This window comes from Curtobacterium sp. MCBA15_013 (genome assembly GCF_001865095.1).
Lineage (GTDB): Bacteria > Actinomycetota > Actinomycetes > Actinomycetales > Microbacteriaceae > Curtobacterium.
The window spans coordinates 2,502-45,671 of record NZ_MJGQ01000005.1 but is presented as its reverse complement, the minus strand read 5'-3'; the positions used below and the strand labels follow the sequence as shown (position 1 = coordinate 45,671).

The window sequence follows — 43,170 nt, the reverse complement described above, 5'->3', positions numbered from 1 at the left end:
GGAGGCGCGGTGCCAGCTGGCACCGCGCCTCCAGTCCGTCATCGGCTCACGTGACGTCGCGTCAGGTCGCTTCGGCGTCGAACGGTGCGGCCTCGCCGACGGCGAGCGGCACCACGGGTGCCGTCGCGCGCACCTTCGACGCGGTCACCTGCGCGGTCTGCACCGCAGCGGCGCTGCTGCCGGAGTCGAGCAGCGCATCACGGATGATCCGGCGGGGGTCGTACTGCCGCGGGTCGAGCTTCTGCCAGTCGACCTCGTCGAACTCGGGACCCATCTCGTCGCGCATCCGGTCCTTCGCGGTGTCGGCGAAGCGGCGGACGGCCTTGACGAACTCGGCGAGCTTCTGGGCGTACTGCGGGAGTCGCTGCGGACCGAGCAGGAGGACGCCGATGATCCCGATCACCAGGAACTTCTCGAAGCCGTCGAACACGGTACGAGCGTAACCCGTCCACACCCCGGAGCACCCGTAGAGTTGTCACCCGAACGGAGTGTGCGTGTCAGAGAAAGAGTCGAACTGGAAGTTCGCCGAGGACATCGTCTCGGAGTCCGAGGTGATCGCCCGAGCCAGGGAGCACTCCCTCGAACTCGGGGTCGAGGCGATCTCCCCCGCCATCGGCGCACAGATCGGGGTCGTCGCGGCCGCCTCGCGCGCCACGAGCATGATCGAGATCGGCACCGGCCTGGGGGTGTCCGGGCTGTACCTGCTCGGCGGCGCACCGTCCGCCACGCTCACCACGATCGACATCGAGGTCGACCACCAGCAGTACGCCCGTGACGCGTACATCGCCGCGGGCACCGCCCCCGCCCGGATCCGGCTCATCCCGGGTCGGGCGAACCAGGTGCTGCCGCGCATGAACGAGGCCTCGTACGACGTCGTCCTCGTCGACGCCGACCCGGAGCACGTCATCGAGTACGTGGAGCACGGACTGCGGCTCGCTCGGCTCGGCGGGACCGTCCTCGTGCCGCACGCGCTCTGGCGGGGCCGGGTGGCCGACCCGGTGAAGCGAGACCGGGCGACGACCGACTTCCGGCTGCTGCTCACCGAGGTGTCGACGTCGGGAGCGGTCATCAGCGCGCTCTCCCCCGCCGGAGACGGACTGCTGCAGATGACGAAGGTGTCCGCTTAGTCGGTGTCGTCTCGGTCGGAGCCGTCGTGCCCGAGGTGGCGCAGGTAGCGCTCCGGGGACTCGAGGAACGACCGCTGGTGCCGGACGAGGTCGAGGTCGGCCCACTCCGTGCGCCGCAGGCCCCACTCGCCGACCTCGTGGATCGTCGCGCCGGGGAAGGCTGCGAGCACCGGTGAGTGCGTCGACATGAGCACCTGCCCGACGCCGCTCTCGACGATCGACTGCAGCAGGCCGATGAGCGCCAGGCAGCCGGAGAACGACAGCGCGGACTCGGGTTCGTCGAGGATCCACAACCCGGGCCACCGCGCACGGTCGATCACGAAGTCGAGGAATGACTCGCCGTGGCTGCGCTCGTGGAAGACCGGCTCAGGCCGGGACAGGTTCGGGTGTTCCTCGAGGTAGGTGAAGAACCCGTGCATGGTCTCCGCCCGGAGGAAGAACCCGCCGCGCGGCGCCCCGAAGTCACGACGGACGGCGATGTGTTCGCACAGGTCGGACTCGGAGGCGCGGGTCGAGTGCTGCGATCCGGTGCCGCCGCCCTCCGGCCCCATGCCGAACTGCAGCGCGATGGCCTCGACGATGGTGGACTTGCCGACGCCGTTCTCCCCGACGAACACCGTGACGGGGTCGAGGTCGAGCCCCTCGTCGAGGAGCTGCCGGACGGGGGCGAGTGTGGCGGGCCAGACGTCGCGCGGCATCGGGTCGGGGTCGCAGTACTCCTCGACGCGACGGATCGGCAGGTGGGTCCTCGGCACGGGGCCCATCCTGCCGTGCCACGCCGACATCGGCGCCGGGCGGGACGGACGGAGGGCGGGCGGACGGACGAAGGGCCCGGAGCGTACGCGCTCCGGGCCCTCCGTTCTGGTGCGTCGACGTACTAGGCCGAGACGACCTCGGCGAGTGCGTCGTGGAGTTCCTTGGCCTCGGCATCGTTGACCGAGACGACCAGGCGGCCTCCACCTTCGAGCGGAACCCGCACGATGATGAGTCGACCCTCCTTAACAGCCTCCATCGGCCCGTCACCGGTCCTCGGCTTCATGGCTGCCATCAGATGTCCCCTTTCGTGCAGTACATGCACCCCCATTATCTCGTATCGATGGGGGAACTGCGAAACCGCCCAGGTTGGGGGTCGTGGATCGCGACGTTCTCGCGGTTCCGAGTGGTCACCTTGGCGTGTGCCGTACATCCGCTCCAAGCGCCGTCAACCGCTCGACCCCGCCGTCGAGGCCGTCCCCGTCGGCGTGCGCGTCGCGGGGGCGTTCTCGTGGCGGATGCTCGTCGTCGTCGCCGCCCTCGCCGTCGTCGTCGCGCTCGTGGTCCTGCTGCAGGACATCGTGGTGCCGTTCCTGATCGGCCTCATCGTGTGCGCCCTGCTCGCGCCGTTCTCGCTGTTCCTGCAGCGCCACCGCTGGCCGAAGTGGCTCGCGGTGCTGTCGTGCTTCCTCGCCGTCGTGATCGTCATCGGCGTCCTCGCGCTGGTCGTCACGGCGCAGATCCGGTACGACCTGCCGTCGCTCGAGCACCGTCTCGACCACAACGTGCAGTCCCTGCAGAGCCTGCTGGCCACCGAGCCGTTCGGCATCACGGCGTCGCAGGTCACGAAGTGGCTGTCCGACGGCACGAAGTTCCTGCAGACCCACGCTTCGTCGATCGCCTCGGGTGCGGCCGAGGCCGGGAGCGGGCTCGTGCACCTGCTCGAAGGCCTCTTCATCGTGGTGTTCACGACGATCTTCGTGCTCGTCGACGGCCCGCGCATCTGGTCGTGGGTGGTGCGGCTCTTCCCCCGCCGGGCGCGCGGTCGCATCGACGTCGCCGGGCACGCCGGCTGGAAGACGCTGACGAGCTTCATCCGCGTCCAGCTCGTCGTCGCGGTGACGGACGCGCTCGGCATCGTGATCGGCGCCCTCGCGCTGCAGGTGCCGCTCGCGATCCCGATCGGCGTCATCGTGTTCTTCGGCGCCTTCGTGCCGGTGGTCGGCGCGATCGTCGCGGGCGTCGTCGCGGTGCTCATCGCGCTCGTGTTCAACGGCTGGGTTCCCGCGCTGGTCATGCTCGGCATCGTGATCGCCGTGCAGCAGCTCGAGAGCCACGTCCTGCACCCGTTCCTCACCGGCTCGGCCGTGCGCGTGCACCCGCTCGGTGTCGTGCTCGGCGTCACCGCGGGCACGACCATCGCCGGCGTCGTCGGGGCGTTCTTCGCGGTGCCGTTCATCGCGACCGCGAACGCGATGATCCACGCGGCGGCGTCAGCCGACCCCGAGGCGGTGGCGCGGGGCGCCGAGGACCGCGAGGCCGACGTCGATCACGGCGGGGTCCAGTCGTAGCCGTCGATCCACCAGCAGTAGTACATCCACACCCACTGCAGCGCGATGCAGACCACCACGACCGCCACCCGGTACACCCGCGACCGCGGCAGCGCGACGATCCCGAGCAGCGGGGCGATCGGCAGCAGGATGCGCCAGGTGCTCGACTGCGGGAAGAACACGGCCAGCAGGTACACCAGGTAGGCGACGCCCCAGAGCCGCAGCTCGAGCCCGATCCGCCGAGCGGCCGGCAGGGCCACGAACGCGGCGAACCCGACCACCACGACGGCGAGCAGGATCGCGCCGGCCGGCTGCCCGAACCACCACCCGAAGCCCTGCACCCACGGCGCGAACGGGACGAGCTCCCGCCACCCGATGTACGACGACCGCCACGCCAGTTCGGTGTCCGTGTACGCCCGGGGCACCCCGGTCACCGCCCAGGCGATCGCCGGCCACGCCAGCCCGACGATCCCGGACACGACCGCGACCACCGCGGGTGGGACGAACCGCTGCACGGTGAGCGGCGACGACGCGCGGACCCACGACGGGCGGACGAACCACGCGGCGAGGAACAGCACGATCAGCAGCGCGAAGGCCAGCCCGGTGGGCCGGGTCATCCCGAGCAGCAGGACGACCGGGAGCATCGACCACCAGCGGCGGTCCACCATGAGCAGCAACGCGACGAGGAGCAGGAACAGGCCCATCGACTCGGCGTACGCGACCTGGAACATCGCCGAGACGGGTGCGACGCAGAACAGCACGGTCGCGAAGGTCGCCCGCGCCGGGTCGAGGAACCGACCCATCAGCCGCCGGAACACGAGCGCCGCTCCCCAGCCGAACAGGAGCGAGACGGACACGGCGACGAACTCGAAGGACGCGCCCGTCAGCGCCATCAGGCCCCGCACCAGGAAGGGGCAGGCGGGCATGAACGCCCACGCGTTCTCGGTCACGTGTCCCGTGGCGTCGATGGGCAGCGTCGAGGGGTACCCGGACGCGGCGATCACCCGGTACCAGGCGCCGTCCCAGATCGACGAGAACGACAGCAGGCCGGGGTGCTGCACCGTGAAGGAGTTCGCCGCCTGCACGCTCGCGAACGCGGCGAGCATCGTGCCCGTGACGATCCGCGCGAGCACGTACACGACCGTGATCCGCACCCACCACGGCACGACCCGGTAGCGGGCGTGCCACCGGGCGCGGGCAGGGCTCAGCCGGGTGGACCCGGCCGTGGTCAGGCCGTCAGCCACCGACGCAGACCGTGCTCGACCGCGGTGATCTGGTCGACGGGGACCTGCTCGTCGTCGTGGTGGGCGAAGACCGGCTCGCCGGGCCCGTAGTTGACCGCGGGGACGCCGAGCGCCGAGAAGCGTGCGACGTCGGTCCACCCGTACTTCGGGCGGGGCGCGGGACCGCCGACGGCGGCGACGAAGTCCTGCGCCAGCGGGGCGTCGAGTCCGGGTCGGGCACCGGCGGCGAGGTCGACGATCTGCACGTCGTAGCCGTCGAAGAGCTCGCGGATGTGGGCGACGGCCTCGTCCGCGCTGCGCGACGGGGCGAAGCGGTAGTTGACGTGCACCATCACCTCGTCGGGGATGACGTTGCCGGCGATGCCGCCCGTGATGCCGACGGCGTTGAGGCCCTCGCGGTAGTCGAGCCCGTCGACCGTGACCGTGCGCGGCTCGTAGGCGGCGAGCGTGGCCAGTATCGGCGCGGCCTTGTGGATCGCGTTGTCGCCGATCCAGCTCCGGGCGCTGTGCGAGCGCTTGCCGGAGGCGCGGACCTCGGCCCGGAGGTTGCCGTTGCACCCGCCCTCGATCTGCGCGCCGGAGGGCTCGCCGAGGATCGCGAAGTCGCCCGCGAGGAGCTCGGGACGCGTCCGCGCCAGGCGTCCGAGGCCGTTCAGCGCGTCGCTCACCTCTTCGTGGTCGTAGAAGACCCAGGTGACGTCGACGTTCGGCTCGGCGAGGTCGTACGCGAGCTTGAGCTGGACCGCGCAACCGGCCTTCATGTCCACCGTGCCCCGGCCCCAGAGGATCTCGGTGCCGTCCTCGGCCGTCCGGAACTCGGTCGGCAGGTTGCCGTTGAGCGGCACGGTGTCGATGTGCCCCGCGATGACGACGCGGCGGTGACGACCGAGGTTCGTCCGTGCCACGATCGCGTCACCGTCGCGGATCACCTCGAGGTGGGGCAGCGGCGTCAGGGCGGCCTCGATCGCGTCGGCGAGCGGTCCTTCGTCACCGGACACCGACTCGATGTCGCAGATGGCACGGGTGATGTCGATGGACGAGGCGGTGAGGTCGAGCGGCTCCGGCATGCGGGAAGCCTACCGGCCGACCCTTGCAGCCCGGCGGAGCCGTCCGGACGGACGGGTGGCCCCCTCCCCTCGCTGGGTACCCTGGTCCGGTGACCGACACGACCGCTGCCACCGCCCGCCCGACCCACGCCTGGGGCCACGGCCTCGCGACGATCGCCGCCGACGGCACGACGCTCGACACCTGGTACCCGGAGACGTTCGTCGGCGCGCTGCCCGCCGACGCCGTGTTCCCCGCCGACCTGCGCGCACACGTCGGCGACGACCCGCGCCGCGGTGTCACGATCGAGGCGGTCACGACCGAGGTCACGATCGACGCCGCACCCGCGAGCACGCCGGACGCGTACCTCCGCCTGCACCTCCTCAGCCACCTGCACGTGGCGCCGAACGAGGTCAACCTCGACGGTGTCTTCGCACACCTGCCGATCGTCGCGTGGACGAACGCGGGCCCGGTGCACCCCGACGACCTGACCCGCCTCCGCCCCGGCCTGCAGCGCGCCGGGATCGCCGTGCACGCGATCGACAAGTTCCCCCGGCTGGTCGACTACGTCGTGCCGGACCGCGTGCGCATCGCCGACGCGAACCGGGTCCGGCTCGGCGCCCACCTCGCTCCCGGCACGACGGTGATGCACGAGGGCTTCGTGAACTTCAACGCCGGCACCCTCGGCGACGCGATGATCGAGGGCCGTGTCTCGCAGGGCGTCGTCGTCGGGAACGGCACGGACATCGGCGGCGGTGCCTCCATCATGGGCACGCTGTCCGGTGGCGGCACCCACCGCGTCTCCCTCGGGGAGCGCGCGCTGCTCGGTGCGAACGCCGGTCTCGGCATCTCGCTCGGCGACGACTCGGTGGTCGAGGCCGGGCTGTACGTGACGGCCGGCACGAAGGTCGTCCTCGTCGGCGCGGCCCCGAACCCGGACGGCACCCCGAAGACGGTCAAGGCCGCCGAGCTCTCCGGGACGCCCAACATCCTGTTCCGCCGCAACTCGGTCTCCGGCGCGGTGGAGGCGCTGCAGCGCCAGGGGCAGGGCATCCAGCTCAACACCGCGCTGCACGCGTAGGCGGTCCGTCCGTGGGGGGAACGGTCGACGGACCGCACGGCCCGGTGCCGGTCCGCCGGTACGCCGCACGCCGGGGCACGACGTCGGCCACGACGCTCGTGTGGTTGCACGGGGGTGGGTTCTTCCGCGGCAGCCTCGACCTGCCGGAAGCGCACGTCGTCGCCGGCACCCTCGCCGACCGGGGGCTCGACGTTTTCACGGTCGGGTACCGCCTCGCTCCCCTGCCCGGGTTGCCCGTCGTCGGACGCCGAGGACCCCGGGGTCGACGCCGTCACCCGGTGCCGAACGACGAGGTCCGCGCCGTGCTCGAAGTCGTCCGCGGCGAGACCGACGGTCCGGTCCTCCTCGGCGGGGCGAGTGCCGGCGCGTGCCTCGCGGCAGCCGTGACCCGGACACTGCCGGACGCCGCACGGCCGGACGGGCTCGTCCTCGCGTACGGGTTCTTCCACGCCCGCACCCCGCGCGACGCGGCAGTCCTCCGATCGGTCCGCGGGCACCGACGGCTCACGCACCACCCGGCACTGCTCGACCGGGCGAACCGGAACCACGTCGGCCGCGCGGGCGACACCGCCACCGCGTTCCCCGGCGGCGAGGACCTCTCCGGCTTCCCCCGCACGCTCATGGTCGACGCCGAGCACGACACGATGCGGGCCTCGGGCAACCGGTTCGCCGACGAGCTGCGCGGCGCCGGGGTCGCGGTCGAGCGGCACGTGCTCCCGGCAGCGCGGCACGCCTTCCTCAACCGGCCGGGGTCGCCGGACTCGGACCGGGCGCTCGACCTCGTCACCGCCTGGGCGGCGCGCTCGTCCGGCGCCTGAGCGGCGCGGGCGGGCACGCGGCGGAGCCGGCCGTGCGACGGACGGGAGGCGCGGTGCCGGCCCGCACCGTGCCTCCCGTCCGTCGATCCGTACCGTCCACCGCCGCGCCCGCGCGTGGCTGCGCGCCGCGTCAGCGTGCGGGCAGGTCGCGCTCCGGGTGCCCGACGTAGAGCTGCTGCGGGCGACCGATCTTGTTCAGCGGGTCGTTGTTCAGCTCGCGCCACTGCGCGATCCACCCGGGCAGACGCCCGATGGCGAACAGGACCGTGAACATCCGCGGCGGGAAGCCCATCGCCTTGTAGATGATGCCCGTGTAGAAGTCGACGTTCGGGTAGAGCTTCCGACTGACGAAGTACTCGCCCTCGAGCGCGATGCCCTCGAGCTCCATGGCGATGTCGAGCAGGTCGTCCTGCACGCCCAGCGCCTCGAGCACCTCGTGCGCGGACTCCTTCACGAGCTTCGCCCGCGGGTCGTAGTTCTTGTAGACGCGGTGCCCGAAGCCCATGAGCTTCACGCCGCGCTCCTTGTTCTTCACCCGCTCGACGAAGCGCGTCACGGGCTCGCCCGAGTCCTTGATCTGCTGGAGCATCTCGAGCACGGCCTCGTTCGCGCCGCCGTGCAGCGGGCCGTACAGCGCGTTGATGCCGGCGGAGATCGAGGCGAACATGTTCGCCTTCGTCGACCCGACCATCCGGACCGTGGCGGTGGAGGCGTTCTGCTCGTGGTCCTCGTGCAGGATCAGGAGCCGCTCGAGCGCCTTCGACAGCACCGGGTTCGGCTGGTAGGTCTCGGCCATCGTGCCGAAGTTCAGGCGCAGGAAGTTGTCGACGAAGGACAGGGAGTTGTCCGGGTACAGGAACGCCTGCCCGATGGACTTCTTGTGCGCGTACGCGGCGATCACCGGCAGCTTCGCGAGGAGCCGGACGGTCTGCAGCTCGACCTTCTCGGGGTCGTCGACGTCCATGTCGTCCTCGTAGTAGGTCGACAGGGCGCTGACGGCGCTGGAGAGGACGGACATCGGGTGCGCCGAGTGCGGCAGGGCGTCGAACAGACGACGGAGGTCCTCGTGCAGCAGCGTGTGGCGCCGGATCCGGGCGTCGAACGACTCGAGCTCGGCGGGCGTCGGCAGCTCGCCGTAGATGAGGAGCCAGGCGACCTCGAGGAAGGTCAGGTTCGACGCGACCTGGTCGATCGGGTAGCCGCGGTACCGCAGGATGCCCTGGTCGCCGTCGATGTAGGTGATGGCGCTCTTCGTCGACCCGGTGTTCACGAACCCGTAGTCGAGCGTGTTCATCCCGGTCTGCTTCTTGAACGTCGAGATGTCGATGGTGGACGCACCGTCGACGCTCGGCAGGATCGGGAACTCCGCCGTGCCGCCCGGGTACGTCAGCGTCGCGGTCGCCGCGGTCTGCTCGGCGGCGGGACTCACGGGGACGGGCGTGGTGGGCGGTGTGGCCGTCTTCTGAGCGTCATTGGCAGTGTCAGTCACGGTGACAGCCTAATCGCGCCCACTGTCGGTCGTGCACACATCGAGCCTCAGGACTTGGTGGGAACCACGGATTGCGCCAAGCGCGAAAGGCTCAGGCGGACGCCAGACGACGCCCGCTCGCCAGTCGCTGCGCGGCTGCGGCGATGCGCTCGTCGGTCGCCGTGAGCGCCACACGCACGTGCTCGGCACCCGCTGCGCCGTAGAAGGTCCCCGGTGCGACGAGGATCCCGCGCTCGGCCAGCCAGGCGACGGTGTCGAGCGCCGCTTCGCCGCGGGTGGCCCAGAGGTAGAGGCCCGCCTCGCTGTGGTCGACCCGGAAGCCGGCGCCTTCGAGTGCCCGTCGGAGCATGTTCCGTCGGGCTCGGTAGAGCGCCTTCTGCGCCTGCACGTGGGACTCGTCGGCGAGGGCGACGATCATCGCTTCCTGCACCGGGAGCGGCGGCATCATGCCCGTGTGCTTGCGGACCGCGAGCACCTCGGCGAGGACCTGCGCGTCACCGGCGACGAAGGCCGCCCGGTAGCCCGCGAGGTTCGACTGCTTCGAGAGCGAGTACACGCTGAGTACCCCGTCCACCGAGTCGCCCACGACCCGGGGGTCGAGGATCGTCGGGGTCGGGGCGGTGTCGTACGGCGGTTCCCACCCGAGTTCGGCGTAGCACTCGTCGCCGACGATGACGGCGCCGAGCTCCCGCGCCCGCTCGACCGCGGCGCGCAGCTCGTCGATCGACAGGACGCGGCCGTCGGGGTTGCCCGGGGAGTTCAGCCAGACGAGCTTCGTGGTGGACGGCCAGGCGGCCGGGTCGTCCGACGCGAGGGCATCCGCGCCGACCAGGGCCGCACCGAGCTCGTACGTCGGGTACGCCGCGGCCGGGAACACCACCGTGTCGCCGCGGCCGATGCCGAGCCAGAGCGCGAGCCCGGCGATGAACTCCTTCGACCCGATGGTCGGGAGCACCTGATCCGGCGTGAGGGTCACGCCCTGGCGCCGGCCGTACCAGTCCGCGATCGCCTCGCGCAGGGCCGGGGTGCCGGCGACCTGCGGGTAGGCGTGCGCGTCGGTCGCCTCGGCCAGCGCCGTGCGGACGACGGCGGGCGTCGGGTCGACGGGCGAGCCGACGCTGAGGTCGACGATGCCGCCCTCGACCGCCGCGGCCTGCTGCTTGAACGGGACGAGCTGGTCCCAGGGGAAGTCGGGGAGGTCGAGCGCCACGGGTCGGATCCGGTTCAGCCGCGGGGCGGTTCGGCCATGACGACCGGGTGGTCCTTGTGGATCACACCGACCTTCGCGGCACCGCCGGGGGAACCGACCTCTTCGAAGAACTCGACGTTGGCCTTGTAGTAGTCGGCCCACTCGTCGGGGAGGTCGTCCTCGTAGTAGATCGCCTCGACCGGGCACACCGGCTCGCACGCACCGCAGTCGACGCACTCGTCGGGGTGGATGTACAGCGACCGGTCACCCTCGTAGATGCAGTCGACCGGGCATTCGTCGATGCAGGCGCGGTCCTTGACGTCGACACAGGGCTGGGCGATCACGTACGTCACGGTTGGGGTGCTCCCTTCGGACTGAGCAGATCGAGTCTACCCGCGCGACCCGGCCGCACCTGACCGCCCGGCGGCCGACGCCCGGATGCCGGACAGGTCGGGCCACGCGAGCACGAGCGCCGTGACGGCCGCCGGCCCGAACGTCCACACGTAGCCCGCGACGTTGGCGAGCACGAGCGGGGAGCTCTGCCCGCCCACCGACGACAGCACCTGCGTCGCGGCGATGATCCCGATGCCGACCGCCGCGACCATCGCCCGCGACCGGTACAGCAGCCGGATGCCGACCGTGAGCCCGATCACGATCAGCGAGGTGAGCACGACGCCGACCGGGAAGCCTCCGAGGGTCTGCTGGTGCGTGACCGTGCCGAGTCCCCCGGCGACGAGTCCGAGCACGAGGGCGACCACGACGGCGGTGACCTTCCCCTGCCGCGAGAACTCGGCGAAGGTCTGCGGCGCCTGCGGGACCCGGTCGGCGTCGTGACGGAACGCCTCGACCGCCGGCGCCTGGTGCCGGGCACCGTGCGGCATGACCCACGAGAGCGCGGTCGGATCACGGGGATCGACCGGGTCGACCGTCACCTGGGACCGGTACTGCTCGACGGACGCCCGGACCTTCGCCCGCACCGGCACGACGTCGACGGTCAGGTCGGCCTGGCCGGAGTCGGGGTCCACGATCATCGAGAACGGGAGTTCCTCGGCACGGGCGGCGTACCGCGCGGCGTGGTGGACCCGCACGTGGTCGGGGTGGCCGTAGCCGCCGTCGTCGGCGTAGCTCACCACCGCGTCCGCGCCGGTGGACCGGATCGCGGCGCGGATGTCGTCGACGACCTCGCCGAGGTCCGCCGCGGTCAGCGAGTCCGCCGGGGCGTCCCCGGCGGCGACGGCGCGTCCGTCGGGGCCCCACTGCATGCCGGAGTCGGTGTAGCGGCGCTCGGGCAGGTCCGTCGGACGCGCACCCGGCCCGCCGAGCCAGAGGTGCGCCGGCCCGCCGAGTGCGGCGAGGGCGGCGGCGATCTCGGTCTCGCGGTGCGCGGCGACCCGCGGACCGTCGCCGAAGAGCGGCGCGAGCTCGGGCGTCAGCATCTCGCCGCGCTCGCCACGGGTGGCGGTGAGCACGGTCACCTCGGCGCCGAGCTCGAGCAGCGTGGCGATCGTCCCGCCCGACGAGAGCGTCTCGTCGTCGGGGTGGGCGTGCACGAACAGGACGCGCTCGGGGCGGGTTGCGGGGGCCTTCGACATCGGGTCCAAGCGTACCCAGCGGTGGCTAGCGGGGCGTCACGATGTAGGTCGCGGTGACGCCGTCGCTGCCGTCGGAGAAGGTCAGGACCACCCGGTAGCCGTCGCTCCGGAACATCCCGAAGGCGCTGGACGAGTCCGCCCGCTTCGCCGACTCGGTGAACCCGGCGTCGGTGAGCTGCTGCGCGGCGGCCTCGAAGTCGTCGACCGAGGCGGCACGGACCTGTTCCACCCACCCGGAGCCGTTCGGCCCGCTCCCGCCGCCGAGCACGGTGCCGTCGACGAGCGGGACGTCCTTCGTCGGGAAGCCGTCGGGGACCTTGCCGTCCGAGGTCACGTTCGCGCCCTTGAGCGCGGTGTCGAGTGCGCCGTCGATGCCGCCGGCGACCGAGGCCATGCCGTCCTGGACGGCCTTGCCGTCGATGCCCTGCACGCCCTCGGCGACGCTCGACGCGACCGACGAGCCGAGGTCGGTGGCCTGCTTCACGGCGTCGGACGAGCAGCCGGCCAGTCCGGCGAGGGCGATGCCGGCGGCGACGGCGGCGATCAGGGTGCGGGTCGGGGTGCGCATGCCCAGCACCCTAGGGGGCGAGACGGGAGGCGCGGCGTGAGTCCCCTGGGAACGTCACGTGCGTGGCGGGGTCGCGCCGCGCCTCCTGGCTCGGTCCTGCGGGACCGCCCGCGTCAGGCGACGTACGCGCGCGTCGCCGCCACGAGGGCGTCGACGCCCACCGGGATCGCCGTCTCGGCCTGCGGCGCGTAGAAGGGCGAGTGGTTGCTCGGGATGTCCTCGCCGCGACGGAACAGCTCCGGGTCGGTGATGCCGGTGAACCAGTACACGAGCGGCGCCCGCGCCGCGGTGGCGAGCTGGCCGACGTCCTCGGATGCCATCGCCAGGCCGATCTCGAGGTCGCGGGCTCCGGGGACCTCGGCGCGGATCGCGTCGAGCACGGTCTGGGCGGCCTCGGCGTCGTTCACGGTGACCTCGGCACCCGGCGACCGCACGATCGTCGGCTCGGGAAGCCCACCGGCCTCGCTCTCGGCGCGGACGATGCGCTCGATCGAGGCGATGATCCGCTCGCGGGTCTCCTCGTTGCGGGCCCGCGTGGAGATCTCGATGACGGCCTGGTCGGGGATGATGTTCGCGCGGGTGCCGGCGTGGAAGCTGCCGACCGTGACGACCCCGGCGTCGCTCGGCGAGACCTCGCGCGAGACCACGGTCTGCAGGCGCACGACGGCCGATGCGGCGGTGACGACCGGGTCGAGCGAGGCCTGCGGGGCGGAACCGTGCGCGCCGCGGCCGTTGAACGTGACCGTCAGCCGGTCGCTCGACGCCATCACGGGGCCGCTGCCGACGGCGACGATGCCGACCGGCGCCGGCGCGGAGTGCTGCCCGAGGACGACGTCGGGCGTCGGGAAGCGCTCGACGAGCCCGTCCTCGACCATGGCGCGGGCGCCGGAGATGACCTCTTCCGCCGGCTGGAAGACACCGACGACCGTGCCGTGCCAGTCGCCCGTGGTGGCGGCGAGGCGCTCGAGGGTCCCGAGCAGCCACGTCACGTGGATGTCGTGGCCGCAGGCGTGCATCGTCGGGACGTCGTTGCCGTCCTCGTCGGTGCCGTGGTGCTCGCTGGCGTAGGGCAGGCCGGTGCGCTCCTGAACCGGCAGCCCGTCCATGTCGGCGCGGAGCCAGACGACGGGCCCCTCGCCGTTCGACAGGACGCCCACGACACCGGTGCCGCCGACGCCCGTGGTGACCTCGATCCCGCCGATCTCCGCGAGCCGGTCGGCGACGATGCCCGCCGTGCGGTGCTCCTGGAAGCCGAGCTCGGGGTGGGCGTGGAGGTCCTGGTACAGCGAGAGGAGGTCGAGAGTCACGCGCACCACGGTACATCCGACGACGGCCCGGCCACCTCGAACGAGGTGACCGGGCCGTCGGAGGGAGGCCGTGCCTCCTGGATGACTGCTTACGCGTCCTGACGCTTCAGGCGGGCGTACGCACGCTGGCGGGCCTGCGCGTCGAGCTCGACCTTGCGGATGCGCACGGCGTCGGGGGTGACCTCGACGCACTCGTCCTCACGCGCGAACTCGAGGCACTCCTCGAGCGACAGCTGGCGCGACGGCGTCATCGACTCGAAGGTGTCAGCGTTCGCCGAACGCATGTTCGTGAGCTTCTTCTCCTTCGTGATGTTGACGTCCATGTCGTCGGCGCGCGAGTTCTCGCCGATGACCATGCCCTCGTAGACCTCTTCGGTGGGGTTGACGAAGAACGTCATCCGCTCCTGGAGGTTCGTGATGGCGAACGGCGTGACGACACCGGAGCGGTCGGACACGATCGAGCCGTTGATGCGGGTCTGGATCGGGCCGGCCCACTCGTCGTACCCGTGCGAGATCGCGTTGGCGATGCCGGTGCCGCGGGTCTCGGTGAGGAACGACGTGCGGAAGCCGATCAGGCCGCGCGACGGGACGATGAACTCCATGCGCACCCAGCCGGTGCCGTGGTTCGTCATGTTCTCCATGCGGCCCTTGCGAGCGGCCATGAGCTGCGTGATCGCGCCGAGGTACTCCTCCGGCGTGTCGATCGTCATGTGCTCGTAGGGCTCCTGGAGCTTGCCGTTCTCGTCACGCTTGGTGACGACCTGCGGCTTGCCGACCGTGAGCTCGAAGCCCTCGCGACGCATCTGCTCGACGAGGATGGCCAGCGCGAGCTCGCCGCGGCCCTGGACCTCCCACGCGTCGGGACGACCGATGTCGAGGACCTTGAGCGAGACGTTGCCGATGAGCTCGCGGTCGAGGCGCTCCTTGACCATGCGGGCGGTGAGCTTGTGGCCCTTGACCTTGCCGACGAGCGGGCTGGTGTTCGTGCCGATCGTCATCGAGATCGCCGGGTCGTCGACCGTGATGGTCGGCAGCGGACGGACGTCCTCGGGGTCGGTCAGGGTCTCACCGATGGTGATCGTGTCGAAGCCGGCGACGGCGACGATGTCACCGGGGCCCGCCGACTCGGCCGGGTAGCGCTCGAGCGCCTTGGTGACGAGCAGCTCGGTGATGCGGGCGTTGACGACGCTGCCGTCGTGCTTGACCCACGCGACCGTCTGGCCCTTCTTCATGGTGCCGTGGAAGATGCGCAGGAGCGCGAGGCGACCGAGGAACGGCGACGCGTCGAGGTTCGTGACGTGCGCCTGCAGCGGGTGCTCGTCGTCGTACTTCGGGGCGGGGACGTGCTGGAGGATCGCCTCGAAGAGGGGCTCGAGGTCGTCGTTGTCCGGCAGCGAGCCGTCGGCCGGCTTGTTGCGGCTGGCGGCACCCGCGCGACCCGAGGCGTAGACCACGGGGACGTCGAGGATGGCGTCGAGGTCGAGGTCGTCGACCTCGTCCGACAGGTCGGAGGCGAGCCCGAGCAGGAGGTCCTGCGACTCGGACACGACCTCGTCGATGCGGGAGTCCGGGCGGTCCGTCTTGTTGACGAGCAGGATCACCGGGAGCTTCGCGGCGAGCGCCTTGCGGAGCACGAAGCGGGTCTGGGGCAGCGGACCCTCTGACGCGTCGACGAGGAGCACGACGCCGTCGACCATGGAGAGGCCGCGCTCGACCTCACCACCGAAGTCGGCGTGACCCGGGGTGTCGATGACGTTGATCGTGATGGGGCCGTCCGCGCCGAACTCGGTCGCGTGCTTGCCGTTGTAGAGCACCGACGTGTTCTTCGCGAGGATCGTGATGCCCTTCTCGCGCTCGAGGTCGTTCGAGTCCATCATGCGGTCTTCGCCCTCGAAGTGGGCGTCGAACGAGTTGGTCTGCGTGAGCATCGCGTCGACGAGGGTGGTCTTGCCGTGGTCGACGTGTGCCACGATGGCGACGTTGCGCAGGTCGGACCGGGTGGCGAGCGCCATACAGGACATCCTTTGGTGTTCGGAAGAAGATCGGGCGGCCGACTGTGGCGCTCGCGCCGCGGTGGCACTGCCCGGAGGTGGGCAGAACGCCCGACACGCCAGTCTACCGGTAGTTCGCAACCGAGAGGAGTACCCCCGATGAGCCGTCGGCGAACGTGGATCGAGATCACGATCGTGCTGATGCTCTCGCTCGGCGGCAGCGCGCTGTACTCGGTGCTGCAGATCATCGACGACCTGTCGCAGACGACGCCGCTCGGGCAGCAGTCCACGGCGCTCAACACCTCGACCACGACTGTGCAGTACGTCGACCTCGCCCGGCAGCTCGTGGGCATCGCGGTCGACCTCGCGCCGGTCGCGCTCGTCTGCTTCCTGCTCTGGAGCACCACCCGCCCGCACCTCGGTCGACTCGGCATCGACCGGTTCCGCGTCCGGCCCGACCTCGGTGGCGCGGCGCTCATCGCCCTCGGCATCGGGATCCCCGGGCTCGCGCTGTACTTCACCGGGCGGGCACTCGGGTTCACCGTGAACGTGAACCCGGCGGCGCTCGACTCGTACTGGTGGACGATCCCCGTGCTGCTGCTCTCCGCGATCCGCTCCGGGCTGCAGGAGGAGGTGATCGTCGTCGGGTACCTCTACGAACGGCTGGGCGGCCTCGGGTGGGGGCGCTGGCAGGTCATCCTGTCCACCGCGGTCCTGCGCGGGAGCTACCACCTCTACCAGGGGTTCGGCGCGTTCGTCGGGAACGCCGTGATGGGCATCGTGTTCGGCTGGATCTACACGAAGTGGGGCCGGCTCCTCCCCCTCGTCTTCACGCACTGCCTGCTCGACGCCGCGGTGTTCGTCGGGTACCCGTGGGTCGCGCACGCGTTCCCGCAGCTCTTCCGCTGACGCTCGTCGCCCGCGGCACGGCCGGCGACCGGTCCCGGGCGTCCGCCGCGCCGACCGCGCGGCATCCCCCCGTTCGGGCGTCGGCGATGCGGCGGACCCGCCCGACCCCGGCCCGGCGGACCCACAGCGAACCCACAGCGCGGCGCCGCACCGGACTTGGGTCCCGCACCTACCGTGGCCGCATGAGCATCCCCGAGGTCGGCGATCCCGCACCCGGATTCACCTTGCCCGGCATGATCGTGCGCGACGGCACCCGCACCGACGACGAGTACGCCCTGTCCGCCGAGATCGGCCGGACGCTCGTGCTCGCCTTCTACCCGGGCGACGCCACCCCGGTCTGCACGGCACAGCTCTGCAGCTACCAAGAGGAACTCGACGACTTCGGCGACCTCGGCGCCGTGGTGTGGGGCGTCAGCCCGCAGGCGCTCGACTCGCACGAGGCGTTCGCTCGCGGGTCCTCGCTCACCTTCCCCCTGCTGAGCGACACCGCGGGGGACGTCATCCGCGCGTACGGCGTGCAGGCGCCGGGGATCGGGCTCCGGCGGTCCGTGTTCGTGATCGGTCCGGACGGCGTGGTCCGCTGGCGGCACGTGGGGCTCGTCGGGCTCCGGTTCCCCAAGGCGGATGCGATCCGGGCGCAGATCGAGCTCCTCGTGGCGTGACACGGCGTGTCGGTCCCCCGAAGATGCGACGGTCTGGGGTATTGACACCCGAACGGGGGCCGAGGACGATTGTCGCCACGAGAGGTCCACACAGGATCTGCCTCCCCGGGGAATCGGGTCGTCCGGAGATACGCGCTGGTGTGTCACACCCGCTCCCCGGGCGTTCCCGGGGAGGCATCTCGTAACCTCTTGGCTCCCCGGGCGTTGCGTGTCACCAAGGGTCGGCAGCCCGTGACCTCTTGGCTCCCCGAGCGTTGCGTGTCACCAAGGGTCGGCATCTCGTGACCTCTTCGCTTGTAACCTCTTCGGCGTGACCACGATCCTCGCCCCCGGCATGCGTCTGCTCGCCGTCGTCCTGTGGGTCGCGGCCGCCGCGCTCGTCCCCCTCGCCCTCCTGAGCGGCGGCACCGCCTGGCTCGCCCCCGTCCCGAGCATCTGCATCGCCTTCATCGCGTGGGCGGTCCTCTGGCGCCCGCGCTTCGAGCTGACCGACGAGCACCTCCGCATCGTCGACGTCCGCCGCACCAGCACCTACACCTGGCGCCGCGTCACCGAGGTCCGCACCAAGTACGGCATCGAGATCGTCACGAGCGAGGGCGTCCGCCGCACGTGGCTCGCCACCCGCAGGTCGGCCCGGCTCGCCGCCGTGGTCGACGGTCGTCCAGGAGGCGCGGATCGCCTCGACGTCGACGCTGCGGCCGAGCGCATCTGGGCGTTCGTGCCCGAGCCGCCCGCACAGGACGGCCCGCCGCCGGCGACCGTGACGGCTGCGCCGATCACGCACCGTGTGCACGGGTGGACGATCCTCGCGATCGTCGTCCTCGCGTTCGTCGCGACCCTGGCGGCCGCGCAGCTCTGACCGCCGCGGTCCCTGCGACGAAGAACGACATCCCCGACGTCGTGCGACGTCGGGGATGTCGTTTCCAGGTGGAGTGCTGCGGACTACTTCTTGTAGCCCACGTCCTGCCACTTCACGGAGGACTGCTGGAACTGCGCCGGACCGTAGTTCACGAGGTCCTTGCGCACGCCCCAGGCGTAGGGCTCCGGGAACAGCGGGATCGTGCCCGCGACCTTGACGATCTTCTTGTCGATCGCGTCCGCGTCCTCGATCCGCTTGTCGGCGTCGAGTTCGGCGTTCGCCTTGTCCCAGGCGGCACCGAGCGAGTCGTCGGTCACGCCGGTGTAGTTCTGCCCCGCGTCGGCCGGGTAGTAGATCGACTTCAGCGACGACACCGGGAACGGCGTGCCCTGCCAGGCGAAGTACGTGGCGTCGAAGTCACGGCCGTCGGTGGTGACGTACTTCGTGAAGAAGTCGTCGGTCGGGACGGTGTCGATGGTCACCTTGAAGCCGGCGAGCTTCGTCTGCTGCTGCACGAGCTGCGCGACGTTCGCCGAGTTCTGGTTGTCCGACGGGATGACGAAGCGGACGTCGAGCGTCTTGCCGCCCTTGGTCGCGTAGCCGTCTGAGCCGATCGTGTAGCCGGCGTCCTCGAGCTTCTTCTTCGCCTTGTCGGTGCTGTAGCCGTAGACCGAGGAGACGTTGTCCTGGTAGCCCTTCTGGCCGGGCAGGTAGACGAGGTTGTTGAGGACCTGCACCGGGCTCTTCACCGGCGAGAGGATCGCCTGCGCGACGACCTGGCGGTTGATCGCCTGGGCGAACGCCTGGCGGACCTCCTGGTCCTTGAAGACGTCCGACGTGCCGTTCAGGGTGATCTGACGCTGGGTCGTGCCGAGCGAGCGCTCGATCTTCGAGTCCGAGCGGCTGTTCGCGGTCTTGAAGTTGTCCGCGCTGCCGTTCAGGTTGAAGGCGTCGAACTCCTTGTTCGCGTAGGCCTGGGCGACACCGTCGCGGGACACGGTCTTGAAGACGATCGTGTCGAGCTTCGGCGCGTCACCCCACCACTTCGAGTTCTTCTCGAAGGTCACGACGCCGCCGTTGGCGTCGAAGGTCTTGAGGATGTACGGGCCGGCGGAGACGTACGTCTTGCCGTCCGCGGCGAACGGACCCTTCGCCCACGAGTTGTTGAAGTGGTCGGGGGTGTCCACGGCCCAGTAGGGGTAGATCGCGGTGAAGACGCTCGGCCAGTCGGCGTTCGTCTTCGAGAACGTCACGATGACGTCGCGCTCGTCCGAACCCTGCGTGACGGAGTCGACGTCCTCCCAGACGTTGGTGGCGAGCGGGGCGAAGGCCTTGTTCGTGCCGTTCAGCGCCTTCCAGTTCGCCTCGACGTCCTTCTCGGTGATCGGGGTGCCGTCGGACCAGACCGCCTTGGGGTTGATCTTGATCTCGACGGTCTGGGGCGAGTCCTTCGTCAGCTCGATCGAGTCGACGTAGTCCTTGTTCGCCTCCCACTCGCCGTTGGCCTTGAACTGGATGAACCCGGGCAGGTAGGTGCCCGCGATCGTGTTGTCGTCGACCGTCCCGGAGTCGAGGTTCGACAGCTGCCAGTTCGCCGGTGCGGAGTCGATCGGCAGGGTGAGCGAGCCGCCGTCCTTGATCGTGTCGCGGTCGGCGACCGTCCAACCCGTCGACTTCAGCGACGACGTGGCGACGGCCGAGCTGCTCTGTCCGGCGGACCCGCCGCCGGAGCAGCCCGCGAGCACGAGTGCCGCGGCGGCTGCTGTGGCGAGCACGGCCGTCGTCTTGATCCTCATTCGCATGGCGAGGATTCCCTTTCGTTGTGGTTCGCGCCGGAGCGCCGGGACGCGACGGCCCCCGCCGCCACGCCTGTTGGTTGAGAACCCTAGTCACATCCGAAGGTCGCACAAGGGCTGCTGTACCGAATCGAAACATGCTCGTAACGAATGTTGCATAGCGTCAACAGGGATCACCCACCCCGGCTCGGAAGCGGCTAGCCTGTCGCCACCGAACAACGCCGTCCGGACGGACGGCCGCACCCCACTGAGGTCCCAGTACATGCTTGCTTTCCTCGCGAAGCGGATCGTCAACTACGTGATCCTGACGATCGTCGCGACGACGCTCGGCTACATCCTCGCCAGCGCGACGCTCAACCCGACGTCCCGGTACCTCGGCAAGAACCCGCCGGTCCCGCAGAGTTCGATCGACGCCGCGCTCCAGAAGCTCGGCGCCGACCCGAACACCCCGCTCCTGGTCCGCACGTGGAACTGGTGGGTGAACCTGGTCACGCACGGCTCGCTCGGCATCAGCGCCCGCGGCACCGAGGTCACGGCCGACATCGTCGCCCGCTCCGGCACGAGCCTGCGGCTGCTGGTGATCGGCACGCTGCTCGGTGCGATCCTCGGCGTCCTGCTCGGCGTCTGGAACGCCGTCAAGCAGTACAAGACGTCCGACCAGGTGTCGACCTACCTGTCGTTCGCGGTGCTCGCGACGCCCCCCTTCGTCATCGCGGTGGTGCTGATGATCCTCGCGACGACCCTCAACGGGGCGGTCGGGACGCAGCTGATCTCGTTCACCGGTGAGTACACCCCGGGGGTGACCGGGTTCTTCCCGGTGCTCGGCGACCGGCTGGTGCACCTGCTCTTACCGACGATCTCGCTGACGGTCGGCGCCGTCGCCTCGTACTCGCGCTACCAGCGCTCCGCGATGCTCGACGTGCTGTCGAACGACTTCATCCGGACGGCGCGCTCGAAGGGCCGGACGCGTGGATCGGCCATCATGCGGCACGGTGTCCGCGTCGCCCTCATCCCGATGTCGACGTTCTTCGCGTACTCGTTCGGCCTCATCCTGACCGGTGCGAGCATCACCGAACTGGTCTTCAGCTGGCACGGCATGGGCGAGTACTTCGTCCAGAGCATCAGCAACAACGACATCAACGCGGCAGCGGGCACGATCCTCTTCACGGCGATCCTCGTGCTCATCGCAGGCACCCTCGCGGACCTGCTCTACGCCGCGCTCGACCCGCGAGTGAGGGTGTGACCCGTGTCTGTTCTCGACCCCACGACCACGACCACCGCCGGCGACCCCGGTGACGGCAACGCCGGACAGCCGGCGCACGTCGTCGAGGTGAAGGGTGGCCGCACCCCGCTCTGGCGCAAGGTGCTCGGCACCTGGCGTGCCCGCATCGGTGGCGGTGCACTCCTCCTCATCCTGCTCTGGGCCTTCGTCGGTCCGTACCTGTACCACTGGAACGCCGTCGACTCCGACGGGCTCGCCTTCGGCATGCCGCCGAGCGCCTCGCACTGGTTCGGCACGAACGACATCGGCCAGGACATCTACGCCCAGACCCTGGTGGGCCTGCAGAAGTCCCTGCTCATCGGGCTCATCGCCGGTCCCGCCGCGACCCTCATCGCGGGCATCGTCGGTGCGATCGCCGGGTACTTCGGCGGGTTCGTCGACCGGGCGCTCGTGTGGGGCATCGACCTGCTCCTGGTCATCCCGTCGTTCTACGCGCTCGTGCTCCTCAGCCCGCTGTTCAAGAACCTCAGCTGGCTCGCGCTCATCGTCGGCCTGGCGATCTTCGGGTGGATGATCATGGCCCGCGTGATCCGCGGACAGACGATGTCCCTCCGGGAGCGCGACTACGTCAAGGCCGCGCGGTTCATGGGTGTCCCGTCGTTCACGATCATCCGGCGGCACATCCTGCCGAACGTGGCCTCGCTGCTCATCATCGACGCCACGCTCGGCGTCGGCGCCATGATCCTCTCCGAGAGCGCCCTGAGCTTCTTCGGCTTCGGCATCCAGGTGCCGGACGTGTCGCTCGGCACCCTGCTCGCCGCCGGCAGCCAGTCCGCGGTCACCCGACCGTGGCTGTTCGTCCTGCCGGCTGCGACGCTCGTCGCCACGGTCCTCTCCACCAGCCTGCTCGGCGACGCCCTGCGCGACGCCATCGACCCCACCTCGGGAGCCAACCGTGACTGAGCCGCTGCTCACCGTCTCCGACCTCGCCGTCACGTTCAACCCGGGCTCCAAGCCCGTGTACGCCGTGCGCGGCGTGGACTACTCCGTCAACCAGGGCGAGTTCCTCGGCATCGTCGGCGAGTCCGGATCGGGCAAGTCGGTGTCCTCGATGGCCGTGATGGGACTGCTGCCGTCGTCGGCCAAGGTCGAGGGCAGCATCCGGTTCGACGGCCGCGAGCTGCTCGGCCTGAACGACCGCGAGATGTCGAAGCTCCGTGGCGGCGACATCGCGATGGTCTTCCAGGACCCGCTCTCCGCCCTGACGCCCGTGTACACGATCGGCCAGCAGATCGTCGAGGGGCTGCGGCTGCACGACCGGAACCTCACCGCGCACGCCGCCCGGGCCCGTGCCGAGGAACTCCTGCGCGTCGTCGGCATCCCGAACCCCTCGCGGCGGCTCGACGCCTTCCCGCACGAGTTCTCCGGCGGCATGCGGCAGCGCGCCATGATCGCGATCGCCATCGCGAACGACCCGAAGCTGATCATCGCCGACGAGCCGACCACGGCGCTCGACGTGACGATCCAGGCACAGATCCTCGACGTGCTGCAGACCGCCAAGGACATGACCGGTGCCGCCGTCGTCCTCATCACGCACGACCTCGGTGTCGTCGCGGGCAACGCGGACCGGGTCGCCGTGATGTACGCCGGCCGGATCGTCGAGACGGCACCGGTCGAGCCCCTCTTCCGCGAGCCGGTCATGCCGTACACGATCGGCCTGCTCCGCTCGATGCCGAACATGGCCTCGGCACGCTCGGAGCGCCTCGTCCCGCTCGACGGCCGCCCGCCGCTGCTCACCCAGAAGCCGACCGGCTGCCCGTTCGCCGACCGCTGCCCCGCCGTCCTCGACGCCTGCCGTGAGGGCGAGCCGGCCCTGATCGCCCCGTCGGTGGCACCGAGCGACGACAACCCGGTCCTGACCGGTGCGACGCCGACCATCACGAACGGCGCCTTCGACGACGAGCACACCGCGGCGTGCATCCGCCGCGACGAGATCGCCGCCGGCACGCTCGCCCGCTCCGAGATCTTCCCGCGCCCCGAGGACGTCCCCGAGTCCGAGATCGACCACGGCGACGACGTGGTGCTGCAGCTCGACGACGTCGTGAAGACCTTCCCGCTGACGAAGGGCGCCCTGTTCCGCCGGCGCATCGGCGAGGTGCACGCGGTCGACGGGATCTCGCTCACGCTGAAGCGCGGACAGGTCCTCGGGCTCGTCGGCGAGTCCGGCTGCGGCAAGACCACGACGATCATGGAGATCCTCGAGCTCGCCGGCGCGCAGCAGGGCACCATCAAGGTCAACGGCGTCGACACCGGCACCCTGTCGAAGTCCGACCGCCGTGCGCTCCGGAGCGACATCCAGGTCGTCTTCCAGGACCCGATGGCCTCCATCGACCCCCGACTCGACATCGGGTCCGTGATCGGCGAGCCGCTCACGGTGCAGGGCGTGCCGAAGGACGAGATCCGCCGACGCGTGCGGGACTCGCTCGAGCTCGTCGGTCTCGAGCCGAGCTACATCGACCGGTACCCCCACGAGTTCTCCGGCGGCCAGCGACAGCGCATCGGCATCGCCCGCGCGCTCATCGTCGAGCCGAAGATCCTCGTGCTCGACGAGCCGGTGTCGGCGCTGGACGTGTCCGTGCAGGCCGGCGTCATCAACCTGCTCGAGGACCTCAAGCACCGCCTGGGCCTGTCCTACCTGTTCGTCGCGCACGACCTCTCGGTCGTCCGGCACATCGCCGACGACGTCGCGGTCATGTACCTCGGCCGGATCGTCGAGTACGGCGACGGCGACCGGGTGTTCGACGACCCGCAGCACCCCTACACCAGGGCCCTGCTGTCCGCGGTCCCGGTGCCGGACCCGTTCGCCGAGGCCGCCCGCGGACGCATCCTGCTCGACGGCGACCTCCCCTCCCCCACGGAACGGATCGACGGGTGCCGGTTCCGCACCCGTTGCCCGCTGTACCAGCTCCTCGACGAGGACCGACAGCAGCAGTGCCGTTCGGTGGACCCGCGCCTGCAGGACGTGCACGGACGCGGCGTGGCCTGCATCCAGACCGACCAGAACCACCTGCTCACCGAGCGGGTGTCGGCGACGGTGTGACCGACTGACGTTCCGTGTGACGGACGGGAGGCGCGGTGCCAGCTGGCACCGCGCCTCCCGTCCGTCCTGTCGGGACGTCTCAGACGACGATCGCGACGACGCAGAGGGCGAACACGGCGAGGCCGGACGCGACGGCCGGCACGTCCCAGCCCCGGACGACGGGGGCGTCGGGCGTGCGCCCGTGCCGTTCCGACCAGCGGTCGCGGACCGCGACGAACTCGTCCGGCTGCCGCAGCACGCGGGGCTCCCCGCGTCGGGTCGGCTTCGGCCGCGGCAGCGATGGTCCACCCCAGCAGGTGAGGCGGCGGCCATCGGCGAGGTCGAGCACGATCTGCCAGCGCATCCGGACGTCCTCGACGGCGCCCCACGGGACCGTCGTGGACCGGAGCGGGTTCACCACCGTGATCGCGTCGTCGGTGATCCGTACGTGCGGGCGGAAGGTGAGCACCCAGAGCACCCAGACGAGCGCGGCGAGGGGACCGACGGCGTGCAGGACGACGTCCCAGCTCCCCCGCACCGCGGCGTCGCCGAGCATGAACAGCGCCAGGAACGCGACGAGGCCGGACGCGACCGCGCCTCCGCGGCCTGCGCGGAGGACGACGGTGCGTCCGGCCTCGTTCGTGTCCAGCGGGATCAGCGTCCGAACTCGAACCCGGCGCCGGGGATGGCGTCCAGCAGGTCCTTCGTGTACTGCTCACGCGGGTTGGCGAAGACCTCGTCGGTGGTCGCCTTCTCGACGATCTGTCCCTTGCGCATGACGCAGACGTTGTCCGCCACGAGGCGGACGACGGCCAGGTCGTGCGTGATGAACAGGTAGGTCAGGCCCAGCTCGGACTGCAGCTCGGTGAGCAGGTCGAGGATCTGGCCCTGCACGAGCACGTCGAGCGCGGAGACCGCCTCGTCGAGCACGATGACCTCGGGCTTGAGCGCGAGGGCCCGCGCCACGGCGATGCGCTGCCGCTGCCCGCCCGAGAGCTCGTTCGGGTAGCGGTTGACCATCGACTTCGGCAGCGCGACCTGGTCGAGCAGCTCCAGCACGCGGGCCCGGCGGGACGCCTTGTCGCCCACCTTGTGCGTGTGCAGCGGCTCGGCGATCGTGTTCCCGACGTTGTACATCGGGTCCAGCGAGCCGTACGGGTCCTGGAAGACCGGCTGCACGCGGCGGCGGAAGTCGAAGAGGTCCTTGCCCTTCAGCGCGCCGATGTCGATGCCGTCGAACTGGACCGTGCCGCTCGTGATGGCCTCGAGCTGCAGGACGAGCTTCGCGACGGTCGACTTGCCCGAACCGGACTCGCCGACGAGCGCCGTGGTGGTGCCCTTCGGGATCGAGAACGAGACGTCGTCGACGGCCTTCAGCTCGCGGGAGGCGAGGTTCTTGCCGCGCAGCTTGTAGACCTTCTCGAGGTTCTTCACCACGATGAGGTCCTTCGCCGGTGCCTGCTCGCGCTCCTGGGCGCGGGCAAGGAGCTCGGCGTCGTCGCTGCCGACGTCCGCGATGTCCACGCGCTGGTGCTGCACCTTGGACTGGATGCGGCGGCTCGCGAGCGACGGTGCCGCGGCGACGAGGCGCTGCGTGTACGGGTGCCGCGGGTTCGCCAGGATCTCCTTCGAGGGCCCGGCCTCGACGACCTGGCCCTTGTACATCACGACGAGCTTCTCGGCGCGCTCGGCAGCGAGGCCGAGGTCGTGCGTGATGAACAGGACGGAGGTGCCGAAGTCGCGGGTGAGGGTCTCGAGGTGGTCGAGGATCACGCGCTGCACGGTGACGTCGAGCGCGCTCGTCGGCTCGTCGGCGATGAGCAGCTTCGGGCGGCTCGACAGACCGATGCCGATGAGCACGCGCTGCCGCATGCCGCCGGAGAACTCGTGCGGGTACTGCTTCAGGCGGGTCGACGCGTCGCCGAGGCCGGCCTCCTGCAGGACCTCGACCGCACGGGCACGGATGGCGTGCTTGCCGGTCGCGATGCCGTTGGCCTTGATGGCCTCTTCGACCTGGAAGCCGATCGACCACAGCGGGTTGAGGTTCGACATCGGGTCCTGCGGGACGTAGCCGATCTCCTTCCCGCGGATCTCCGACATCTCCTTGTCGCTCAGGCCGACGAGCTCGCGCCCGTTGAACTTGATCGACCCGCCGGTGACCTGGCCGGTGCCGGGCAGGAGCTTGATGATCGCCTGGGCGCTCGTCGACTTGCCGGAGCCGGACTCGCCGACGATCGCGAGCCGTTCGCCCTGCTCGAGGGTGAAGCTGGCGCCGCGGACCGCCTGGACGAAGCCGTTCTGCGTCTTGAAGCCGACCTCGAGGTCGGTGATCTCGAGCAGGGGCGCACCGGAGCCGCCGGTACGGCTGGCGTTCGGCTGGGTCAGTGTCTCGCTCATCGGCGGGCCCTCGCCTTCGGGTCGAGTGCGTCGCGGACCACGTCACCGAGGAGGAGGAACGCGAGCACGGTGATGGACAGGGCGGCGGACGGCCAGAAGATGGTCGACGGCGCGGTGCGGATCGACGCCTGGGCGTTGCCGATGTCGACACCCCAGCTGAGCGCCGACTGCGGCAGTCCGATACCGAGGAAGGACAGCGTGGCCTCGGCGACGATGAACGTGCCGAGGGACACCGTCGCGACGACGATGACCGGTGCGAGCGAGTTCGGAACGACGTGGCGGACCAGCGTGGTGAAGCGGCTGACACCGAGCGCGGCCGAGGCCGTCACGTAGTCGGACTGCTTCGCGCTGAGCACGGCGCCGCGCATGATGCGGGCGATCTGCGGCCACGCGAACACGGCCAGCACGAGCGACACCGTCAGGGCGTTCCGAGCGGGGATCACGGACATGATCACGATCGCGCCGAGGACCGTCGGGATCGAGAAGAAGATGTCACCGATGCGGGACACGATCGTGTCGAGCCACCCGCCGAAGAAGCCGGCGAGGGCACCGATCACGATGCCGACGATCGACACGAGGACGGTCGCGACGACACCCACGATGAGCGAGTTGCGCGTGCCCCAGATGGTGCGGGCGTAGACGTCGTTGCCCTGGCGGTTGAAGCCCAGGATGTGGCCGGCCTCGGGTCCCTCGTTGCTCTTCGCCAGGTCCGCCGCACGCGGGTCGACGTGGGCGAAGAGCCCCGGGAAGAGCGCCACGAGGACGATCAGCAGGATGAGGACCGACGACACCCAGAACATCGGACGGGTCCGCATCGAGTCCCAGGCGTCGCTCCAGGTCGAACGGGTCTTCTCGTCCTCGTTGACCTGGTCGACCGCCTGGAGCGGGGTCTCCTCGATCGGGGCGACGTAGTGCGTCGCCGAGCGGGGTGCGGCGTTACTTGGCATAGCGGATCCTCGGGTCCAGGACGGCGTAGAGCAGGTCGACCAGGAGGTTGGCGAGCATGAAGATGATGACCATCACGGCGACGAACGACACGACGGTCGGACCCTCGCCGAGCTTGACGGCCTGGAACACCGTTCCACCCACACCGTGGATGTTGAAGATGCCCTCGGTGACGACCGCGCCGACCATCAGGTTGCCGATGTCGACACCCAGGTAGGTGACCACGGGGATGAGCGAGTTGCGGAAGATGTGCACGCCCACCACGCGACGGCGCGGGAGCCCCTTCGCGGTCGCGGTCCGGACGAAGTCGGCCGACACGTTCTCGGCGACGCTCGCACGGGTGAGGCGGACGATGTACGCGAACGACACCGACGCCAGCACGATCGCGGGCAGGACGAGCTCGGACCACGGCGCCTGACCCGACACCGTGACCCGGAACAGGCCGAGGTTGATGCCGAGGACGTACTGCAGCAGGAAGCCGACCACGAACGTCGGGACCGAGATGAGCAGGAGGCTCACGACCAGGGCGGTCGCGTCGAAGAGCTTGCCCTTGCGGAGACCGGCGATGACACCGACGACGATGCCGGCGATCGACTCGAACAGCAGGGCGAGGATCGCGAGGCGAGCCGTGATCGGGAAGGCCTGCGCGAGCTGCGAGCTCACGGGCAGACCCGAGTAGGTCAGCCCGAGGTCGCCGCGGAACACGCCGCCGATCCAGAGCAGGTACTGGATGATGAACGGCTTGTCGAGGTTGTACTGCTGGCGCAGCTGCTCGATGACCTGCGGCGACGGCTGACGGTCACCGAACAGGGCGGCGATCGGGTCACCCGGCAGGGAGAACACCATGAAGTAGATGAGGAACGTGGCCCCGAAGAACACGGGGATGAGTTGCAGGAGGCGCTTGCCGAGGTACCAGGCCATCAGATCCCTGCCTGGTTCGGGACGCGCATGTCGTTCAGGTTCATGTCGTGAGGGGTGGACGGTCCGCGGGTCGGCACGGGAGTCCGGTGCGGGCGGCGGCGCCCGCTGTGGTGGGGGGAAGGTGTTGCCGCCGAGGTACGGGGGCTCGGGAGCCTGGTGGGCTCCCGAACCCCCGTCCGGTGGTCGCGGAGCAGGATACCCGTCCGCGATGTGTCTCACGAGGAGACTGAGGTTACTTCTTGACCTCGACGTCGTAGTACAGCGGCACCGAGTTCCAGCCGAACTTCACGTTCGACACGGTGTCCGCGTTCCACACGCCGGTGACGTTGGAGTACCACAGCGGGATCTCCGGGAGGTCCTTGAACAGGAGCTCCTGCGCCTGGTCGAAGAACTTGTTGCCCTCTTCGACGGTCGCGGCCGAACGGCCCTTCTGGAGGAGCTCGTTGTACTCGGCCGAGTCGTAGCGCGAGTAGTTGCTCGACGAGCCGTCACCCATGGTCGGGCCGAGGAAGTTGTACAGCGACGGGTAGTCCGCCTGCCAACCGGTGCGGCTGCCGCCCGTGAGCTTGTCGTCCGTCTGGACCGCGAGGGCCTCGGCGAACGTCGGGTACGCCTTGCCCTCGGCCTTGATGCCGAGCGTGCTCGAGATCGAGTTCGTGACCGCGGTCACCCACGCCTCGTGTCCGCCGTCGGCGTTGTACGAGATGGTGAGGGTGTCGTTGTACTTCGAGATCTTGTCGGCCTCGGCCCACAGCTCCTTGGCCTTCGACTTGTCGTAGGTCAGGACGTCCGAACCGTCGAGGTCGTCGTTCCAGCCGGCGATCACCGGGGAGGTGAAGTCCTTGGCCGGGGTGCGGGTGCCGTCGAAGATCTTGTCGGTGATCTGCTTGCGGTTGATCGCCATCGAGATCGCCTCGCGGCGGAGCTTGCCCTCTTCACCCTTCCAGTGGTCGAGGTAGTAGGGCAGGTAGATCGCCTGGAAGATCGCGGCGGCCTGGTTGACGTTCGAGTCCGGGAAGTCGGACTTGTAGGTCGCGAAGGCGCTGTCCGGCACGGCGTCGAGGACGTCGAGGTTGCCGCCCTGCGCGTCGGAGTACGCGGTGTCCTGCGAGGTGTAGAACGTGACCGTCAGGCCACCGTTCTTCGGCTTGCGCTTGCCCTCGTAGTCCTTGTTGGTGACGAGCTTGATCGACTGGTTGTGCGTCCACGCACCCTTGCCGTCGAGCTTGTACGGACCGTTGCCGATCGGGTTCTCGCCGAAGGCCTTGGTGTCCTTGTAGAACTCCGAGGGCAGCGGCACGAACGCCGAGTAGCCGAGCGACAGCGGGAAGTCCGACTGCGCCGACTTGAGCGTCACGGTGAACTCGTCGTCGCTGACGACCTTGAGGCCGGTGAGCTCCGAGTCCTTCGTGGCGTCGTAGCCCTCGATGTTCTCGAAGAAGTAGCTCGCGCCCTGCTTGTTCGAGAACTGGGCGGCCCAGTTCCACGCCTTCGTGAACGACTCGGCCGTGACCTTCTCGCCGTTGGTGAAGGTGTAGTCCGTGTTGAGCTTGATGTCGAACGTCTTCGAGTCATCGGTGTCGATGCTCTTCGCGACCTCGTTCACCGGCTTGCCCTTGGCGTCGTAGGACACCAGGCCTTCGAAGATCGAGTCGATGATCTTGCCGCCGCCGACCTCGGTGGTGTTCGAGGGGATGAGCGGGTTCTGGGGCTCGTTGCCGTTGGTGGTGACGATGCCGGACGCGTTCGTCGAGCCCGCCTTGTCACCTCCACTGCTGCTGTTGCTGGAGCAGCCGGCCAGGGCGATTGCTGTGGCCCCGAGCACGGCGAGGGCTGCGAGCCCAGCGCGCTTCTTGATCAAGATTCCTCCTGGTGCATGGGACGCGGCGGGCGCACGGGTGCCTGCTCGCCACGTTTGACCTTTGCACTGTAGGCAGTGTGGGGAGTGCTCACCAAGCCCAGGGGAGATCGGTTACAAATCGGAAACCAAGTTGCACGATCCTTGCGAGAGGATGCAAGATTCGGGCGGATCACGGACGCCGGGGCGAGATTGTTGCAACCGCATCGAGATGCTTGCGTCCGTGCACAACTCTGTGCAAGCCGATTGCCTGGCTGCGCACAGCAGTGTGCCCCGCCCGGGACACCGGACGGGGCACACGCTACGCGGGCTCGGGATCAGGCGAACGCCTCGACCGGCGGGCAGGCGCACACGAGGTTGCGGTCGCCGTACGCCTGGTCGATCCGGCGCACCGGCGGCCAGTACTTCCGGGCGCTGATGCCCGGCAGCGGATAGACCGCCTGCTCGCGGGTGTAGGCGTGCGTCCACTCCCCCGAGATCACCGACGACGCGGTGTGCGGGGCGTGCACGAGCGGGTTGTCGTCCGCCGGCCACTCCCCGCGCTCGACCGCCGAGGCCTCGGCACGGATGGCGAGCATCGCGTCGACGAAGCGGTCGAGCTCGGCGAGGTCCTCGCTCTCGGTCGGCTCGACCATGAGCGTGCCCGCGACCGGGAACGACATCGTCGGGGCGTGGAAGCCGTAGTCGACCAGGCGCTTCGCGACGTCGTCCACCGTGATGCCCGTCGTGTCCCGGAGCGGGCGGAGGTCGAGGATGCACTCGTGCGCGACGAGACCCGACTCCCCCGTGTAGAGCACCGGGAACGCGTCGCGTAGGCGTGCGGCGATGTAGTTCGCCCCGAGCACCGCGGCCTCGGTCGCACGGGTGAGCCCCTCGAGCCCCATCATCCGGACGTACGTCCACGTGATCGGCAGGATGCTCGGGCTGCCGTACGGCGCTGCACTGACCGGGCCACCGGCGTGCGCGTCGCGGTCGGAGCCCTCGGCGCGCACGGATCCGGTGCGACGGTCGGCGTCCTGCGCGAACGGGTGGCCCGGCAGGAACGGTGCGAGGTGCGACTTCGCCGCGACCGGTCCGACCCCGGGCCCGCCGCCGCCGTGCGGGATGCAGAACGTCTTGTGCAGGTTGAGGTGCGAGACGTCCCCGCCGAAGTCGCCGAACCGGGCGTGGCCGAGCAGGGCGTTGAGGTTCGCGCCGTCGACGTAGACCTGGCCACCGGCGTCGTGCACGGCGGCGCAGATCTCGCGGATGTCGTGCTCGTAGACGCCGTGCGTGGACGGGTACGTGATCATGAGCGCGGCGAGCTGGTCGCCGTGCTGCTCGGTCTTCACGCGGAGGTCGTCGAGGTCGACGTTGCCGTTCTCGTCGCAGGCGACCACGACGACCTGCATGCCGGCGAGGACGGCCGACGCGGCGTTCGTGCCGTGCGCGCTCGACGGGATGAGGCAGACCGTGCGGGACTCGTCGCCGCGGGACCGGTGGTACCCGCGGATCGCCAGGAGTCCGGCGAGTTCGCCCTGACTGCCGGCGTTCGGCTGCAGGGAGACCGTGTCGTACCCGGTGACCTCGGCCAGCCAGGACTCCAGGTCGCCGATCATGTCGAGGTAGCCCTCGACGTCGTCGCGCGGCGCGAACGGGTGGATGTTCGCGAACTCCGGCCACGTCACGGCCGCCATCTCGGTCGCCGCGTTGAGCTTCATCGTGCAGCTGCCGAGCGGGATCATGCCGCGGTCGAGCGCGTAGTCCTTGTCGGCGAGGTGCTTGAGGTAGCGCATCATGCGGGTCTCGCTGCGGTGGGCGCTGAAGACCGGGTGCGTCAGGTACTCGCTGCTCCGCAGCAGATCGGACGGGAGGCACGTGGCCGCGTCCCGCACGGCGGTCTCCGTCGCCGGGACCGTCGCGTCGACCGCGCCGAACACGACGGCGAGGGCCGTCACGTCCTCGGGCGTCGTCGTCTCGTCGACGGACAGCTGGAAAGTGTCGGCGTCGACGAGGTGCAGCAGGCGGTCCGCGTCACGGGCCGCGGCGACGAGTGCCTCGGCGCGTCCGGGGGCGCGGACGGTGAGCGTGTCGAAGAACGCGTCGTGCACGACCTCGAGCCCGGCGTCACGGGCGGCCCCGGCGAGCGCCGACGTCGTCCGGGCGACGCGGTCCGCGATGAAGCGGAGCCCCTCGGGACCGTGGTACACGGCGTACATCGAGGCCATCACGGCGAGCAGGACCTGCGCGGTGCAGATGTTGCTCGTCGCCTTCTCGCGGCGGATGTGCTGCTCGCGGGTCTGCAGGCTGAGGCGGTAGGCCATCTGCCCGTCGGCGTCGAAGGACACCCCGACGAGGCGGCCGGGCAGCTGGCGCTCGAGGCCGGCACGGACGGCGAGGTACCCGGCGTGCGGGCCACCGAAGCCGAGCGGGACGCCGAAGCGCTGGCTCGTGCCCACGGCGACGTCGGCGCCGAGGTCGCCGGGGCTGGCGAGGAGCGTCATCGCGAGGAGGTCCGCCGCGACGACCGCGATGCCCCCACCGGCGTGCACGCGCTCGATGACCGACGACGGGTCGACGATCCGACCGGAGGCTCCGGGGTACTGCACGATGACGCCGAAGGCGCCGTCGAGCTGCTCGTCGGTCGGTCCGGCCACGGCGTCGAACCCGCGCAGGACGATGCCGACGGCCTCGGCCCGGTGGTCGAGCAGCGCACGGGTCTGCGGCAGCAGGTCGGCGTCGACGAGGAACGCGTCGCCCGTGACCTTGGACGCCCGGCGGGCGAGGAGCATGCCCTCGACCACGGCCGTGCCCTCGTCGAGCATCGAGGCGCCGGCGGTCGCCATGCCCGTCAGGTCCGAGACCATGGTCTGGAAGTTGATGAGCGCCTCGAGCCGGCCCTGCGAGATCTCCGGCTGGTAGGGCGTGTAGGCCGTGTACCAGCTGGGGTTCTCGAGCACGTTCCGCTGGATCACCGCGGGGGTGTGGGTGCCGTGGTACCCGAGCCCGATCATGGCGCGACGGACGGTGTTGCGGGCGGCCTTGGCCCGGAGTTCGGCGAGCGCCTCGGTCTCGCCGATCGCGGCGGGGATGCCCGAGTGGAGGGTCGGCGCCGCATGGATCGCCTCGGGGATCGCGGCGCGGACGAGGGCGTCGAGGGACGGCTGGCCGACGGCGTCGAGCATCGTCCGCTGGTCGGCCGGGGTGGTGCCGATGTGGCGGTCGGCGAAGGACGTCTGGAGGTTCTGGAGGTCGCCGGTCATGCGATGGACGCCCGGTACGCGTCGTGGTCCATGAGGTCCTCGGGGAAGGAGGTGCCGTCCACCTTGATCTTGACGAGCCAGCCGGCGCCGAACGGGTCCTGGTTGACGGTGTCGGGGGCGTCGACGACGGCGTCGTTGATCGCCACGACCTCGCCCTCGATCGGGGCGAAGAGTTCGCCGACGCTCTTGGTCGACTCGATCTCGCCGATCTGCTCGCCCGCGGTGGTGGCGGTGCCGACGGCGGGGAGCTCGACGTAGACGACGTCACCGAGCTGTTCGGCGGCGTGGTCGGTGATGCCGACGGTGACGGTGTCGCCCTCGACGAGCAGCCACTCGTGGTCGGCCGTGTACTGGAGTGCGGTCTGGTCGGTCATTGCATCAGCCTTTCGAGGCGCGGCGGTAGAAGGGGAACGCGGTGACGGTGCTGGGGATGGCCGTTCCGCGGACGTCGATGTGGAGGAGCTGTCCCTCGGTGGCGAGTGCCGGGTCGACGAACGCCATCGCGACGGGGTGGCCGAGGGTCGGCGAGAGCGCACCGGAGGTGACGGTGCCGACGACGACGCCGTCCTGCACGACGTCGTACCCGGCACGAGGGGCCCGGCGGCCCTCGGTGACCAGGCCGACGAGCACGCGGGCGTCGTCCGACGGGGTGACGCCGGTGGCGCCGACGAAGTCGCCGTCCTTGGCCACGACCCGGCCGAGGCCGGCCTGGGCGGGACGGACGTCGGTGCCGAGCTCGTGCCCGTAGAGCGGCATGCCCGCCTCGAGCCGGAGGGTGTCGCGGGCGGCGAGGCCGGCGGGCACGACCCCGCGGTCGGCGCCGGCCTCGAGCAGCGCGTCCCAGAGCGCTCCGGCGACGGACGGGTCGCTGTAGACCTCGAAGCCGTCCTCGCCGGTGTAGCCGGTGCGGGCGACGAGGACCTCGGCGCCGTCGAACACCGCGTGCAGTGCCCGGTAGTACCCGAGCTCGTCGAGGGGGCTCTCCGGCTGGAGCCGGTCGGCGACGACGAGCGCGTCGAGCGTTCCGGCAGCTGCCGGGCCCTGGATCGCGACCAGTGCGGTGGTGTCCGAGTCGTCCGACACCTCGACGTCGAAGCCGTCGGCCCGTGCGGCCAGGGCGTCCACCGCGACCTGGCGGTTCGACGCGTTCGCGACGACGAGGAAGACGTCCTCGTCGGTGCGGTAGACGACGAGGTCGTCGAGGATGCCGCCGTCCTCGGCGAGGAGGAGTGAGTACTTCGCCCGTCCGACCGGCATCGCGCCGAACGACCCGGCGAGTGCGTGGTCGAGGAAGGCCACGGCCTGCGGACCGGTGACGCCGATCTCGGCCATGTGCGAGAGGTCGAAGACACCGGCGGCCTGACGCACGGCGTGGTGCTCGGCGAGGTCGGACGAGTACCGGACGGGCATCCGGTACCCGGCGAAGTCGGTGAAGGTGGCGCCGGCGGCTTCGTGGGCGGGCTCCAGCGGCGACGAGCGCAGTGGGGACGTTGGCATGGGCGGAGTTCTCCTGGCATCGGCAGGACCCGACGACCGTCGTCGGGCGGAACTCCCCCTCTGTCATGGGCCTGAGAGTTTCACCGCGGCCCGTGAGGTCCGGCGGCTTTCACCGTGGGCGAGCCACGGACCGACCCGGTGGGGGCATCGTGGCTGCTTTTCAGAGTGGCCTGTCCGCTGCGGTGTGGGACCTGAGAGATTGTCGGGGGGATTGCTCCTTCGGTGCCGTGCTGGGTGCCCAGGGCACCGCACGACGTCTCCCGCGACGGATGAACGGCCGGTCTTCAGTTGTCGGGCCGATCATACCGACCCCGCGTTTCGGGCATGTGACGGACCCGGTGGTTCGACATCTCGTAGAATGCGGGGATGGCAGGTCAGCGATCACGCCCCCGCGGGCAGCTCGAGCAGGCGGTGCTCGACGCGCTCTGGTCGGCGGACGGCGGGCTCAGCGCGCGCCAGGTGCTCGACGCCTTCCCGGAACCCCGGCCCGCACTGACGACCGTGCTCACCGTGCTCGACCGCCTCGGTCGCAAGGGCCGGGTGGAGCGGCAGCAGCACGACGACGCTCCGCTCACCTTCCGTGCGACGAACAGCAGGGAGGAGCAGACGGCATCCCTCATGTCGAACGCCCTCGCCGCCGCGACCGACCGCGAAGCCGCCCTGCTGCAGTTCACCGGCTCGCTCGCCTCCGACGACCTCGACGTCATCCGCCGCGCCCTCGACGCCCGAGCCCGTTCCTGACGGATCCGCCGTGGTCGTCACCGGAGTCGTCCTCATCGCGCTCGCCCTGGCGGTCGTGGTCCTCGCGCCCCGGGTCCTGACCCGCTCCGCGTGGACGATCGACCGGCCGCGCACCGCGCTGGTCTGCTGGTCGGTGGCTGTGCTGCTCGGCGTCGTCGGCTTCGTCGCGGGCATCACGCTCCTCGTCGTGGCCAACCGCCCGATCACCGACCCGATGGGGTTCGGCGGCTCCCCCACGCACGGCCTCAACGTCGGCGTCGCCCTGCTCGCCGTGCTCGCGTTCGTGATCGCGGTCCGGGTCCGGCCCGGCCCCGAGCACGAGGCCGTGCGCGAGGCGATGCGCTCCGGTGCGGCACCGCACCGCGAGATCGACGGCACGCCGGTGTCCGTCCTCGAGGCGGACCACGCACTCGCCTGCGCCGTCCCCGGCAGGTCCGGTGGCGTGCTCGTGAGCACCGGGCTCGCGGACCGTCTGCGCACCGACGAGCTGGAGGCCGTGGTCGCCCACGAACGCGCGCACCTGACCCAGCGCCACGCGGTCGCGGTCGGGATCGCCGAGTCGATCGAGCGTGCGGTCCCGTGGATCCCCGGCGCGCGCGCCATGGCGCGCTCGACGCGCGTCCTCGTGGAGTTCGCCGCCGACGACGCGGCCGCACGACGTGTCGGACGCGACGCGCTGCGGCGAGCCGTCCTGGTGGCGGACGGGACGAGCGCGCTCGGGGCGATCCGCGCCTCCCGTCTGGGGTCCTGACGCGTGTCGGCGGTGGGGCATATGGTGATGGCACCGTGAAGCCACTGACCGAAGCAGACATCCGTTCGTCGTTCGTCAACGCCACCCCGGACGAACTCGCCCAGCTGCCCATCCCCGGCCTGCACGAGACGCTGTGGGACGAGCGCGAGTTCCTCGGGTGGCGCGACCCGCAGGCCGCCCGCCGCGGCTACATCGTGTCCTGGATCGACGACCGCCCGGTCGGGATCGTCGTGCGCTCCGCCGGTGGGTCCCTCCGCCCCGGGATCGCCGCGATGTGCTCGTTCTGCCACTCCCCGCAGCCGGCGACGCAGGTCCGCCTGTTCTCGGCCGCGCGCGCCGGAGAATCGGGGCGGAACGGCAACACCATCGGCTCCTACATCTGCGAGGACCTCGGGTGCCCGATGCTGATCCGCACCGCGCCGCCGCACCTCAACCCGCCGGCGACGATCGCGATGCGCGGCGAAGCACTCCTGCAGCGGGTGCGGAACTTCACCGAGGACGTGGCGAAGACCGCGTGAGCCGGTTCAGCACCGCCCGGTGGGCCGTCGTCGAGGAACTCGGGGACGGCCGGTGGCGCCTCACCCTGCGCGACGAGGCCGACGACGAGCTCGGCGCGTTCGGGCTCGGCGTCGAGGGGCCGTGGGACCCGGACGTCGAACCGCACGTGGGCTTCGTGCTCGCGCAGCTCGGCCTGACGCTGCGCGGCACCCGATCCTGGCGGGTGGACGAGCTCGGGGACCAGCGGGCACCGGTGCTGCCGCTGGCGTGAGGGCCCGGCGCTGCGGACTCACTCCGTCGCGGCGATGAAGTTCCGCAGGATCTCGCGGTCGTCGTCGGCGCGGGCGGCCCAGACCAGCTCGCTCCGGTGGTCGTCCGCCTCGAGCGGCAACAGCACGACGGTGTCCGGAGCGGCGAGCGTGGCGCTCTCCGGCGCCACCGTCACCCCGAGGCCGGCGCCGACCAGGTGCAGCACCGTGGCCCAGGTGGTGGCCTCCTGCACGATGACGGGTCGCCGGGCGCCGGACACCACCGGGGCGAGGTTGCGTTCGGTCGCGACCGATCCGGCTTCCGCCGGGAAGAACACGAACGGGTCGTCGAGCAACTCCGGTCCCCGGATCGATGCCCGCGCCGCGAGCCGGTGCCCACGCGGGACCGCTGCCACGAACCGCTCGCTGCGGAACGGCAGGAAGCGCACGGCCGGGTCGGGATCGGGGTCTCGTACGATCGCCAGGTCGAGCTCCCCGCGGACGATCCGCGCCAGCAGGGTCGACGAGTAGCCCTCGGTGAGTTCCACGCGGACGAGCGGGAAGCGCTCCCGGAACACCTGCACGCGTTCGATCGGACCGAGCGGCAGCGCGGAGACGACGAACCCGACGTCGAGCCGACCCGCTTCGCCCCGGCCCACCCGCACGGTCTCGTCGAGGTCCCGGCGAGCCTGCTGCAGGAGCGATCGTGCCCGGCCCTGCAGCACCCGTCCGGCCGGGGTGAGCGCGACGCTGCGGCTCGTCCGCACGAAGAGGTCGACGCCGAGCGCCCGTTCCGTCCGCCGGATCTGCTGCGACAGTGCCGGCTGCGCGATCCGGAGCGCCCCGGCTGCACGTCCGAAGTGCAGTTCGTCGGCCACGGCGAGGAACGCCCGGAGCTGCCGGAGGTCGACGTCGAGCTCGCGATCCATGCACACAGCGTATCGATCCGCGCGAACGAGTATTGGACGGGACTCGGCACGGCGTCCGAGGATGGGTGCATGCCCGATGCGACCACCACCGACGCCGTGCTCATCACCGACATCGCCTCCGCCGCCGACGCCGAGGCGTTCCGCGTCCTCAACGAAGCGTGGATCAGCCGGTTCTTCACGCTCGAGGACGAGGACCGGAAGCTCCTCGGCGACCCGCTCGGCCAGATCGTCGAGCCCGGCGGCGCCGCCTTCGTCGCACGGCTGGGATCGGACGGGCCGGTCATCGGCTGCGTCGGCATCGCGCCCGTCGGGCCCGGGGTGTTCGAGCTGGTCAAGATGGCCGTCTCGACCGAGCACCAGGGGCACGGCACAGGCCGCAAGCTCATCGCCGCAGCGCTCGAACGTGCCCGGGCTATCGGCGCGCACCGGGTGGTGCTGGAGAGCAACGCGCAGCTGGCCAGCGCCGTGCACCTGTACGAGGCGTTCGGGTTCCGGCACCTCGGCCACGACGAGGTCGCGCCCAGCCCCTACGCCCGCGCGGACGTCCACATGACACTCGACCTCTGAGCGGAGCCGCCAGGGAGCGGTACCGACCCGGTACGCTCGCGGCATGGCGACACACGAGGTGCAGGCCGTCCGCGAACGCGGCGCGTGGCAGGTGTTCATCGACGGGTTCCTGGTGACCGAGGTCACCCGGTGGCCCTCCGTCGGGTTCGTCGCCCGCGAGTGGATCGGGCTCACCGAAGAGGTGCCCGCGCGCGAGGTCGACCTGACGATCCGCGTCGTCGGACGCAACCAGTACGTGGCCTGACGCTCCCCGTCAGCGAGCAGCTGCGACGAGCTGGCGCCCTCGCCGGGGAGACGCCACCATGGACCGCGTGAGCACCACGACCTTCGACGACCTGATCGCGATCGGCGAAGCCGCCGACGTCACCGGCTGGGACTTCTCGTGGCTCGACGGCCGCGCCACCGAGGAGCGCCCGCCGTGGGGCTACGCGAAGCTGCTCGGCGAGCGACTCGGCCGCCTCGCCGAGGTCCCCGGTTCCGCCAGCCTCGACGTGCAGACCGGCGGTGGTGAGGTCCTCGCCGAGGCCACGGCGTTCCCGGCCACGGCGGTCGCGACGGAGTCCTGGGCGCCGAACGTCGCCGCCGCCACTCGGCTCCTGCACCCGCGCGGAGTGGTCGTCGTCGCTGACCCGGACGAACCGCCGCTGCCCTTCGCCGACGGCGCCTTCGACCTCGTGACGAGCCGGCACCCCGCCGCGATCCACTGGGACGAGGTCGCCCGGGTACTCGCCCCCGGAGGCACCTACTTCGCCCAGCACGTCGGCCCGGCGAGCGTGTTCGAGCTCATCGAGTTCTTCCTCGGCCCGAAGCCGATCGAGCGTCGGGGGCGACACCACGACGACGAGGCCGACGCCGCGCGAGCCGCCGGCCTCGAGGTCGTGGAGCTCCGGACCGCTCGCACCCGCATCGAGATCCGCGACGTCGCAGCGGTGGTCTACCTGCTGCGGAAGGTGATCTGGTGGGTGCCGGACTTCAGCGTCGAGCGGTACCGCGACCGTCTGCGCGACCTGCACGAGCTGATCCAGCGGGAAGGACCGTTCGTGGCGTCCTCAGCCCGGCACCTCATCGAGGCGCGCCGACCCGAGTAGCCGACCCGCGCCTCCAGGCCGACGGCAACAGCCGACAGCCGACAGCCGATAGCCGACAGCCAGCAGCTGACGGCCCGCACCAGCCCGCCGCTCACGCGACGTGCCAGACCAGCCCCTCCTGCGCACTCGACGGGTAGGCAGCCGCGATCCGCAGCACCGCCTCGCGCAGCGTGTCCGGCGAGCACGCCAGGTTGAGCCGCGCGAACCCGCGGCCCTGCGATCCGAACCCGAGGCCGGAGTTCAACGCGACGTAGGCGTGCTCCCGGAGCGGCACGGCCGGGTCGTCCCCGAGCCCGATGCCGCGGAAGTCGAGCCACGCCAGGTAGCCGGCGCGGGGCCGGGTGTACACGACGCCGGGCAGGTGCTCCGCGAGGAGGGAGCCGAGCAGCCGCTCGTTCGCGACGATCCGGGCGACCACGTCGTCGAGCCAGTCCGTCGCCAGGCTGAACGCCGCGAGGTTCGCGTGCAACCCGAGGATGCTCGTGCGGCAGGCGACCTCCTCCCAGAGCGTGTCGAGGAGCGCTGCCGTCCGTGCGTCCCCGGCGACGATGATCGAGCACTTCACCCCGGCGAGGTTCCAGCCCTTGCTCGCGCTCGTGACGCAGATGCTCCGCGCCCCGGCAGGCTCGGCGACCGCGGCGAACGGGGTGAAGCGGACGCCGGGGTGCGTCAGCGGTGCGTGGATCTCGTCGCTGATGACGAGGACGTCGTACCGGGCGGCCAGTTCGGCGAGCGCCACGAGGTCGTCGTGGTCGTGCACGAGGCCGACGGGGTTGTGCGGGTTGCAGAGCAGGAAGACGCGGACGCCGTCGGCGAAGGCGCGCTCGAGGCCCTCGAGGTCGAGCCGGTAGACGCCCCACTGCTCGAGCAGCGGGACCTCTTCAACCTGACATCGGGCCTCTTCGACGAGCTCGAAGAACGGCGGGTACACCGGCGGCGTGATCGCGACCCGGCCGCCGTCCGGCAGCGCGAGGCGGAGCGACTCGACGATCCCGACGCTGACGTCCGTGGCGAGGGACACCCGGGCGGGGTCGACGTCCCAGTCCCAGCGGTCCTTCGCGAACGCGGCGAACGCCGGTGCGAGCGGCCCGGGCCCGTCGAGGTACCCGAGGTCGGACTGCTGCACCCGCTCGATGAGCGCCTGCCGGATCGCCGGCGCGACCTCGTGGTCCATCTCGGCGACGAACAGGGGCAGCACGTCGGGCGCGTACCGCGTCCACTTGATGCTCGTGCGGACCCCTCGCAGGGTGCCGACCGGGTCCTCCTCGTCGTGCGCCATGCGTCCCAGCATGCATCGGACTGGAGGCGCGGCGCGAGTCCGGCCGTCATCCTGCGTCGTGCGCGGGCCGCGTCGGGGGCGCGGATCGTGAGCAGAAATGGTCGGGTTGCCTGCGCCGACCCGACCATTGCTGCTCAGCAGATCCGCGTCACGCCCCCGGCTCGGGCTCGACCGCGAGCCAGAGCTCGGCCTCCGCGGTACGACCGCCGGGTGCGAGCCGGACACGAGCGATCTCCGGCGCCGCCACGAGACGGTACGGGTTGGCGGGCAACCACTCCCCGAACGCCTGCGGCCACAGCGCCTGGATCGCTTCGGGCACCGGTCCCGAGCCGGAGAACACCACCCACGTCGCAGCCGGCACCTCGATGACGTCGAGGCCCGGTGCGCTCTCGACCGAGGTGGCGGCGACCACCGAGTAACGGAGGAGACTGCCGTCCGCGCGGCCCTCGGCGAACGCATCGGACACCGACAGCACGCCCGACGGCTCCTGGTCGGACAGTCCGGCGATGCGCTCCCGGTCCTCGGGGGTGATGCTGCGTTCGAACGCCTGGATCGCGTCGTTCGGCCCCTCGTACACGAGCGGCACACGGGTCGAGCGTCCGACGAGACGGAAGGCGGGTTTCTGGACGAGGCGGTACTGCACGGGAGTGCTCCCTTCGACGGTGAGACGGAAGGACAGCCGACCCTGCGACCGGAACACTGCGCCGGGCTCGCGCGCCTCCTGCGGCCCGATGCCGTGCACGGCGCGGAACGCCCGCCCGAAGGCATCGGCCGAGCCGTACCCGAAGCGTGCGGCGACGTCCGAGACGGTCGTCGTCCCCGAGGCGATGACGGCCGCGGCGAGCGTCATCCGCCGACGTCGGACGTACTCGGAGAGCGGCATCCCGGCGAGCGCGGAGAACACGCGCCGGAAGTGGTACTCGCTCGTCCCGGTGATGCGCGCGAGCTCGTCCACGTCGAGCACGGTGTCGTCCGGGCCGCCGTCGAGGTGTTCCTCGACCGCGGCGATCGCCTCGTTCCAACGCTCCATGTCGGTGTCCTTCCTGGTGGTGTCCTCGACGCTACGGTGACGTCGCGCGACGGACACGATGATCCCTGCCCGGGCTGGTCGGCCTACTGTCTGCGTCATGAGCACGAGCACCGCCGACAAGGCGACCACCCTCAAGCAGCTGCACGAAGCACCGGAGATCCTCCGCGTCGTCAACGTCTGGGACGCGATCAGCGCGAAGGTCGTCAGCGACCTGCCGGAGACGAAGGCGATCGCCACCGCCGGGCACTCCATCGCCGCCTCGCACGGGTACGACGACGGCGGGATGCCGCTCGACCTGGCCCTGTCGGGCGCCGCGATCGTCGCCGCCGCCACGGACCTGCCCGTCACGGCGGACCTCGACGACGGCTACGAGAACCCGGCCGAGACGATCCGCCGCGCGATCGCTGCGGGGATCGTGGGCGCGAACGTCGAGGACCGCCTCCGCCCGTTCGACGAGGCCGTCGCCCGGGTCGCCGCCATCACCGCCGCCGCCCAGGCCGAGGGCATCGACTTCCAGCTCAACGCCCGCACCGACGCCATCGCCCGCGGCGGGGACCGCCCGATCGAGGAGAGCATCGCCGACGCGATCGCCCGCGGCAAGGCGTTCCTCGACAACGGCGCCGCACTGGTGTTCGTGCCGGGAGCCATCCAGCGTGACGTCGTCGAGCAGCTCGTCGCGGGCCTCGGTCGCGGCAAGCTGTCCGTGATCGGGCTACCGGGCGCCCTGCCCGCCGCCGAGTACGAGGCCCTCGGGGTCGCCCGCATCTCCTACGGGCCGCTCACGCAGCGCGTCGCGCTCCGCGCGCTGCGTGACCTGGCGACCGACCTGTACGGCGGTGGCGTCGTGCCGGAGGACACCCCGACCCTCAACTGAACCAACAGGCGGCCTGGAGGCGCGG

42 protein-coding genes and 1 riboswitch are annotated in these 43,170 nt (G+C 70.7%); of the genes, 18 read left to right on the top strand and 24 right to left on the bottom strand.

All coding sequences use genetic code 11. From position 1 onward, the window contains the following. Nucleotides 1-61: 61 nt before the first annotated feature. The gene (locus tag BIV01_RS03920) at nucleotides 62-430 is read right to left on the bottom strand and encodes a twin-arginine translocase TatA/TatE family subunit (protein WP_070416695.1); all 369 of its coding nucleotides are present in this window, start codon (nucleotides 428-430) and stop codon (nucleotides 62-64) included. 64 nt (nucleotides 431-494) lie between these two features. Here BIV01_RS03920 and BIV01_RS03915 point away from each other — a divergent pair, with 64 nt between their 5' ends. Next, nucleotides 495-1,127: an O-methyltransferase gene (locus BIV01_RS03915; protein WP_071294984.1), complete on the top strand. Its 633-nt coding sequence runs from the start codon at nucleotides 495-497 to the stop codon at nucleotides 1,125-1,127. Here BIV01_RS03915 and BIV01_RS03910 read toward each other — a convergent pair. After that, the gene (locus tag BIV01_RS03910; protein WP_071302013.1) at nucleotides 1,124-1,891 is read right to left on the bottom strand and encodes an AAA family ATPase; all 768 of its coding nucleotides are present in this window, start codon (nucleotides 1,889-1,891) and stop codon (nucleotides 1,124-1,126) included. The two genes, BIV01_RS03915 and BIV01_RS03910, sit on opposite strands and share 4 nt — an antisense overlap. Before the next feature lie 113 nt (nucleotides 1,892-2,004). After that, nucleotides 2,005-2,175 carry a DUF3117 domain-containing protein gene (locus BIV01_RS03905; RefSeq protein ID WP_017887054.1) on the bottom strand — a complete coding sequence of 57 codons (171 nt, stop codon included), beginning with the start codon at nucleotides 2,173-2,175 and terminating at the stop codon, nucleotides 2,005-2,007. Nucleotides 2,176-2,302: 127 nt separating this feature from the next. Here BIV01_RS03905 and BIV01_RS03900 point away from each other — a divergent pair, with 127 nt between their 5' ends. Beyond that, a complete protein-coding gene (locus BIV01_RS03900; protein ID WP_071302012.1) occupies nucleotides 2,303-3,451 on the top strand; it encodes an AI-2E family transporter in 1,149 nt (382 codons plus the stop codon). On the opposite strand, the gene BIV01_RS03895 is transcribed toward BIV01_RS03900, so the two are convergent. Together BIV01_RS03895 and dapE are read right to left on the bottom strand one after the other, a co-directional pair. Then, nucleotides 3,430-4,674, bottom strand: coding sequence for a hypothetical protein (locus BIV01_RS03895; RefSeq protein ID WP_071302036.1), 1,245 nt, complete (start codon nucleotides 4,672-4,674; stop codon nucleotides 3,430-3,432). The two genes, BIV01_RS03900 and BIV01_RS03895, sit on opposite strands and share 22 nt — an antisense overlap. Further along, nucleotides 4,659-5,741, bottom strand: a complete 1,083-nt coding sequence (gene dapE, locus BIV01_RS03890; protein ID WP_071302011.1) for a succinyl-diaminopimelate desuccinylase — start codon at nucleotides 5,739-5,741, stop codon at nucleotides 4,659-4,661. The genes BIV01_RS03895 and dapE overlap by 16 nt, the downstream gene beginning before the upstream one ends. Nucleotides 5,742-5,830: 89 nt before the next feature. Here dapE and dapD point away from each other — a divergent pair, with 89 nt between their 5' ends. Both dapD and BIV01_RS03880 read left to right on the top strand, forming a co-directional pair. Further along, the gene (gene dapD / locus BIV01_RS03885) at nucleotides 5,831-6,799 is read left to right on the top strand and encodes a 2,3,4,5-tetrahydropyridine-2,6-dicarboxylate N-succinyltransferase (protein ID WP_071294981.1); all 969 of its coding nucleotides are present in this window, start codon (nucleotides 5,831-5,833) and stop codon (nucleotides 6,797-6,799) included. An 11-nt stretch (nucleotides 6,800-6,810) separates the two neighbouring features. Next, nucleotides 6,811-7,617 carry an alpha/beta hydrolase gene (locus tag BIV01_RS03880; protein WP_071302010.1) on the top strand — a complete coding sequence of 269 codons (807 nt, stop codon included), beginning with the start codon at nucleotides 6,811-6,813 and terminating at the stop codon, nucleotides 7,615-7,617. A 130-nt stretch (nucleotides 7,618-7,747) separates the two neighbouring features. Here the strand turns inward: BIV01_RS03880 and BIV01_RS03875 are convergent, their stop codons facing one another. The 7 genes from BIV01_RS03875 to typA all read right to left on the bottom strand — a co-directional run bounded on the left by BIV01_RS03875 (nucleotide 7,748) and on the right by typA (nucleotide 15,774). Continuing rightward, a complete protein-coding gene (locus BIV01_RS03875; RefSeq protein ID WP_083413746.1) occupies nucleotides 7,748-9,046 on the bottom strand; it encodes a citrate synthase in 1,299 nt (432 codons plus the stop codon). Between the two features lie 151 nt (nucleotides 9,047-9,197). Beyond that, a complete protein-coding gene (dapC, locus tag BIV01_RS03870; protein WP_071302009.1) occupies nucleotides 9,198-10,316 on the bottom strand; it encodes a succinyldiaminopimelate transaminase in 1,119 nt (372 codons plus the stop codon). Between the two features lie 14 nt (nucleotides 10,317-10,330). Then, the gene (fdxA, locus tag BIV01_RS03865) at nucleotides 10,331-10,648 is read right to left on the bottom strand and encodes a ferredoxin (RefSeq protein WP_058728223.1); all 318 of its coding nucleotides are present in this window, start codon (nucleotides 10,646-10,648) and stop codon (nucleotides 10,331-10,333) included. 36 nt (nucleotides 10,649-10,684) lie between these two features. After that, on the bottom strand, nucleotides 10,685-11,887 hold the full coding sequence (locus BIV01_RS03860) for a PIG-L family deacetylase (protein WP_071302008.1): 1,203 nt from the start codon (nucleotides 11,885-11,887) through the stop codon (nucleotides 10,685-10,687). Between the two features lie 25 nt (nucleotides 11,888-11,912). Then, the gene (locus BIV01_RS03855) at nucleotides 11,913-12,455 is read right to left on the bottom strand and encodes a hypothetical protein (RefSeq protein ID WP_071302007.1); all 543 of its coding nucleotides are present in this window, start codon (nucleotides 12,453-12,455) and stop codon (nucleotides 11,913-11,915) included. Nucleotides 12,456-12,568: 113 nt separating this feature from the next. Further along, nucleotides 12,569-13,762, bottom strand: coding sequence for an amidohydrolase (locus tag BIV01_RS03850; protein WP_071302034.1), 1,194 nt, complete (start codon nucleotides 13,760-13,762; stop codon nucleotides 12,569-12,571). An 89-nt stretch (nucleotides 13,763-13,851) separates the two neighbouring features. After that, entirely contained in the window at nucleotides 13,852-15,774 is a 1,923-nt protein-coding gene (gene typA, locus BIV01_RS03845; protein ID WP_070416707.1) for a translational GTPase TypA, read from the bottom strand. Between the two features lie 138 nt (nucleotides 15,775-15,912). On the opposite strand from typA, the gene BIV01_RS03840 reads away from it, so the two are divergent. The 3 genes from BIV01_RS03840 (at nucleotide 15,913) to BIV01_RS03830 (ending at nucleotide 18,183) form a co-directional block, all read left to right on the top strand. Beyond that, on the top strand, nucleotides 15,913-16,662 hold the full coding sequence (locus tag BIV01_RS03840; RefSeq protein ID WP_071302006.1) for a CPBP family intramembrane glutamic endopeptidase: 750 nt from the start codon (nucleotides 15,913-15,915) through the stop codon (nucleotides 16,660-16,662). Nucleotides 16,663-16,844: 182 nt separating this feature from the next. Continuing rightward, nucleotides 16,845-17,324, top strand: coding sequence for a peroxiredoxin (locus BIV01_RS03835; protein ID WP_070416709.1), 480 nt, complete (start codon nucleotides 16,845-16,847; stop codon nucleotides 17,322-17,324). Nucleotides 17,325-17,634: 310 nt separating this feature from the next. Beyond that, nucleotides 17,635-18,183 carry a hypothetical protein gene (locus tag BIV01_RS03830; protein ID WP_139199200.1) on the top strand — a complete coding sequence of 183 codons (549 nt, stop codon included), beginning with the start codon at nucleotides 17,635-17,637 and terminating at the stop codon, nucleotides 18,181-18,183. A gap of 83 nt (nucleotides 18,184-18,266) precedes the next feature. On the opposite strand, the gene BIV01_RS03825 is transcribed toward BIV01_RS03830, so the two are convergent. Next, nucleotides 18,267-19,979, bottom strand: a complete 1,713-nt coding sequence (locus tag BIV01_RS03825) for an ABC transporter family substrate-binding protein (RefSeq protein WP_070416711.1) — start codon at nucleotides 19,977-19,979, stop codon at nucleotides 18,267-18,269. A 262-nt stretch (nucleotides 19,980-20,241) separates the two neighbouring features. Here BIV01_RS03825 and BIV01_RS03820 point away from each other — a divergent pair, with 262 nt between their 5' ends. Genes BIV01_RS03820 through BIV01_RS03810 form a run of 3 tightly spaced genes read left to right on the top strand, consistent with a single transcriptional unit; the run spans nucleotide 20,242 to nucleotide 24,301 of the window. After that, nucleotides 20,242-21,222 carry an ABC transporter permease gene (locus BIV01_RS03820; protein WP_070416712.1) on the top strand — a complete coding sequence of 327 codons (981 nt, stop codon included), beginning with the start codon at nucleotides 20,242-20,244 and terminating at the stop codon, nucleotides 21,220-21,222. A gap of 3 nt (nucleotides 21,223-21,225) precedes the next feature. Next, on the top strand, nucleotides 21,226-22,164 hold the full coding sequence (locus tag BIV01_RS03815; protein WP_083295025.1) for an ABC transporter permease: 939 nt from the start codon (nucleotides 21,226-21,228) through the stop codon (nucleotides 22,162-22,164). Next, the gene (locus BIV01_RS03810) at nucleotides 22,157-24,301 is read left to right on the top strand and encodes a dipeptide ABC transporter ATP-binding protein (protein WP_083403222.1); all 2,145 of its coding nucleotides are present in this window, start codon (nucleotides 22,157-22,159) and stop codon (nucleotides 24,299-24,301) included. Before BIV01_RS03815 ends, BIV01_RS03810 begins: the two co-directional genes overlap by 8 nt. Nucleotides 24,302-24,380: 79 nt before the next feature. Here BIV01_RS03810 and BIV01_RS03805 read toward each other — a convergent pair whose 3' ends face one another. From BIV01_RS03805 to gcvT, 8 genes are all read right to left on the bottom strand, one after another. Then, nucleotides 24,381-24,836 carry a PH domain-containing protein gene (locus BIV01_RS03805; protein WP_071302004.1) on the bottom strand — a complete coding sequence of 152 codons (456 nt, stop codon included), beginning with the start codon at nucleotides 24,834-24,836 and terminating at the stop codon, nucleotides 24,381-24,383. A gap of 98 nt (nucleotides 24,837-24,934) precedes the next feature. Beyond that, complete coding sequence (locus tag BIV01_RS03800; protein WP_070416715.1) at nucleotides 24,935-26,677, bottom strand: dipeptide ABC transporter ATP-binding protein; 1,743 nt, start codon at nucleotides 26,675-26,677, stop codon at nucleotides 24,935-24,937. Beyond that, entirely contained in the window at nucleotides 26,674-27,624 is a 951-nt protein-coding gene (locus tag BIV01_RS03795) for an ABC transporter permease (RefSeq protein WP_071302003.1), read from the bottom strand. Before BIV01_RS03795 ends, BIV01_RS03800 begins: the two co-directional genes overlap by 4 nt. Then, a complete protein-coding gene (locus BIV01_RS03790) occupies nucleotides 27,614-28,543 on the bottom strand; it encodes an ABC transporter permease (protein WP_071294538.1) in 930 nt (309 codons plus the stop codon). Before BIV01_RS03790 ends, BIV01_RS03795 begins: the two co-directional genes overlap by 11 nt. A 232-nt stretch (nucleotides 28,544-28,775) precedes the next feature. Beyond that, nucleotides 28,776-30,404: a peptide ABC transporter substrate-binding protein gene (locus BIV01_RS03785; RefSeq protein ID WP_070416718.1), complete on the bottom strand. Its 1,629-nt coding sequence runs from the start codon at nucleotides 30,402-30,404 to the stop codon at nucleotides 28,776-28,778. Between the two features lie 314 nt (nucleotides 30,405-30,718). Next, nucleotides 30,719-33,643 carry an aminomethyl-transferring glycine dehydrogenase gene (gcvP, locus tag BIV01_RS03780; RefSeq protein WP_071302002.1) on the bottom strand — a complete coding sequence of 975 codons (2,925 nt, stop codon included), beginning with the start codon at nucleotides 33,641-33,643 and terminating at the stop codon, nucleotides 30,719-30,721. Continuing rightward, nucleotides 33,640-34,017 (bottom strand): glycine cleavage system protein GcvH, encoded by a 378-nt coding sequence (gene gcvH / locus BIV01_RS03775; protein ID WP_071294536.1) that lies wholly within the window; start codon nucleotides 34,015-34,017, stop codon nucleotides 33,640-33,642. The genes gcvP and gcvH overlap by 4 nt, the downstream gene beginning before the upstream one ends. A gap of 4 nt (nucleotides 34,018-34,021) precedes the next feature. Next, the gene (gene gcvT, locus BIV01_RS03770; protein WP_071302001.1) at nucleotides 34,022-35,140 is read right to left on the bottom strand and encodes a glycine cleavage system aminomethyltransferase GcvT; all 1,119 of its coding nucleotides are present in this window, start codon (nucleotides 35,138-35,140) and stop codon (nucleotides 34,022-34,024) included. 170 nt (nucleotides 35,141-35,310) lie between these two features. After that, nucleotides 35,311-35,413, bottom strand: a riboswitch (glycine riboswitch). A 93-nt stretch (nucleotides 35,414-35,506) separates the two neighbouring features. On the opposite strand from gcvT, the gene BIV01_RS03765 reads away from it, so the two are divergent. From BIV01_RS03765 to BIV01_RS03750, 4 genes are read left to right on the top strand one after another with little or no spacing between them, the layout of a single operon-like run. Further along, nucleotides 35,507-35,881 (top strand): BlaI/MecI/CopY family transcriptional regulator, encoded by a 375-nt coding sequence (locus BIV01_RS03765; RefSeq protein WP_070416722.1) that lies wholly within the window; start codon nucleotides 35,507-35,509, stop codon nucleotides 35,879-35,881. A gap of 10 nt (nucleotides 35,882-35,891) precedes the next feature. Beyond that, nucleotides 35,892-36,632, top strand: coding sequence for a M56 family metallopeptidase (locus BIV01_RS03760; RefSeq protein WP_070416723.1), 741 nt, complete (start codon nucleotides 35,892-35,894; stop codon nucleotides 36,630-36,632). 35 nt (nucleotides 36,633-36,667) lie between these two features. Further along, the gene (locus BIV01_RS03755) at nucleotides 36,668-37,150 is read left to right on the top strand and encodes an FBP domain-containing protein (RefSeq protein ID WP_070416724.1); all 483 of its coding nucleotides are present in this window, start codon (nucleotides 36,668-36,670) and stop codon (nucleotides 37,148-37,150) included. After that, nucleotides 37,147-37,401 (top strand): hypothetical protein, encoded by a 255-nt coding sequence (locus tag BIV01_RS03750; protein ID WP_071302000.1) that lies wholly within the window; start codon nucleotides 37,147-37,149, stop codon nucleotides 37,399-37,401. The genes BIV01_RS03755 and BIV01_RS03750 overlap by 4 nt, the downstream gene beginning before the upstream one ends. An 18-nt stretch (nucleotides 37,402-37,419) precedes the next feature. Here BIV01_RS03750 and BIV01_RS03745 read toward each other — a convergent pair whose 3' ends face one another. Beyond that, a complete protein-coding gene (locus tag BIV01_RS03745) occupies nucleotides 37,420-38,307 on the bottom strand; it encodes a LysR substrate-binding domain-containing protein (protein WP_071301999.1) in 888 nt (295 codons plus the stop codon). Nucleotides 38,308-38,376: 69 nt separating this feature from the next. On the opposite strand from BIV01_RS03745, the gene BIV01_RS03740 reads away from it, so the two are divergent. From BIV01_RS03740 to BIV01_RS03730, 3 genes are read left to right on the top strand one after another with little or no spacing between them, the layout of a single operon-like run. After that, nucleotides 38,377-38,874, top strand: coding sequence for a GNAT family N-acetyltransferase (locus tag BIV01_RS03740; RefSeq protein ID WP_071302033.1), 498 nt, complete (start codon nucleotides 38,377-38,379; stop codon nucleotides 38,872-38,874). Between the two features lie 43 nt (nucleotides 38,875-38,917). Further along, a complete protein-coding gene (locus BIV01_RS03735) occupies nucleotides 38,918-39,118 on the top strand; it encodes a hypothetical protein (RefSeq protein WP_071294532.1) in 201 nt (66 codons plus the stop codon). A gap of 58 nt (nucleotides 39,119-39,176) precedes the next feature. Then, nucleotides 39,177-39,962, top strand: coding sequence for a class I SAM-dependent methyltransferase (locus BIV01_RS03730; protein ID WP_071301998.1), 786 nt, complete (start codon nucleotides 39,177-39,179; stop codon nucleotides 39,960-39,962). Between the two features lie 91 nt (nucleotides 39,963-40,053). Here BIV01_RS03730 and BIV01_RS03725 read toward each other — a convergent pair whose 3' ends face one another. Together BIV01_RS03725 and BIV01_RS03720 are read right to left on the bottom strand one after the other, a co-directional pair. Beyond that, a complete protein-coding gene (locus BIV01_RS03725) occupies nucleotides 40,054-41,241 on the bottom strand; it encodes a MalY/PatB family protein (protein ID WP_254790694.1) in 1,188 nt (395 codons plus the stop codon). A 148-nt stretch (nucleotides 41,242-41,389) separates the two neighbouring features. Beyond that, nucleotides 41,390-42,271: an AraC family transcriptional regulator gene (locus BIV01_RS03720; RefSeq protein ID WP_071301997.1), complete on the bottom strand. Its 882-nt coding sequence runs from the start codon at nucleotides 42,269-42,271 to the stop codon at nucleotides 41,390-41,392. A gap of 97 nt (nucleotides 42,272-42,368) precedes the next feature. Between BIV01_RS03720 and BIV01_RS03715 the strand changes: the two genes are divergently transcribed. Then, the gene (locus BIV01_RS03715) at nucleotides 42,369-43,145 is read left to right on the top strand and encodes an isocitrate lyase/PEP mutase family protein (RefSeq protein WP_071301996.1); all 777 of its coding nucleotides are present in this window, start codon (nucleotides 42,369-42,371) and stop codon (nucleotides 43,143-43,145) included. The last annotated feature ends 25 nt before the right edge of the window (nucleotides 43,146-43,170 follow it).

Excerpts from the sequence above, each read along its gene's own strand:
- BIV01_RS03910 (WP_071302013.1), bottom strand. The coding sequence starts at position 1,891 with ATGGGCCCCGTGCCGAGGACCCACCTGCCGATCCGTCGCGTCGAGGAG.
- BIV01_RS03905 (WP_017887054.1), bottom strand. The coding sequence starts at position 2,175 with ATGGCAGCCATGAAGCCGAGGACCGGTGACGGGCCGATGGAGGCTGTT.
- dapE (WP_071302011.1), bottom strand. The coding sequence starts at position 5,741 with ATGCCGGAGCCGCTCGACCTCACCGCCTCGTCCATCGACATCACCCGT.
- BIV01_RS03860 (WP_071302008.1), bottom strand. The coding sequence starts at position 11,887 with ATGTCGAAGGCCCCCGCAACCCGCCCCGAGCGCGTCCTGTTCGTGCAC.
- BIV01_RS03855 (WP_071302007.1), bottom strand. The coding sequence starts at position 12,455 with ATGCGCACCCCGACCCGCACCCTGATCGCCGCCGTCGCCGCCGGCATC.
- typA (WP_070416707.1), bottom strand. The coding sequence starts at position 15,774 with ATGGCGCTCGCCACCCGGTCCGACCTGCGCAACGTCGCCATCGTGGCA.
- BIV01_RS03840 (WP_071302006.1), top strand. The coding sequence starts at position 15,913 with ATGAGCCGTCGGCGAACGTGGATCGAGATCACGATCGTGCTGATGCTC.
- BIV01_RS03835 (WP_070416709.1), top strand. The coding sequence starts at position 16,845 with ATGAGCATCCCCGAGGTCGGCGATCCCGCACCCGGATTCACCTTGCCC.
- BIV01_RS03825 (WP_070416711.1), bottom strand. The coding sequence starts at position 19,979 with ATGAGGATCAAGACGACGGCCGTGCTCGCCACAGCAGCCGCCGCGGCA.
- BIV01_RS03820 (WP_070416712.1), top strand. The coding sequence starts at position 20,242 with ATGCTTGCTTTCCTCGCGAAGCGGATCGTCAACTACGTGATCCTGACG.
- BIV01_RS03805 (WP_071302004.1), bottom strand. The coding sequence starts at position 24,836 with ATGCTCGGCGACGCCGCGGTGCGGGGGAGCTGGGACGTCGTCCTGCAC.
- BIV01_RS03800 (WP_070416715.1), bottom strand. The coding sequence starts at position 26,677 with ATGAGCGAGACACTGACCCAGCCGAACGCCAGCCGTACCGGCGGCTCC.
- BIV01_RS03795 (WP_071302003.1), bottom strand. The coding sequence starts at position 27,624 with ATGCCAAGTAACGCCGCACCCCGCTCGGCGACGCACTACGTCGCCCCG.
- BIV01_RS03790 (WP_071294538.1), bottom strand. The coding sequence starts at position 28,543 with ATGGCCTGGTACCTCGGCAAGCGCCTCCTGCAACTCATCCCCGTGTTC.
- gcvP (WP_071302002.1), bottom strand. The coding sequence starts at position 33,643 with ATGACCGGCGACCTCCAGAACCTCCAGACGTCCTTCGCCGACCGCCAC.
- gcvH (WP_071294536.1), bottom strand. The coding sequence starts at position 34,017 with ATGACCGACCAGACCGCACTCCAGTACACGGCCGACCACGAGTGGCTG.
- gcvT (WP_071302001.1), bottom strand. The coding sequence starts at position 35,140 with ATGCCAACGTCCCCACTGCGCTCGTCGCCGCTGGAGCCCGCCCACGAA.
- BIV01_RS03765 (WP_070416722.1), top strand. The coding sequence starts at position 35,507 with ATGGCAGGTCAGCGATCACGCCCCCGCGGGCAGCTCGAGCAGGCGGTG.
- BIV01_RS03745 (WP_071301999.1), bottom strand. The coding sequence starts at position 38,307 with ATGGATCGCGAGCTCGACGTCGACCTCCGGCAGCTCCGGGCGTTCCTC.
- BIV01_RS03740 (WP_071302033.1), top strand. The coding sequence starts at position 38,377 with ATGCCCGATGCGACCACCACCGACGCCGTGCTCATCACCGACATCGCC.
- BIV01_RS03735 (WP_071294532.1), top strand. The coding sequence starts at position 38,918 with ATGGCGACACACGAGGTGCAGGCCGTCCGCGAACGCGGCGCGTGGCAG.
- BIV01_RS03730 (WP_071301998.1), top strand. The coding sequence starts at position 39,177 with ATGGACCGCGTGAGCACCACGACCTTCGACGACCTGATCGCGATCGGC.
- BIV01_RS03725 (WP_254790694.1), bottom strand. The coding sequence starts at position 41,241 with ATGGCGCACGACGAGGAGGACCCGGTCGGCACCCTGCGAGGGGTCCGC.
- BIV01_RS03720 (WP_071301997.1), bottom strand. The coding sequence starts at position 42,271 with ATGGAGCGTTGGAACGAGGCGATCGCCGCGGTCGAGGAACACCTCGAC.
- BIV01_RS03715 (WP_071301996.1), top strand. The coding sequence starts at position 42,369 with ATGAGCACGAGCACCGCCGACAAGGCGACCACCCTCAAGCAGCTGCAC.